The following is a 49,299-nucleotide window of genomic DNA, read 5'->3' as shown; positions in this document are numbered from 1 at the left end:
ACACCTGGCCGGGCATCCTCGAAGGCCGCAGCGCCGGCATGTGGACCGTGGCCCTGACCTGCTCGGGCAATGCCCTGGGCCTGACCTTTGAGCAGTTCAAGGCCCTGCCGAAAGACAAGCTGGACCAGGAGCGCGCGCGCATCGGCCAGATGTTCGAAGGCTCCCGTCCGCACTACCTGATCGACACCATCGCCGAGCTGCCGGCGGTGATCGACGACATCAACAAGCGCCTGGCCCGTGGCGAGATGCCCCAGTCCAGCTGACAGCCTGCTGACAGATTCGCCCGGTATCCTGCCACCGTCCGGTGACACGATTGCCGGGCGATTCATCTCCCATACCCTGCGATTCCGGCGACGGCCCAGGCCACAAGCCTGTGGTTGGCCGCCTTTGCCCGAACTTGGGAACCACGTCCTGAGGAAGGGATGAAGTCGATTCGGTAGGGTGCGCCGTGCGCACCAGCGGTTTGGCGTGGTGCCGAAGCTGATCGCGGAATCGGTGCGCGCAGCGCACCCTACGGTCCCGCCCGAGCTAAAGAAATCGCCCCCTGCCAGGGGGCCACCGTCATACGAGCGTGGATGTTTATTCAGCGAGTTCGATTCTTCGCGAGCAAGCTCGCTCCTACAGGTTTGCGCGCATGCTGCATCAATCGTCGCGGGTCAGGACTTCCAGCAGCTCGATTTCGAAGCGGAGATTGGAGTTCGGCTTGATATGCGCGCCAACCTGGCGCTCGCCGTAAGCGAGGTGAGCCGGGACGAAGAGCTGGCGCTTGCCGCCGACTTTCATGCCCATCAGACCGATGTCCCAGCCCTTGATTACACGGCCGGTGCCGATCACGCACTGGAAGGGCTTGCCCCGGCTGTAGGAGGAATCGAACTCCGTGCCGTCTTCCAGGGTGCCGCGGTACTGGGTGGTGATCAGGGCGCCCTTGACCACTTCCTTGCCGTCACCCAGCTGGATATCGGTTATCTGCAGTTCGTCACTCATGGGATGTGCTCCTTGGTTCGTTGATCGGGTCCGGCCGTTTGCGCGCAGCCTTTTCGCAGGAAACGCTCGCGATGGCAACAGAGCTTTGCATTACTGCGCCGCCGCGACCTCGGCGGTCTCTTGCAGCTGTGCCAACAAGTCCAGCCCTGCTGGCCAATTACCCAGACCACTGTTGGCATTGATATGCCCACGTGCGCCGATCTCCACCACTTCGCTGCCCCAGTTTTCGGCAAGGCGTCGTGTGTGCTCCAGTGACCCATAGGGATCGTCGCTGCTGGCCACCAGGGTGCTGGGAAAGTCGAATGGGGCCGTTGGGGTTTGGGCGAAGCCGCTGGCCTGGACCGGGAACTCCGGCCCTTGCGGATCAGGCACTGCCACCAGCAGGGCACCCTTGATGGGGGAGTGGGGGCGGGCAGCCCAGTGGGCGACGGCCAGGCACGCCAGGCTGTGGGCCACCAGGACCACGTCGGGGCCGGCGGCTCGAACGGCCTGCTCCAGGTTCGCCACCCAATCCGCACACGTCGGATTGTCCCAGTCCTTTTGCTGGACGCGAACAAAGGCGGGATCGGCCGCTTCCCAGAGCGATTGCCAATGCGCAGGACCGGAGTTGCCGATACCGGGGAGGATCAGGACGGGAGAAGCCATGGCGAGTTCCTTTCGAGGGGCAAGGTCCCTACTAGACGTCATTCGTTGACGACAGGAAAGCCCTGAGGACTGTTTTGAGTGGAATCTCGTGCAGCTTGCACGGGGCTTGGACGGGGGACCGTGCAAGTCACCCGGAAGCGGGGCGGTGCGCTCGTTCCATATGCCTGATTAGCAAGGAAATTTCCCAAAGCGGGAATGGGCATGCCGCGTGCAAGGAACAAGGTCCGAACAACGCAAGGTCCGACAGGAGTGTTCCGCATGAAGCTGCCATTCACTGCCTTCTATGACGCCTTCCCGCAGCATCAGGTCGACGTGAAGCCGCGTCCTGATGGGTCGCTGCTGCTCACGCTGATCGGTCAGGACGGCGAGTCATTCTGCAAGGCCGTCGACAACGAGGCCTTCTACAGCGACGAGCGAGTGCGCCAGGTGATCCGGGAGGTGCAGCGGGACATGAAGCTGGAATCGGGTGAAGTGCACTGGCGCGACAAGGGGATCGATTGGGTATCCCGCGAGTTGCCCACCTACCAGGGCGGGCCCATTCACATGACGGCGGCCAAGACGCTGGTAGCGCGGCGCAAACAGACCGTCAGGTCGCAGAACCGTCGTACCCCAGTGGTCTGACGTTCAGTCAGCGCGACCAGACGCCGTGGGCGCGAAGAGCGGCGTCGGCATCCATCTCCAGCAGCGTGGTACGGGTATCGAGCAGATGCGCGAGCAAGCTGGCCACGGCCCGGCGCTGAACCGGTGAGCAATGCTGGAAGAAAGCGTTTTCCGCGCCGCTGTAGTCGAGATGGAAAACCATCTGCCAGCCATACCAGTCTATTTCCGGCACAGGCTCGGCCAACGCGAATTGCGCCAAGGCAGGAAAGTAGTAGGCGATGCCTTCGGGCGAGCAGAAACAGATGGGGTCCCAACCGGCATTGCCGACATCCGCGTGTTGCAGTGTTTCGCGGTCACGACTGCATAGCAGCGCGTCGTGTTCTGCGCATTCGCAGCAGTGCTGGAAGTTGGTGAAGTGCTCCGGGCGCCGGCAGTCGCCGAAGGCGGTGTCTATGGCGGCGAGGATCTGGGCGTCGGTGGGCATGGGTGGGCTTCGTCGGCGGTCGGCATGACGCTAGCCGGCGATTGTCGAAGTGGCAAGCGTGTCGATGGCATCCATCACGCTTGATGCTAGAGGCAGTGGGATGGGGCAGGTAATCCTGCCCCGTCCCTGTGGCTTAGCCACGTTTCGCTTTTTCGGCGAGTTCCTTCTGCTGCGCGACTTCTTCCTGGGCTTTGCGTTTCTGCTGCTCGACCTGGGCCAGGCGGGTCTCGTAGCGCTTGATAACGCGGTCGCCGCCGCCGGAGGCCATTGCGGAACCGGCGGAAAGGGCTACGGCAAGCAGGGTGGCAGTGGTGATAAGGGTTTTCATGGATAGTCTCCTGTCGAGATCTAGGGGTTGAGTATCCAGAGCCAGACTCCGAATTCGTTGCCGCCGTCCTTGGCACAGTCAGTGAGCTCCGGTGGACAGCCACGCAGAGCGGGAAAAAAAAGCCCGCGGCGAGGAGCTCAGACCCGCGGGTGAAATTGCCGGCCGGGCAGGCCGGACAAGGGAGGAACGGTTTACGCCTGGGGCTGCCAGCCGCCGCCGAGGGCCTTGTAGATGGCGACGATGCCGCGATAGACCTCGACTTCGGCCAGGGCCTGCGCGTCTTCGGCGGCCAGGCGCTCGCGTTCTGCGTCCAGCAGCACGAGGAAGTCCACGGTGCCTTCGCGATAACGCGTTGCAGCCTGTTCGGCGGCGGCGCGGGTGGCTTCCGACTGGCGAACCAGGGACACCAGCCGTTCCTGGCGCTTGCCGTAATCGCTGAAGGCGTTCTCAGATTCTTCCAGGGCCAGCAGCACTTGCTGCTCGTAGCTGGCTAGCGCGCCCTCGGCGTCGGCTTCGGAGGCGCGGATCTGGGCCCGGACGCTGCCGAGGTCGAAAGCCGCCCAGGAAATGGTCGGTGCCACGGCCCAGGCGCGGGCGGCGGACGAGCCGATCTGCGAACCGCGTCCGGCGGTGAAGCCGAGGAAGCCCGACAGGCTCACGCGCGGGAACAGGTCAGCGGTGGCCACGCCCACGCCGGCGGTGGCAGCGGCCAGTTGGCGTTCCGCCGAGCGCACGTCCGGACGGCGGCGCAGCAACTCGGCAGGGTCGCCGATGGGCAACGCCTTGGCGATCACCGGCAGGGGCTTGGGCGAAAGGTCCACGGATAGCTGTTCCGGTCGCTGGCCAAGTAGCGTGGCGATGCGGTTGCGGGCGCGCGCTTCCTCGGCCTGCAACTGCGGCACGCTGGCTTCGGTGGCGGCCAGGCGACCATCGGCGCGCAGCACATCCAGTTCGCTGCCGACGCCGGCGTCACGCAGTTGCTCGGTCAGGCCACGGGATTCCTTCTGGTTCTCCAGGTTCTCGCGGGCGATGTGTTCGCGCAGTTGGGCTCCGCGCAGGTTGCCGTAGGCATCTACCAGTTCCGCGATCAGGCTTACCTGCAGTTGTTGCAGGTCGGCCTGGGCGGCGTCGGTTTCCGCTTCGCTGGCTTCGATCTGCCGCTGGATGCGACCGAACAGGTCCAGTTCCCAGGCCATGTTCAGGCCCAGGTCGTAACGCTCGGCATTGACCCGCTCTTCGGTGACGCCGGGTTGCTGGCCCTTGCCGATCTCGGCGCTGGCGCCGGCAGTGACCACCGGGAACTGGTCGTTGCCGACGTCATCGCGGATGGCGCGGGCGGCCTTGAGGCGGGCGAAGGCGATGCGCAGTTCGCGGTTTTGCTTGAGTGACTCCTGGACCAGTTGGTTCAGGGTCGGGTCGTCGAACTGTTGCCACCAGACGCTCTCGAAGCGGGTGCGATCGACCTTCACAGCCTCGGAGGAGGCGAGCCGCGCGGGCTCGCTTTCCGGGGCCTTGTAGTCCGGGCCCACGGCACAGGCGGAGAGCGCCAGGGCCAGCAGGGCAGGGGCAAAAGCCTTGTACATCATGCGTGGGCTTCCTTCAGTTTCTCGGCGCGAGCGGCCTTGCGGGCTTCGCCTTTCTCGACGAAGCCGCGGATCAGGACATAGAACACCGGGGTCAGCAGCAGGCCGAAGAAGGTCACGCCGATCATCCCGCTGAACACCGCTACGCCCATGGCATGGCGCATTTCGGCGCCGGCGCCGGAGGACAGCACCAGGGGCACCACGCCCATGATGAAGGCGATGGAGGTCATCAGGATCGGGCGCAGGCGCAGGCGGCAGGCTTCCAGGACGGCGGCGACGCGGTCCAGGCCTTCTTCCTGTTTCTCCTTGGCGAACTCGACGATAAGGATGGCGTTCTTGCACGCCAGGCCCACCAGTACGATCAGGCCGATCTGGGTGAAGATGTTGTTGTCGCTACCGGCCAGGATCACCCCGGTGATGGCGGAGAACAGCACGGTCGGCACGATCAGGATCACCGCCAGCGGCATGCTCCAGCTCTCGTACTGCGCGGCCAGCACCAGGAAGGCCAGGAGCACGCAGAGCGGGAAGATGAACACCGCGGTATTGCCAGCGAGGATCTGCTGGAAAGTCAGGTCGGTCCACTCGTAGGTCATGCCGTTGGGCAGCTCTTCGTCAAGCAGCTTGCCGATTGCCGCTTCGGCCTGGCCGGAGCTGTAGCCGGGGGCCGCAGCGCCGTTGATCTCGGCGGTGATGAAGCCGTTGTAGTGCATCACGCGGTCGGGACCTGCGCTGTTCTCCACCTTGACGAAGGTGGACAGCGGGATCATCTCGCCACGGTTGTTGCGCACCTTCAGTTGGCCGATCTGCTCGGGCTCCAGACGGAACTGCTGGTCGGACTGGACGTTCACCTGGTAGGTGCGGCCGAAGCGGTTGAAGTCGTTGGCGTACAGCGAACCCAGGTACACCTGCATGGTGTCGAAGATGTCGCTGATGGCCACGCCGTGGGTCTTGGCCTTCTCGCGGTCGATGGCGGCATCCACCTGCGGCACGTTGACCTGGTAGCTGGTGAACACCGACATGGGGTTCAGCTCCGGCAGCTGGCGCGCCTTGGCGATGATGTTCTGGGTCTGCTTGTACAGCTCCTCGTAGCCCAGGTTGCCACGGTCTTCGACCTGCAGGCGGAAGCCGCCGATGGTGCCGAGACCCTGTACCGGGGGCGGCGGGAAGATCGCGATGTAGGCGTCCTGGATGTCGGCGAATTGCTTGTTCAGCTCGGCCGCGATGGCGCCGGCGGACATGGACGGGTCCTTGCGCTCATCGAAGGGCTTGAGCGGGGTGAACACGATGCCGCTGTTCGGGCTGTTGGTGAAACCGTTGATGGACAGGCCGGGGAAGGCCACGGTGTTCTCCACGCCCGGATGCTTGGAGGCGATCTCGGACATGCGCTTGATCACGGCCTCGGTGCGGTCGAGGGTGGCGGCGTCCGGCAGTTGCGCGAAGGCGACCAGGTACTGCTTGTCCTGCTGCGGCACGAAGCCGGTCGGGGTGCTGGAGAAGCCCAGGTAGCCGAGCACCAGCAGGCCGCCATAGATCAGCATGGCGATGCTGCTGCCACGCAAGACGCGGCGCACGGTGCGGACATAGCCGCCGCCGGCACGCTCGAACATGCGGTTGAACGGGCCGAACAGCCAGCCGCCGAACAGTTTGTCGAGCACGCGGGAGAAGCGGTCTTTCGGCGCGTGGTGGTCTTTCAGCAGCACGGCGGCCAGGGCCGGCGACAGGGTCAGCGAGTTGAAGGCCGAGATCACCGTGGAGATGGCGATGGTCAGCGCGAACTGCTGGTAGAACTGCCCGGTGAGGCCGGAGATGAAAGCGGTGGGTACGAACACGGCGCACAGCACGAGGGCGGTGGCGATGATCGGGCCGGTCACTTCCTTCATGGCCTGGCGGGTCGCATCGATGGGCGATTTGCCGAGGCCGATATTCCGTTCGACGTTCTCCACCACAACGATGGCGTCGTCCACCACGATGCCGATGGCCAGCACCAGGCCGAACAGCGACAGCGCGTTGAGCGAGAAACCGAACAGGTGCATCACCGCGAAGGTACCGATCAGCGACACGGGCACGGCGGCCAGCGGGATGATCGAGGCGCGCCAGGTCTGCAGGAACAGGATCACCACCAGGACCACGAGCACGATGGCTTCGAGCAGGGTGTGGACCACCGCTTCGATGGAGCCGCGCACGAAGATGGTCGGGTCATAGACGATTTCGTAGTCCATGCCCTGGGGGAAGTTCTGTTTCAGATCGGCCATGCGGGCCCGGACGGCATCGGAGATTTCGATGGCGTTGGAGCCGGGGCGCTGGAACACCGGAATGGCCACGGCCGGCTGGTTGTTCAGCAGCGAACGCAGGGCGTACTGGTTGGAACCCAGCTCGACACGGGCGATGTCCTTCAGGCGAGTAATCTCGCCGTCGTCACCGGCACGGATGATGATGTTCTCGAACTCTTCCTCGGTGACCAGGCGGCCCTGGGTGTTGATCGAGAGCTGGAAGCTGTTGCCGGCATTGGACGGCGGCGCACCGAGGGCGCCTGCGGCGACCTGGCGGTTCTGCTCGCGGATGGCGTTGACCACGTCGGTGGCGGTGAGGTTGCGCGAGGCTACCTTGTTCGGGTCCAGCCACACACGCAGGGAATAGTCGCCCATGCCGAACAGCTGCACGTCGCCCACACCGTCCAGGCGCGCGAGCTCGTCCTTGACGTTGAGCGCGGCGTAGTTGGACAGGTAGAGCATGTCGTAGCGGTTATCCGGCGAGGTCAGGTGCACGACCATGGTCAGGTCGGGCGAGGCCTTGTCCACCGTGATGCCGATTCGGGTGACTTCCTCCGGCAGCTTGGGCTCGGTACGGGTCACGCGGTTCTGCACCTGTACCTGCGCGTTGTCCAGGTCGGTACCCAGGGCGAAGGTGATGGTCAGGGTCAGCTTGCCGTCCGCCGTGGCCTGGGAGGACATGTAGAGCATGCCTTCCACGCCGACGATGGCCTGTTCCAGCGGCGAGGCGACGGTTTCACCGATCACCTTGGGGTTGGCGCCGGGGAAGCTGGCGCGTACCACCACTGTCGGCGGTACCACTTCGGGGTATTCGCTGATGGGCAGTTGGAACAACGAGATGGCGCCGCCGATCAGGATCAGCAGTGACAGCACGGCGGCGAAAATCGGCCGCAGGATGAAGAACTGGGAGAAATTCATGACGTGCTACCTCAGCCCCGCGGACCGACGGAAGGTTTGGCGTTCTGCTCGGCAACGCGCGGGGCGTTGCGCTCTTCCACGGACTGGCGCAGGCGTGCCAACTGGTCGAGGGTGGCCTCGTCGGCCATGGGCACCGACTGCGGCTCCACCGGGGCTCCCGGCATGGCGCGCTGCAGGCCGTTGACCACGATCTTCTCGCCCTTGGCCAGGCCGGTGCGGATGATGCGCAGGCCTTCCAGCTTTGGCCCCAGTTCGATGGAGCGGTAATTCACCTTGTTGTCGTCACCCAGTACCAGGACGAACTTCTTGCCCAGGTCGGTGCCGATGGCTTCGTCCTTGACCAGCGCGGCGGGGTAGGTCTCGCTGCCGACCAGCTTGATGCGGGCGTAGAGGCCGGGGGTGAAGCGGCCGTCCTTGTTGTCGAACACGGCGCGGCCACGAATGGTGCCGGTGCGCGGGTTGACCTGGTTGTCGAGGAAGTCCAACTGGCCCAGGTGCGGGTTGCCGGTTTCGCTGGACAGGCCCATGTACACGGGACTGGCCGCGCGGGTGTCGGTGCCGGCTTTGCGCGCCAGTTCCACGTACTTGAGGAAAGCGCGCTCGTCGGCGTCGAAGTAGGCGTAGACCTTGTCGGTGGAAACCACGGAGGTCAGCAGCGACTGGCTGGCGTTGACCAGGTTGCCTTCGGTGATTTCGGCCCGGCTGACGCGGCCATCGATGGGCGCGGTCACGCGGGTGAAGCTGAGGTTGAGCTTGGCGTTGTCGAGTTCCGCCTGGGTGGCGGCGACGGCGGCCTGGGCTTCGGTGGCAGCGCTGGTACGGGCATCGGCCAGTTCGGCGGAGATGGCATTGCTCTGGCGCAGGCGCTCGCCACGGCGGGCTTCATTGGCGGCACGGTTCTGGTTGGCGCGGGCTTGCTGCAGCTGGGCTTCCAGGCGCTTGACCTCGGCCTCGAAGGGGCGCGGGTCGATCTGGAACAGCAGGTCGCCTTTCTTCACCAGGCTGCCTTCATCGAAGGCTACGCGGTCGATGTAGCCGGAAACGCGCGGACGGATCTCGACGGATTCCGGCGCCTCCAGGCGGCCGGTGAACTCGTCCCATTCATTGAGCGGCTGTTCGATCACCTCGGCGACGCTGACCTTGGGCGCGGCGTGCGAAAGCGCGGCGTCCGGTGCCTTGCCACAGGCGACCAGCACCACCGCTGCTGCGAGGGTGAGTGGGTACCGCCAGAGATTCTTGTGAGTTGCTTCCATGGGACAGCTCCGCCAATTGGTTTTATGAATGGGCGGAGTCTGCTTGCTGGGTTTCGACCAGACGAATCAAACACCCTGAAGATGAATATCACTGGAAGTGATTGATCGGGGCGGGGTTATGGATTCGGGAACTGTAGGGGCGATTTCAATCGCCAAGGGATGCGCAGCATCCCCTGAGCGTCTGATGGGCAGACCTGCGGCCTGCTTGGCGAATGAATTCGCCCCTACAGGAAAAGCTGCCCGTTGCTCGGGGCCAATCCCAGGTACGAACCTTGTAGGGGCGATTTCAATCGCCAAGGGATGCGCAGCATCCCCTGAGGGTCTGATGGGCAGACCTGCGGCCTGCTTGGCGAATGAATTCGCCCCTACAGGAAAAGCAACAGAAGTGCAGGCGGGGCTATTCCAGACTATCCGGATCGCCGCAATACATCTGGATGCGCGAGCGCAGCCAGCGTTCGGCGGGGTCGTTGTCCTGGGCGCCGCGCCAGGCCATGGACAGCTCGAAGGACTGCACCGGCAGGGGCGGGTCTTCGGCGCGCAAGCCACCCGCGGCGGTCAGGGCGGCGGCGGTGTAGTCCGGCACCATGGCCACCAGATCGGTGCCGGCGAGCAGGGTGCCCAGGCCGTTGAACTGGGGCACGGCCAGGACCACCTTGCGGGTTTTTCCGAGCTTGGCCAGATCTTCGTCGACGAAGCCACCCAGATCGCCGGCGAAGGACACCAGGGCGTGGGGGCGAGCGCAGTAGTCGTCGAGGCTCAGCGCGCCGGGCACGGAGTCGGCGCGCAGGACCTTGGACTTGGACCGACGCAGGGTCTTGCGCTTGGCGTTCGCCGGCAACTCATCCGTGTAGGCGACGCCCACCGATATTTCGCCGGATGCCAGTAGGTTGGGCATCAACAGATAGTTGGTGCGCCGCACCACCAGCACCACGCCGGGTGCTTCGGCGCGCAGACGGCGCAGCAGGGCGGGGAGCAGGCCGAATTCCACGTCGTCCGACAGCCCAATGCGGAAGACCGCGTTGCTGGTGGCCGGATCGAAGTTGGCGGCGCGGCTGACGGCGGTGGAAATGGAGTCCAGCGCCGGGGAGAGCAGAGCGAAGATTTCCATGGCCCTGGCCGAAGGCTCCATGCTGCGGCCAGTGCGGACGAACAGCGGGTCGTCGAACAGGGTCCGCAGGCGGGCCAGCGCCGCGCTGATGGCCGGCTGCCCGAGGAACAGCTTTTCGGCCGCACGCGTTACGCTGCGCTCATGCATGAGCGTCTCGAACACTATAAGAAGGTTGAGGTCAACTCTTCGCAGGTCGTTCCGGTTCATGGAATCATCCGTAATTAATGTGTGAAAGGTGCAATTCCACACGACCCGTCGTCAAGGCTCACATCATCGCCGTTTATGACAACTATCAATGGCCGCGGGTGGTTTTGTAGATAAAGCCCGGATAGAGTCCGTGGCTATGAAGAGTCAACAGGCGAGGTATGTGATGTCCCGCATGATCCGTTTTCACCAGTTCGGGGGCCCTGAGGTCCTCACGCTGGACGAGCTGCCCACCCCCGTTCCGGGGCCGGGTGAAGTACTGGTTCGTGCCCAGGCCCTGGGCGTGGGCTGGAGGGACGTGCTCTGGCGGCAGAATCTGGCTGCCGAGCAGGCTGCCCAGCTACCTTCCGGCCTTGGTTCGGAGATGGCGGGCATCGTGGAAGCCGTGGGCGAAGGCGTTGACGACCTGACCCCCGGTACGCCGGTTGCCAGCTTCCCGGCCAGCACGCCGAGCCATCATCCGGCCTGGGGCGATCTGGTGCTGATGCCGCGCAACGGTCTGGTGGCCTATCCCGACGCGTTGACGCCGGAGGAAGCCAGCATCCAATACACGCCGCTGCTGATGGCCTATTTCGCCCTGGTCGACCTGGGCGGCCTGAAGCCGGGTCAGCATGTCCTGGTCACCGAAGCCGGTCATTGCCTGGCTCCGCAGACGGTGCAACTGGCCAAGGCCCTGGGTGCCAAGGTGATTGCGTCCACCAGTTATCCGGAAAGCCGTGAATTCATCAAAGCGCTGGGTGCCGACAAGATCATCGTCACCGAAGAGCAGGACCTGGTCCTGGAGGTCGAGCGCTTCACCCAGGGCAAGGGCGTCGAAGTGGTCCTGGACCAGTGCGCCGGCCAGCAGATGAAGCTCCTGGGCGACGTCGCTGCACAGCGCGGCAAGCTGGTCGTGTATGGCTGCAACGGCGGCAACGACACCGCGTTCCCGGCTTGCGCCGCGTTCAAGAAGCATCTGCAGTTCTATCGTCATTGCGTGCTCGACTTCACCGGTTCGCCGGAGCTGGGTATCGAGACCAACGAGGCTTCGGTCAAGCGGGCGCTGGACCATATCAACCAGATGACCCGTGATCATCTGCTGAAGCCTCCGATTGATCGCGTATTCGCGTTCGAGGACTTCGTCGAGGCCAACCGTCACATGGAAACTTGCCCGGCAGGTGGGCGTGTGGTGATGAAGGTTGCCGACTGAGGAAGGCGGGGCGGGCCCTTGGGTCCGCCCCGAATCTGTCTTGTTCTGGAATGTTGGGCAGTGTGCCGCGCGAGGCGGCCGGGTCGATAGCCGATTTCTGCTGGATTATTGCCTGATTCTCTTGAACCGCTTCCAGGTGCGAGACTACCCATGCAAGTCATGGGTAGAGTTGACCCATCTTCTTCGAGGGTCGAAACCATGAATGCACATGCATTCCTTGCCGCGCAGGAATCGGATACGGCTGCGCGCCAGCAAAAGGAGCTGGTGCAGTTCATTGAACGATTCGCCAGCCAGGACGGCGCCTATGAAACGGACGTTCCCGGCCTGCTGGTGTATCGCACCTCTCTCCCCAGCGAACCGCTGCACTGTCTTTACGAGCCCGCCCTGGGCCTGGTAGTGCAAGGGCGCAAGAAGGTGCTGCTGGGCGAGGAAACCTATTTCTACGGGCCGTCGCAGTTCCTCATCGTATCGGTCGACGTCCCGGTGATCGGCCAGGTGCTGGAAGCCAGCCCGGAAGTGCCTTTCCTCAGCCTGCGCCTTTCCCTGGACCCCAAGGAAATCAGTGCGCTGCTGATGGAGCTGGAGATTCCTGCCCCGGAGCCGCGCCCGTGCCCGCGCTGCCTGGCGGTCAACGGCCTGACGGCGTCCCTGCAGGATGCGGTGCTGCGGCTGTTACGCCTGCTGGACGCCCCTGAAGACATCCCCGTGCTGTTGCCGCTGATTCGCCGTGAAATCCTCTACCGCCTGTTGCGCGGCGAGCTGGGCGGCCAGTTGCGTCAGATCGCCAGCAGTGGCACCCAGGGGCATCGCATTGGCCGTGCTGTGAACTGGCTGCGACAGAATTTCCACCAGCCGTTGCAGATCGAGCGGCTGGCCAATGAAGTGAACATGAGTACCTCGGCCTTGCATCACCACTTCAAGGCGATGACGGCCATGAGCCCGCTGCAGTTTCAGAAGCAGCTGCGCTTGCAGGAGGCCCGCCGGCTGATGCTGGTGGAAGCCCTGGACGCCGCCAGTGCCGGCGGTCGGGTGGGGTACGAGAGCCCATCGCAGTTCAGCCGCGAGTACAGCCGGCTGTTCGGTGCGCCGCCGCTGCGCGATATCGCACGCTTGCGCCAGTCGGCGTGAATCCGCCCCGAGCGGGGCGCCTGAACCATCATTGCCTTGTTCCCGAATGCCGGTTCGGCCTTGCCGGCCGGTTCCCTGAACCATCCAGCCAGAGGTGGTACGCCTGATGATTACCCTGAACCTTAACGGCAAGGACGTTGAACTCGACGTGCCTGCGGATATGCCGCTGTTGTGGGCGCTGCGCGATGTCGCCAACCTCACCGGCACCAAGTACGGCTGCGGCATGGCCCTGTGCGGTGCCTGCACCGTGCACATCGACGGCCAGGCGACGCGCTCCTGCATCACCCCGGTCTCGTTGGTGGTGGGCAAGAAGATCACCACAGTCGAAGCGGTGGCCGAAGACCCGGTGGGCAAGGCCGTGCAAACCGCCTGGCGCAACCTCGACGTGGTGCAGTGCGGCTACTGCCAGTCGGGGCAGATCATGTCCGCCACCGCCCTGCTGCGCACCAATCCCAAGCCCAGCGACGCCGATATCGATGCAGCGATGAGCGGCAACATCTGCCGCTGCGCCACCTATGTGCGCATTCGCGCCGCCATCCATGAAGCGGCCGGCACCCTGGCCTGAGGAGAGTCGACATGGGCACGTTCGAAACCGAAACCCGAGCCGCCAGCGGCATCCTCAATGTCAGCCGACGCACCTTCCTCAAGGGCAGCGGCGGCCTTGCGCTGGGCATCGCCTTCGCGCCCTTGCTGAAAGGCGGAGAAGCCCTGGCTGCAACCGCCGAACCCTTCATGCCCAATGCTTTCGTGCGAATTGCCGGGGATGGCACTGTGACCATCCTCGCCAAGCACGTCGAGATGGGGCAGGGCAGCTACACCGGCCTGGCCACCTTGTTGGCAGAGGAGCTGGATGCCGACTGGAGCCAGGTGCGGGTCGAAGGCGCGCCGGCCAACGCCGCGCTCTACAACAACCTGGCCTTTGGGCCCATGCAGGGAACGGGCGGCAGTTCGGCCATCGCCAATTCCTTTGAGCAGATGCGCAAGGCGGGTGCCAGCGCGCGCGCCATGCTGGTGTCGGCTGCCGCTGAGCAATGGAAGGTCCCGGCGGCGGAAATCACCGTGAGCAAGGGCGTGGTCAGCCATGCGGCTTCCGGCAAGAAGGCCGGCTTCGGCGAACTGGCTGATGCGGCGGCGCGCCAGAGCGTGCCGGCGGAGGTGACGCTCAAGTCGCCCCAGGACTTCACCCTGATCGGCAAGGAACGTTTGTCCCGCAAGGACAGCGCCGACAAGACCGATGGCAGCGCCACCTTCACCCAGGACTTCAAGTTGCCCGGCATGCTGGTTGCGGTCGTCGCCTATCCGCCGCGCTTTGGCGGGGCGCTGAAGTCGCTGGATGCGAGCAAGGCCAAGACCGTACCCGGTGTGGTGGAAGTGGTGGAGTTCAAGGACACGCCCCACGGCCGATCCGGCGTGGCTGTGCTGGCGAAGAACACCTGGTCGGCACGCCAGGGCCGTGATGCGCTCATCGTGGAGTGGGACGAAAGCAAGGCGTTCAAGCTGGGCAGCGAGGAAATCTTCGCCCGCTACCGCGAGGCGGCTGGCAAGGAAGGCCGCGTGGCCGGCAAGCAGGGGGATATCGCCGCAGCCCTGGCGCAACCGGCCAGATTGATCGAGGCCGACTACGAGTTTCCCTACCTGGCCCATGCCGCCATGGAGCCGATGAACTGCCTGGTGAAGATATCCGCTGGCCAGTGCGAAGTCTGGAACGGTGAGCAGTTCCAGACGGTGGATCAGTTGGCCATCGCCAAGTACCTGGGCATCCCGGTGGAGAACGTCAGCCTGACCCAGCTCTACGCCGGTGGCAGTTTCGGGCGCCGGGCCAATCCGCAGTCTGACTACCTGCTGGAGGCCGTTGCCATTGCCAGGGCCGCTCGGGCCAAGGGCCAGGACGTCCCGGTGAAGCTGGTCTGGACCCGTGAGGACGACATGCATGCGGGCTTCTTCCGCCCGGCCTACCTGCACCGTGCGCGCCTGGCACTGGACGAGGAGGGCAAGTTGCAGGGCTGGCACCAGCGGGTGGTGGGGCAGTCCATCCTCAAGGGCACGGCGTTTGAAGGTGCGCTGGTGAAGGAGGGCATCGACCATACCTCGGTGGAGGGCGCTGCCAATCTCTCCTACGAAATACCCAACCTCCAGGTGGAGCTGCATACGCCGGATGACATTGGCGTGCCAGTGCAGTGGTGGCGCTCGGTGGGGCACACCCATACCGCCTATGCGGTGGAAACCCTGATTGATCAGGCGGCCACGACCGCTGGCAAGGACCCTTATGCGTACCGCCACGGGTTGCTCGGCAAGAAGCCACGCCATCTCGGCGCGCTGGAGCTGGCGGCGCAGAAAGCGGGATGGGACCAGCCGCTGAAGCCGGGCGCGGAAGGCGAAAAGCGCGGGCGGGGAATCGCCGTGCACGAGTCGTTCGGCTCCTTCGTCGCCCAGGTTGCGGAAGTGACGGTGAAGGCCGATGGCAGCTACAAGGTGGATCGGGTGGTATGCGCGGTGGATTGCGGCGTGGCGGTGAATCCGGATGTGATCCGGGCGCAGATGGAGGGTGGCATCGGCTACGGCCTGGCTGCCGCACTGCATGGCGCCATCACCTTGAAGGACGGCGTGGTGGAGCAGTCCAACTTCCACGATTTCCAGGTACTGCGGATCAATGAGATGCCGGTGGTGGAGGTGCACATCGTGCCGTCGGCACAGGCGCCCAGCGGGGTTGGTGAACCGGGTGTGCCGCCGATTGCGCCGGCGGTGGCCAATGCGCTGTACGCGGCGGTGGGCCAGAGAATCTACAAGCTGCCGCTCCCCCGGCAGGTGCAGCACGCCTGATTCAGGCTGCCTGGGCGGCGCAGATCAGCTCGCGCAGGGCCTTGCGCTCGGCCACCGGAGTGGGGGCCTTGCGCACGGCCAGGGTGCCGTCGTCCAGTCCTACTACCACTTCAGTTTCGAAGTGCAGGCTGAGTTCATCGAGGGTCACGTGGGTAACCTGATACAGGCTGTCGCTGATTCGCGGGTCGGCGGACATGGTGTGGGTCTCGTTCCGGTTGGCCGAAAGGCCGATGGGGAGATAGTGCCGCCGTGCCGTCCAGTGCGGAATTGAATGGACGTGATGGTGAATATCATTTCTGTCGATGGCCTGACCGGGGGCGTGTCATCTGCTCTGCCTGTAGGGGCGAATTCATTCGCCAACCGGTCCGAAGGAGCGGCGAATTGCCACCTTGGGAACGCTGCGCGTCCCTTGGCGAATGAATTCGCCCCTACACCAAAACGGCGCTCACCCTTGCGGTACGAAGGCCGGATCGGAAAGGTGTTCCACCAGCAGGTCATGGACCAGTCGCACCCGCGGCGATACCGGGCCTTGCTGGGGACGGTAGATGAACATCTCCCAGGGCGGCGGCGCATCTTCCCGCAGCACCTCCTTCAAGCGACCGGCGCGGATGTGCATGTCGACCAGATAGCTGGGTAACTGGCCGAAGCCGATCCCGGCCAGCACGGCTTCCAGTTCGTTCTCCGGATCGTCCGTGCAGAAAGCGGGGCTGGCCGGCTGGATCTGCCTTCCCTCGGCGAACATCCATGGCCAGACGCGTCCGGTGTTGTTGTCGATCAGCGCGGTGGTGGGCAGTTGGTGCAAGTCGTGCACGCTCTCGGGGGCGCCCTGGCGTTGCAGCAACTCCGGGGCCCCGACCACCAGCAGCGGAATCCGGGCGACGGCACGGGCGATATAGCGGCGGTCGCGGATGAAGCCGATGCGCACGCCGAGGTCGATTTGCTGTTCGACCGAATCGGTGAGCTGGTCGGACAGGCGCATATCGAAGTGAATGCGTGGGTGCTCGCGGGCGATCTTCGCCAACACGGGCAGCACGAAGCGCCGTCCAACCGTGCGCGGTGCGGCAATGCCCACGCGCCCGGCCAGCGCTTCTTCACGCTTGCCGCCATGTTGCTGGAACAACTGGTCCAGTCCGGCGAGGGCTTCCCGGGCCTGGCTGACAAACCGCTCGCCAAAGGCTGTGATCTGCACATGACGGGTACTGCGGTGGAACAGCGGCTCGCCGAACTGGTCTTCCAGGTCCTTGATGGCGCGGGTCACCGTCTGCGGCGACGCACCCAGACGGGTAGCGGCTTCACGGAAGCTGGGCGATTCGGCAGCTACGCAGAGAATGCGCAGCAGTTCGATGCGGTTGAACATGATCTGCGTTCCATTTGGCGGAATTCCAAAATCCTAATCATTCCATTCACTGGCGGTAAACGCTTTCCGATACTGGCGCCCAGTTACCGGATTCATCCCGATTCCGGGCTTCTCTGGAGTGCCCTCAATGAGCAACAACATTTCTTCCAAGGTCGTGGTCATTACCGGTGCCAGTAGCGGTCTGGGTGAGGCCACCGCCCGCCACCTGGCGTCCCTGGGTGCCAAGGTGGTGCTCGGCGCGCGTCGGGTCGAACGCCTGCAAAGCCTGGTTGCCGAGATCGAAGGCAACGGTGGCGAGGCCGTGGCAATCGCCACCGACGTGACGTCTGCCGAGCAGGTGGCCGGCCTGATCGACGGCGCGGTACGGCGTTTTGGTCGCGTCGACGTTCTGGTGAACAACGCCGGATTGATGGCCGTCGCGCCTATGGATGAGGTCAAGGTAGACGAGTGGTCGCGCATGTTCGATATCAACGTCATGGGCGTACTCCACGGCATTGCGGCGGCGCTCCCGCTGTTCCGCAAGCAGGGCGGCGGACACTTCATCAACGTCGCCTCGGTGGCCGGCATCAAGGTGTTCAGCCCGGGCGGTACCGTCTACAGCGCCACCAAATTCGCGGTACGCGCCATCAGCGAAGGGCTGCGCCATGAAGTCGATGGTTCTATCCGCACGACGGTGATCTCTCCCGGTGCCGTGGATTCCGAGCTGAAGCACGGCAGCTCCCACCAGGCAAGCACTCAGGCAGTCGGCGAGTTCTACAAAATGGCGATTCCTGCCGATTCCGTGGCTCGGGCCATCGCCTATGCCATCGAGCAGCCAGCCGACGTGGACATCAACGAAGTGGTACTGCGCCCCGCAGTTCAGGATTTCTGATCCCGTCAAGCAAAAGAGGCGGCCCAGGCGGCCGCCTTTTTTCATCTCGTCTATTTGCTCAGGAGTACTGCCAGTTCGTCGGCTTCCTCGGTCCAGTCGGAGTCTTCCCGCAGGGCGTCGCGCAGGAAGTCCGATTGGCCTGCATTCCAGAATGGCGCGTCAGGCAAGGCCTGGCCCACTGCCAGGCGATGCCCGCTGACGAAGCGGTCTATCTCGGACTTTGCGGAGGGCAGGCCGAGTTGATCGAAGAGGGCGGTGAGGGAGTGATGGCTAGTGTCCATGCGCGGGTCTCCGGTGGCGGCGTTCGACGGAAAAAGACTTCCATCGACTATAGACCCTGTGCCGGCCGTGGCCGTTGGATAGCAGCATGTCGGCTACGGCCGACGCGGGCTTGCACTGGTAGCAAGGTTGTCTAGCCTCACACAAAATGTTGCAAAAGAACCTTGGGCCACCTGAACAGGGGGCGAAATGGGCGTCCATAGCGAGCAGAAACATCCTTTTCGGGATCCGGCGGAGGCCATGCTGTTGGTCGCCCCTGTCTGGTCGCCCGTCCTGTTCATCTTCCTTGCCCAGTTTCTCCATGAGTTCTTCCAGATCCACTGGCTGTTCAACTCGAGCCTGAGCACTTTCGGCATGTTCCTGGTGCCGGCCATTTCCGCACTTCCGCTGATCCATGATTCACCCCGTCGGCTGTCCATCAAGCTGTTGCTTGCGGGCGGCTATTACCTGGTCGGGCTGGCGGCGACTTTTCTGATGTCCTGGGGAATGTTGCTCTATACCGGCTATACCTGATCCGGCTGCGGAACCCGGCGCGGGGCCATGGATCAAAGGTCCCGGGTCCGCATGAGGCGGATCGACCCAACACGGAGCTCTCCATGTCCCCATTGAAGAAACTTGCGCTCGTCGGCCTCGTGGCCCTGCCACTGGCTGGTTGCATGAAAGAAGAGCCCATCGACCAGGCGGTGCTGTGCACCTACAGCACCGATGCCGAGGCCAAGCTGTGCAAACCGGGTCAGATGTCCTGGTTCAAGGCGGGCAAGGCCGTCAACCAGTCCCTGCCGCTGAGCGTGGCGGCGGCGTATTGCGACTTCAATTACCAGGTGATGTACAACGACGCGGGGGTGATCTGCGTGTTCACCGACAAGCGACTGAGCCTGGTGAAGTAAAGAGGGCGGTGTAGACGTGCAGGGGTGGTGAGACTCACCCGTAGGATGGGTTGAGCTTGCGAAACCCATCACCCATTGCCGAGCGACATCTTGGGGGTCGTCTCATCCGGTGAAGTTTTTCCAAGCCCCAAAAAGACTGAAGGCGCCACAGGTGGCGCCTTCTGCCTTTCGAGGATTTGCATACATCGTGATTGCCTGCCTCTGAAGTGCTCCGGGATCAGCTGATGCGGTTGGCACCAGTGCGGTCGGCACCACCTTCGGCAACGCGCAGGCCCTGCGAGCGCTCGGAACCGTTTTCAGCCACGTCGAAAGCCTTGGTGCGGTCGGAACCACCTTCAGCAACGCGCAGGGACTGCGAACGCTCAGAACCGTTCTCGGCAACATCGAAGGCCTTGGTGCGATCGGAGCCGCCTTCGGCAACCCGCAGGGACTCGGAACGCTCGGAACCACTTTCAGCAACCCGCAGGGATTGCGAACGCTCGGCGCCGCTTTCAGCGACGCGGTGGACATTGGTGCGATCAGCGCCACCCTCGGCAACCGAAAGGGCGAAAGCGGAAGCGGAAGCGGAAGCGGACAGGCTGGCGAAGAACAGGCTGGCGAGGATTTGTTTTTTCATTTTGGGCACCTGGGTTTTGGGGGTGGTGTTTGTCTGTGGGGCCCATGTTACTGATGTGATTTCGATGAAGAAGTGATCCTGGGTAATGGTTACCATCGACGTTAATGATAGTTATGGCGTATCCATAAAAAACAATAGGTTAGATGTTTTAATGGGGCGCCGTTACGCAGAGTGGAAAGGCTTTTTCCTGAAATTGGTATAATCGAACTATTCGATTGGATGGGATGGGTACCCTTCAAAAAGAGCGTTTACGCGGGTGATGGAGCGCTTTTGCGGAAGCACTTATCGGAAGGCGTCTGGGTGGAACGCTTTTCTCGCCAGTCGGCGGGGACTAGGCTAGTGGGCACTTTTCAGCAAACGGATAGTGCTATGTCCACCGAGATTCATGCCCAGTTCGCCGACGCTCCACTCAATGCCATCGAGGCCCGGCTGCTTGGGAGCCTGATCGAAAAACAGGCCACGACGCCCGAGTCCTACCCGCTGACCCTCAACGCCCTGGTTCTGGCCTGCAACCAGAAGACCAGCCGCGAGCCAGTGATGAATGTCACGCCCGGACAGGCTGGGCAGTCGCTGCGCAACCTCGAGGCACGCAACCTGGTGAAGCTGGTGATGGGCAGTCGCGCCGACCGTTGGGAGCAACGCACGGACAAGGCGCTGGAAGTGGTGCAGCCGCAGTTGATCCTCATCGGCCTGCTGCTTCTGCGGGGCCCGCAGACCCTGGGCGAGCTGCTGACCCGTAGCAATCGCATGACCGACTTCGACGATACCGAGGATGTCCGTCACCAGCTCGAACGGCTGATCGCTCGCGGGCTGGCGGTGCTGATGCCGCGCCAGGGCGGACAGCGCGAGGATCGCTATATGCACCTGATGGGTGAGCCGGTCGACCTGGAGGCGCTGCTGGAGGCGCGTGCGAGCCAGCCGGAGCGGAGCGAATCGCGGGCTGCCACCGATTCCCGGATCGAGGAACTCGAAGCACGGGTCGCCGATCTTGAAGCGCGTCTGGCTCGCCTGGAAGACCGCGAGTGATCCTTTGCGGGGCGCCGGCTGTCTGTCGATGTCGCCCCTGCGATTTCCCCGCACGATTCGACCTGCGATCCTGTCGCAACCGTGAAACACCGCCCCTGAGGTATCCATGAAGATCAGCTCGGACTTCGACAGCGGCAACATCGAAGTAATTGACGCCAGCAACCCGCAACAGGTGCTGCTGGCCATGCGCCCGGACCTGAAGAGCCACCACTTCCAGTGGTTCCACTTCAAAGTCGACGGCCTGACTCCCGGTGAGCGCCACGGCTTCAGTCTGACCAACGCCGCGCAGTCGGCTTACAGTCACGCCTGGACCGGCTACAACGCCGCTGCCTCCTACGACCAGGTCCACTGGTTCCGAGTCCCCAGCAGCTTCGACGACAAGGGCCTGCACTTCGCCCTGGAGCCCACCCACGAGCAGATCTGGTTCGCCTATTTCGAGCCTTACAGCCGCGCTCGCCACGAATGGCTGATCAGCGAGGCTCTGGACAAGGCGGGGGCCGAAATCGTGGCGATCGGCAAGAGCCTCGAAGGCCGCGAGATTCCGCTGCTGCGGATCAGCCGCAACCCCGATGCCCAGCGCAAGGTCTGGATCATCGCCCAGCAGCATCCCGGCGAGCACATGGCCGAGTGGTACATCGAGGGCGTGATCGAGCGTCTGTCGAAGCAGGGCGATGCCGAACTGGACGCGCTGCTGGCCAAGGCCGACCTCTACCTGGTGCCGAACATGAACCCGGACGGTGCCTTCCGTGGTCATTTGCGCACCAACGCCGCCGGCAAGGACCTCAACCGCGCGTGGCAGTCTGCCAACGATACGGAAACGCCCGAGGTGTTCTTCGTCCAGCAGCAGATGCGCAAGGTGGGCGTGGACCTCTTCCTCGACATCCACGGCGACGAGGAAATCCCCCACGTATTCACCGCCGGCTGTGAAGGCAACCCCGGCTACACGCCGCGTCTGGAGGCCCTTGAGTCCGAGTTCCGCCAGCGCCTGGTCGACATGGGCGCGGAGTTCCAGACAGCGTTCGGCTATCCCCGCGACGAGCCTGGCCAGGCCAATACCACACTGGCCTGCAATGCCGTGGGCATGGCATTCGATTGCCTGTCCTTCACCATCGAAATGCCGTTCAAGGACCACGACGACAACCCGCACCCGCGCACGGCCTGGAACGGCGACCGTTCCAAGCGGCTGGGCAAGGACGTACTGACGGTGATTGCGGCGATGGTCGACAAGCTGCGCTGAGTCGACCACACAATGAAAAACGGCCCCTGATGGGGTCGTTTCTTTTGGTGGAAATGAAAAGCGATTTCCACCCTACGCGGCTGGCACGTTCTTTCAGTCCTGCACCATCAGCCCCCTCTCCCTGAGGGAGAGGGTTGGGGTGAGGGGGACATGTGGCTGCCGAGCGCCGGGCTTACCCCTGTGGGAGCGATTTCAATCGTGAATGAATTCGCTCCCACAAGTTGGTCGCAGTTCAAACCCCGCTTTCGTTCTGCAGGTTCGCCTGAGTGATGTTGCTGAGTTCCGGCACGCTGCGGGTCAGCCAGACGTTACCGCCAATGGTGGAACCCTTGCCGATGGTGATGCGGCCGAGGATGGTGGCGCCTGCGTAGATCACCACGTCGTCTTCGACGATCGGGTGGCGTGGTTGGCCCTTCTGCAGGTTGCCTTCCTCATCCGCCGGGAAGCGTTTGGCGCCCAGGGTCACGGCCTGGTAGATGCGGACCCGCTCGCCAATGATCGCCGTTTCACCAATCACCACACCGGTGCCGTGGTCGATGAAGAAGCTCTTGCCGATCTGGGCGCCAGGGTGGATGTCGATGCCGGTGGCGGAGTGGGCGATCTCGGCGATCATCCGCGCCAGCAGCGGCAGGCCGGCCTTGTAGAAATAGTGGGCGAGGCGGTGGTGGATCACCGCATGAACGCCCGGATAGCAGATCAGCACTTCATCCACGCTGCGGGCTGCCGGATCACCCTGGAAGGCGGCCAGCACATCGGTGTCCAGCAGTATCCGCAACCCGGGCAGGGTGGCGGCGAAGCCCTTGACGATCTCGATGGCCTGGCAGGCGATGTCGTCGCCGCTGGTACCGTTGTGTCGAGCCGCGTAGGAAAGCTCGCGTCGCACCTCACCGGCCAGCGCGTTGAGCGCCACGTCGAGGGTATGACCAACGTAGAAGTCCTCGCTTTCCTCACGCAGGTCGGCCGGGCCGAGGCGCATGGGGAAGAGGGCGCCGGAAAGGGCTTCGATGATATGCCCGACAGTCACGCGCGACGGCAGCTCGCGGCCACCGCGGTCCTGCAGGCGGCCGTGTTGGGAGCGCCATTGGGCGCGGGCGTCGCGCAGGTCGTTGACGATCTGGTCGAGCTGCCAGTTCACCGGCTGGCAGCCGGTGGCGACATAGGGAAGTCTGTTCATTGAGGTACCTGTAAGGCGCGGTCCGGATCGCTATAGCCTGCGGAGAATCACCCGTTCTCCGCAAGAGGATATTGAGCGGAAATGCCCGTGCTCAGTCGGCGGGTACCAGTGGCTGTGTTTGCGGGCGCGGCGCTGCGGTGACGGTGCAACCAACGGACGCGAGGATGATGCAGAGGATCGCCAGCCATTGCAGCAGCGAAAGCTGCTCGCCGAGGAAGAGCAGCCCCGAAAGTGCGCCAAAGGCCGGTTCGATGCTCATCAGGGTGCCGAAGGTCTGGGCGGGCAGGCGCGTGAGGGCGACCATCTCCAGCGTATAGGGGATGGCGGTGGAGAGCAGCGCAACGGCCAGTGCCACGGGCAACAGTTCAGGGCGCAACAGCTCGGTGCCGGCATGGACGATGCCGATCGGGGCGATGAACAGCGCCGCGACCATGACGCCCAGGGCGGCGCCTTGCATGCCATGGTCGCTACCGGCACGCGCGCCATAGACGATGTAGAGCGCCCAGCACACGCCCGCACCAAGCGCGTAGGCCATGCCGGTCAGGTCCAGGTGGCCTTCGCTCTTGCCCAGTGGCAGGAGCAGCCAGAGGCCCACGACCGCCAGGCCGATCCAGATGAAGTCGATCGCCCGGCGCGAGGCGAACAGCGCCACCGCCAATGGGCCGGTGAACTCCAGGGCGACGGCGATACCCAGCGGAATGGTGCGCAGGGACATGTAGAACAGCAGGTTCATGCCGCCCAGGGCGAGGCCGTACATGATCAGTGGCAGCAGCGAGTCCTTGCTGATGCGCGCGCGCCACGGGCGCAGGATCAGCATGAGGATGATCGCGGCGAATATCAGGCGCAGCGCGGTCGTGCCCTGGGCGCCGATGACCGGGAACAGTGACTTGGCCAGGGAGGCGCCGCTCTGGATCGAGGCCATGGCCACCATGAGGACGGCAACGGGGAGCAGGGTGGAAGCAAGGCGACGCGACAGCGAAGACATGGAGGCAAATCCGGCAAGACGGTGGGGGTGGCGTGTTTGACTGGTTATGTGCAACATAATGCGCAAAATTCAGGGTGTGAGCAATATGTTGCCCAAATCAGATGAGCGCCCCAATGTCCTCGAACACGTCTCCGAAAACGTTCGCCGCCTGCGTCGCGCAGCGGGGCTGAGTCAGGAGGCCTTGGCCGGTGCCGCAGGTGTCAGCCGGCGGATGCTGGTGGGTATCGAAGGCGGTGATGTGAATGTCAGCCTGGCCACCCTGGACCGCATTGCCGCAGCTCTTGGCGTGCTTTTCCCCGATCTGGTGCAGCAGCCGGATCGCCCTGATCGTTCGCGCATCAACGCGGTCGCCTGGGTCGGCTCCAAGCCGGGCAGTCGCGCAACCTTGCTGGCCAGTTCGGCGACACGCCATGAGGTCGAACTCTGGAGCTGGTCGCTGGAGCCCGGCGAGCGCTATACAGCTGAGCCGGATGCCGAGGGCTGGCGGGAGATGATCTACGTGATCGAAGGCAATCTGACCGTATTGCACAGTGGCGAGACGCATCAGGTGGCGGCCGGAGACTTCCTGGTGTTCGGTAGCGACCAGGCCTACATCTATGCCAATGAAAGCGAACAGTTGGTGCGCTTCGTGCGCAACGTCCTCACCTGAACGGGCCTAGTCGGCAGGGGGACGACTAGGTCGTCCTTGGCGAATGAATTCGCCCCTACAATGTCAAATCACTCCTGCTCGTCTTCATCCTCGGCATCGCCGCCGACTGCATCCAGGCACAGCAGCGCGTGTTCGCCTTCGGCCCCGGCGAGTTTCCAGCAACCGCTCGCGCTGTCGAAGCGCGCGGCTTGCACGGCCGCCTGGGTGAAGCGCCATTCACGGCGGGTGCGCCCGTCCATGCAGGCGATCCGTAGCAACTGGGCTTCGGGCTCGCCGGGTTGGCCGCCTTCCAGTGCTTCCACCAGCGCTTCGTCCAGATCGAACTCCCAGGCATGCAGATCGTCGATCAGCAGCATGTCGGCGGCCAGCAGGGCATCCAGCAGGTTTTCGTGAGTCATCGGGCACATCCTTCATCAATCGCGGCGGGGGCGGAATGATAAAGCAGCAGGCCGATCACTGCTCGGCCTGTCCGGCCAGGTACTGCTGGTTTTCTTCGCGAATGCGCCGCGCCTCCTCGTCATAGAGGAAGGGCAGGAACATGTAGCGACGCCCCTGCGTGACGGGCGTGGCCTCGTGCAGCAGCGAGCAGGAAAACACCACAGCGCCGCCCCTGGGGGCGCTGTAGAGGCTGCGCCCGAATTCCGGGAAGCGCAGCTGGCCACCTTCGTACTCGCCGCTGTTGAGGAACAGTGAGACGGCGAAGCGGCGGTGGGCGGTGCCCTTGGTGGTGTTGTCGCGGTGGGGGCGGAAGTGGCCGCCTTCCTCGGCGTCGTAGCAGGCCACCAGGTAGCGTTCCATGCGCGTGGCATGGAACTGGAAGGCTTTCTGCAGTTCCGGGACGAGCCGCGTGGTGATGCGGTGCATGCAGGTCTGGCGCAGTTGCTCGTCTTCCAGCGCGCAGTCGCGGCGACGCTTGTGCTCGTGCTTGAGGACTTCAACCGTCATGCCGTCGCGCTCGACCATATAGCCCGATTCCGTGCCGCCCAGACGCTCGTAGTAGTCGATCAGCGTCTGGCACAACGCGGGTTCGAAGATGCGTGGAATCACCAGCACTGGCGCCTGGGGTTGGGCGATGGCTGGCGCGGAGATGGGGTCCTGCGCCTGGAGCAGCGCCAGGACGGCATCGACATGGCCCTCGCCACCCGTGGCGACTGGCAGCACTGCGATCACCCGCAGGCGCGGGTCCAGCACATAGGTCGTCTGGCGGATGGCGCCGTTCTCCCGCTGGACGCCGTAGAGATTGCAGATGGTGCGGTCGATGTCCCAGAAAAAGCGAATGCCCGGCAGGAAGTCACGGATGCGCTGCTGGTCGCGGTCGCGCGGGTCGGCGATGACGCCAAAGAAGCTTGCCTGCTCGTCGTTGAAATGCTCGCGGCGGGCGAGCAGATCGGTGAGTACCCGCGCCGCCGTCGGGTCCGATGTCGAGCCGAGAAAGCTCAGGACGATGTAGCGCCCGGCGGCGGTGTCGAAAGTGAAGCGCTCGCGGCTGGGGGTGCTGCTGGTGAACCAGGGCACCGCTTCGCCCGGCTCCACGGGTGAGTTGCGCTGGGTCATGGTTGCCTCCTTTGCCTTGGTCTCAACCTAGCCCAGGTGCGGGGCGCGTGCCTCCCGGTCCGCCAGACGCGTCTTCGCAGGGCATGACCGGTGCTTTAATCATTTCCATACGTCCAAGGAGCCAACGGATGATCCACTTCTACGCGCAGGATGCCGGCGTCCTGCACGCCACCACGGGCCGCCCCGGCGAGGCCATTCCGCCCGGCACGTTGTGGATCGACTTGATGGACCCGGAGCCCGAGGAAGCGGCATTCATCGCCGAGGCCCTTGGCGTGGAGATTCCCGGTCGCGAGGCCATCGTCGAGATCGAGGAAACCTCGCGTCTCTACCAGCACGCCGGCACCCTCTACATGAATGCCACCCTGGTGAGCGGATTGCGCGAACAGCGGCCGATTTCCAGCGACGTGATGTTCGTGGTGGCGCCGGATTACCTGGTGACGGTGCGCTACGCCAACCTGCCGTTCTTCGAATACCTGGAGGACAAGTTCCTCCGCGAGCCGGAAACCCATTCCTCCAGCGAGCAGATATTTCTCTCCCTGTGCGGCAGCGTGGTGGACCATATCGCCGACATGCTGGAACTGACGCAGCGCGAGCTGGATGAGATGTCCGGTGCGGTGTTCAGTGAGGAGCGTGGCGCGGCACCCCGGCGCAAGGGCAATCGGACCGACCTGCAGCAGGTGGTCAAGCGCCTCGGCCGGCACAACTCGGCACTGGTGAAGTTGCGCGAGAGCCTGACCGGCATGGGCCGCGTGCTGGACTATTCGAATGCGTGGTCGGAGCTCTGGCTGAGCGAGCAGGGGCTGGACCGCTCGCGCTCGATCGAGCGGGACATTCGCTCGCTGGTGGACTACGTGGCGAAAATGTTCGACGAGATCGCCTTCCTGCTCAGCGCCACCCTGGGGCTGATCGACATCGAGCAGAACAGCATCATCAAGGTGTTTTCCATCGCCGCCGTGCTCTTCCTGCCACCGACCCTGGTGGGCACGGTGTACGGCATGAACTTCCGGGCCATGCCGGAACTGGACTGGGCGTTCGGCTATCCGGTGGCGCTGGGCCTGATGGTGGTCTCGGCAATCCTGCCGTACGCCTGGTTCAAGTGGAAAGGCTGGTTCTGACTCAGGGCTTGCGGGCGTCCAGCAGGGCGTCGGCTTCGGCGATATGGGCCTTGCGCGACTTGCGCTCGAACAGGCACAGCTCGCGACCACGCTGGTTCTTCATATGGGGTTGCGGGTAGCGGCCCTCCAGCACCAGAGCAGTCAGCCCGAGGCGATCATCGAAGAGCACGGGTTGGCCGGCGGGGCGGACGTCCTTCAGACCACTGACGGCCTTGCAGGCGCTGAGCAGGCGGGCATCGTGCTCCTTCCAGGCCTGGTCGCTGGAGGCGAAGGCCTGGGAGCCAAGGAGGGTGGCCAGCAGTAACAGCAGCGGGTTTTTCAAGGGACGGCCTCGGGCGCGGGTTGGCGATCTGCTATGGACCGCCGACGAGCGCCCGGGTTTCGTAGGTTGGTGCGGGCCACGCTGGTCTGAGCCGGCGAAGCCCAACGATGCGCTGTCGGGCTTCGTGGCGCTCAGCCCAACCTACCGCTCCTCAGTAGTCGTTCTTGCAGCCGGTGCCCCAGACCAGGTACTCGAGGGTCTTCGTCTGCATCTGGCTGTCTTCGTAGGTCATGCGCGCCGGCCCGATGCCGCAGAAGGTCGACAGGTCGGTCATTTCCAATACACGGGCGATATCCAGGTGCACGCCGTACTCGTACTGGGTAACCGGCGGCGCGCTCTCCGTGCTGGCGGCAAGGGCGACGGTGGAAGCAAGACTGAGGCTCAAGGCGACTACAAGGGTTTTCATGGCGGATTCTCCTGCTGGAGAGGGGATTTGCGGGTAGTCCCGCGTCTACTGACCATCGGGCATCGGACGGATGCCGCTGCCGGTGGTCATGCTCGAGAGCACGCCATCCCTGCGGATGAGCGCGTGGTTGAGGGCCGCCGCCAGGTGCGCCAGGATGCTGATGAACAGCAGGTACGCCAGTACAGTGTGGGCCAGGCGCAGCCAGGCATAGAGCTGAGCGTCCTGCGAGACGATGGGCGGCAGTAGCAGCGAGTCGTGGAGCGCCAGCGGATAACCACCGGCCGATTGCATGGCCCAGCCCACCAGGGGCAAGGCGAGCATCAGGGCATAGAGCAGCAGGTGCGACAGCTTGGCGACTCTCTGCTGCCAGCTGGGCATGTCGGCGGGCAGAGTCGGCACGGGGCGGGCAAGGCGCACCACCAGGCGAATCAGCACCAGTACCAGAAGCGCCAGGCCCAAGGGTTTGTGCACGGCAATCAGGACGCTGTGACGGGGCGACAGGTCGCCCACCATGCTGACGCCAATGAACAGCATGGCCAGCAGGAGAATCGCCATCAGCCAGTGCAGTACGCGCAGCAGCGGGTTGAAATGGGTGGGCGCGCTCATGGCTGGGCTCCTTGCTCTGGGTGAGGCGCACCTTCGCGGGTGCGGCGGTTGTAGGACACGGCATAGGCAGCCGAGCGGGCGGCGAGAATCGGGTCGTCCGAGGCCTGGATGCCGTCGGGCAAGACCAGCGGGTCGTAGTTGATGTCGCGGCAGGCCCCATTGGCCTGAGGTTCGGCGCTCACCACCACCAGGGTGCCGGCATCCACCTGGCGGCGGTCGGCTGGCCATTCGCGGGTGGCGTCATCGGTGGGGTCGCCGGGGTTGGCCACGGTCAATACCAGGTGCCAGCGCAGCGGTCCTTTGGAGAGGCGCTGTTGCAGGTCATGGCTGAGAAACTCCGGGTCGTTGCCGGCTTCGCCAATCGGCTCGAAGGGCGTATCGGGCTGTACCGACCAGCGCACGAATTGGGCATTTCCGGCGGCATCCAGCAGGCGGAAGGCATTGACGCCGTTGTAGGCGACGTTGGCAAAGCTGTTGCTGGGCTTCGCGGTCTGGGCCCATTGGCGGAAGGCTGAGCTTTCCGGGTGGGCGGCGAAAAATGCCTGCATCTTTGCCGGGTCCGGCTTGCCGGTGGCGGGATCGGGGCGCGAAGCCAGTACCTGTTCGTAGAACGCCTCCGGGGTCGCTACCGGCAGCACTGGAAAACTGTTCATGCCGGTGCGCCACTGCTCGCCGCCAGGCAGCTGGAACAGCAGGGCCATGCTGCGCACCGGCACGCCAGCGTCCGGTGCATGCGGGTTGCTGCCGCCAATGGCCAGGCGACCGATCACCGGCACGGTGCCGGGCGCAAACACGCTGGCGCGGGACAGGCTTGCGGCCTGGCCGCTGCTTTCGAAATGCCCGGCGATGCAGATGCCCTTCGCATGGTTCTTGCGATAGCCGGGAAACTTCCCGGCGTTGGTTTCGAAGGCGTCGATGATCTGTTGCGGCGTTACGCGCTCGCTGCCAAACCAGCCGGCGGCATAGGCGAAGCCGGCAGCCAGGCCGCCGACGGCCAGGCCGATCACGGCCAGCCGTGCCGCCAGGTCGAACCCCTTGGGTGTTGCGTTGCTCATGCGATACTCCCGGGCCACATGCCCTTGTCCATGAGCCGGTATGACGCAGGCCGAAGACCTTTATTCCCGGCCGGGAATAATTTCCCGCTTCGCGCGTCTTCCCCTCGCACCCTTGGCAAGAGCAGCACACGAACTGGCTATGAACATGATCGAAGACGCGGAACTGCGAGAGTTGTTACAGCGCCTGCGGCGCTTTGCGCTGTGGCTGACGCGCAATGCCAGCAGCGCCGACGACCTGGTCCAGGCGACCCTGGAACGTGCGCTTTCCCGCTGGAGCAGCAAGCGTGACGGCGATCTGCGCGCCTGGTTGTTCTCCATCCTTTACCGGCAGTTTCTCGACGGCCAGCGCCGCGCTCGTCGCCATGCGCGACTGCTGGAATTCTTCGGCGCTCGCAGCGAAGAGGCGCCGTCCACGGAGGACCTGGTGGTCAACCAGGCCACGCTGGAGGCCTTTGGCCGACTACCAACGGAGCAGCGTGCGCTGTTGCTGCTGGTGAGCGTCGAAGGGCTCAGCTACAAGGAAGCCGCCGAAGCCCTCGGGATTCCCATCGGCACCGTGATGTCCAGGCTGTCCCGCGCACGCAAGGCGCTGCGCGAACTGGCCGAGGGCGAGATGTCCAACCCTCAGCTTCGGGTACTCAAATGAACGCATTCCATCCCGGTGAAGACGACCTGCACGCCTATCTCGACGGCCAGCTCGACGCTGAACAACGCCAGGCCGTGGAGGCTTATCTGGCGGCCAACCCCGAAGCGGCGGCGCAAGTGGAAGCCTGGCGCCGTGATGCTCAGGCGCTACGCGCGGCCCTCGCCAGTCCGGGATTGGCACCCAACCCGCGCCTCGACCCGCAGGCGATACGCCGCACGATGCACGCGCGCAAGCAACGGCGCCTGGCTCTGGCCGCGTCCTTCGTACTGGCCCTGGGTGCTGGCGGCATCGGCGGTTGGCAAGCGCGGGACATGAGTCTCGTGGCGGCGAACCCGCCGATGCAGGACGCGCTGCAGGCCCACCGGTTGTTCTCGGCGAACCCGGTCGTGGATATCCAGGCGACCCGCCCCGGTGAACTCCAGGCCTGGCTGGACCAGCGCTTCAGCCACGCCGCGCGAATTCCCGACCTCAGCCCCTATGGCTTCACGCCAGTCGGCGGACGCTGGCTGGTGACGGAGCAGGGTGCGGCCGCCTTGTTGCTGTTCGAGGACGGACAGGGACAGCGGGTCAGCCTCTACCTGCGAGCGCCGGGCTCGCTCTACCCAAGCATGAAGAAAGGCCAGCGCAGCGACGGCGGACTGGAGGCGCGGTACTGGTCGAGGAATGGCTACAACTACGCGCTGGTAAGCCGGGAAGGGGACCCGCGCGGCGATGAGCTGGGCAGAGCGCTGTCGTTCTAATGGGAGGGCCGGGGCGAAGTCTGGCTGGCAGGATGAAGCCAATCCGGTAGGGTGCGCCGTGCGCACCGGCAGTTTGACGGGGTGGCGATGCGGTTCCTGAAGTCGGTGCGCACAGCGCACCCTACGGTCTGATAATTCATTGGCTATGTCGGTCCAGGAACCTTTAGGAGCTGGCTTGCTAGCGAAAGGGGCCATTCGCTGGCAAGCCAGCTCCTACGGGCAATGCAGCTTCTTGCGACGTCACAGCGACTTCAGGTACTCCGCAATGTCTTCGATATCCGCCTGACTCAAAACCGCTCTAATTAGCCATCTCCCGCGTCAGAAACAGGCAAACCGCTGCCGGTACTCCGCCGGGGTCAGCTCTGTCAGCTCCTTGAACATCCGCCGCAGGTTGGAATCGCTGCTGAAACCCAGCTCGTCGCTGATCGTCTTGAGCGGTGCCGAGGTCAGGGTCAGGCGTTCGCCGACCTGGCTCAGCTTGATTCGGCGCGCATAGGCGGCGACTGCCGTTCCCGTTTCGTCCCTTACCTTGCGCGCCAGCGTGCGTTCGGACATGCCCAGCGCATCCGCCAGTTTCTGGACGCTGATGTGTTCGGCCGGCAACTCCTGCACCAGTTTGTGCATCCGCCGCAGTAATTGACTGGGTTGTTCGATGAGGCTGAGGGAACGGAATGCATCGTGAGTCTGCGCGGGGCGCGGAAGCACCATCAGTCTGTTGAGATCGTGAAAGACCGTTGCGCTGACCTCTCGCTCGATCAACGCCTGGGCGAGAGGCAAGTATCCATTCACGCCGCTCGCGGTGGCATTGCGCTTGTTGAATATGGCGTTCTTCTCGCTCTGCCAGCGGACCTTGGGGTAGCGCTTGAGCAGCGCATCCGCCAGCCACCAGGTGACCGTTGCGTGCTGGCCATCAAGGCGGCCGCAGGCGGCGACCAGGCAGACACCCGTGCAGTAGCTCCATAGGCTGCAACGTTTGCTGAGCGTTGCCAGGGTGGCGAGCAGTTGGGTATTGCCGGCCAGCGTTGCCTCGACCTGTTGCGAGGACTCCGCCCAGAATCCGGGTATCAGGAGCGCATCCAGCTCGCGCTCGGCGATGCCCTGAGCCGAGGTGAGGACGAGGCCATGGGCACACTCGACTGGGCCAGTTCGCTCACTCACGAAGTGCGTTTCAAAAATCCTGCGTCCTGCTCGCCGATTGGCGGCGTGGAGCATGTCGGCGAACGCCAGGAGTCCGGCAGGCATGCAGCCGGGGAAGAGAAGGAGACCGATCTGTAGTGTGCTGGGCATGGCTGGAAATGAATCAATTATGTCGAGTCCTGCCATTATGGCCGTTGTTGTGAATCGTCACCATGAAGCCACACCTGAGGAGGGGTTCATGATGAAGATTCAGCAGATCCGCAACGCAACGATCATTCTCGAATTGGGCGCCTATCGCATCCTGGTCGATCCGATGCTGGCGAACAAAGGTGCGCTTCCCTCGCTGCGGGTTCTCTCGGGGCGGCAGAGAAACCCGACCGTCGAGCTACCGGAATCAGCGTCGCAGGCTCTGGAAACGGTGACCCACTGCCTGATCACGCACTGCCAGAAGGGGCACTTCGACCATCTGGATCGGGCGGGCACGCGCTGGTTGAGGGAGCGGCAGATCCCCGTTATCTGCACACCGAATGACGCGCCCTATCTGGCGAAGCGAGGCTTGAACGTGCAGTCACTGCCGGAGGGGCATGAGCAGCCGACTCCCTTCCTGGGTGGCACGATCCGGACAATCCGCTGCCTGCACGGCAAAGGGCTGGTCGGACGTCTGATGGAGCATGGCGTGGGTTACCTGATCGAGCTTCCCGGCGAGCCCAGCTTGTATCTGGCTGGCGACACGATCCTGACGTCCACGGTGCGCGATTTCGTCCTACAGCATCAGCCGCAGGTCAGCGTTGTGCCCGCCGGTGGGGCGCGATTCGATGTGGGCGACGACATCATCATGGGGCTGGACGATGTGCTCGAATTCATGCGCTTCAGCGAGGGGACCGTTGTCGCGAACCACCTGGAAGCGATCAACCACTGTCCGGTCACCCGGGAGGAGCTGGCGGATGCAGCGGCGGAGATTGGCGTTATGCACCGACTGCTGATTCCCGCCGATGGTGAGGTTCTGGCAGTGGCCTGACAGCGGAGCAGGGGGCCGCCGCCTTGTTGCTGTTCGAGGACGGACAGGGACAACGGGGTCAGCCTCTACCTGCGAGCGTCGGGCTCGCTCTACCCGAGCATGAAGAAAGGCCAGCGCCGCGACGGCGGACTGGAGGCGCGGTACTGGTCGAGGAATGGCTACAACTACGCGCTGGTAAGCCGGGAAGGGGACCCGCGCGGGGACGAGCTGGGCAGGGCATTGGCGTTCTGATGGGCGGGGTCTCTGGGGGGGATGAGGTCACTCCGGTAGGGTGCGCCGTGCGCACCGGCGGTTTGACGGGGTGTCGAAGCGGTTCCTGAAGTCGGTGCGCACAGCGCACCCTACGGTCCGGACCGAGCTAAAGGGCAGGGTTGAGGGCAATCAATCCAAGCTTGGGCTCGACGTCCTGGCGCTGTAGGGGGCGAATTCATTCGCGAATGAATTCGCCCCCACAGGATCAGGCCTGCATTGCCGCGCCGTGCACATCCATCGCCGCCTGGCGTAGGGCTTCGGAGCGGGTCGGGTGCGGGTGGCAGGTGAGGGCGATGTCTTCCGCCGAAGCGGAGAACTCCATGGCCACGCAGTACTCGCCGATCATTTCACTGACGCTCGGGCCCACCATGTGCACGCCCAGCACTTCGTCGGTGCGCTCGTCCGCGAGGACCTTCACGAAGCCTTCGGTTTCATGGTTGATCTTGGCCCGGCTGTTGGCGGTGAAGGGGAACTTGCCGACACGGTAGAGACGTCCTTCGGCCTTCAGCTGTTCTTCACTCTTGCCCACGCTGGCCACTTCCGGACGGGTGTAGATCACGCTGGGAATGAGGTTGTAGTTCACCTCGGCAGCCTGTCCGGCAATGCGCTCGATGCAAACGATGCCTTCGTCTTCGGCCTTGTGCGCGAGCATCACGCCGGAAGTGACGTCACCGATGACCCAGACGCCCGGAGCGCTGGTCTTGTGGCCCTCGTTGGCGAGGACGCCGCGGTTGTCGGTGGCCAGGCCCACGGTCTCCAAGCCAAGTCCCTCGGTGTAGGGACGGCGGCCGATGGCGACCAGCACGTAGTCGGCCTTGAGGGTTTCCGCCAGGCCCCCGGCAGCGGGCTCGATGGCGAGCTCGACGCCTGCCTTGTCCGTCTTGGCGCTGGTGACCTTGGAGCTGAGCTTGAAGGTCATGCCCTGCTTGGTCAGGGAGCGTTGCAGGGTCTTGGCGGTTTCCTCATCCAGGCCGGGGCAGATGCGGCCCAGGTATTCCACCACCGTCACCTGTGCGCCGAGGCGACGCCAGACCGAACCCAGTTCCAGGCCAATCACGCCAGCGCCGATCACCACCAGATGCTTGGGAACCTCCGGCAGTGACAGGGCGCCCGTGGAGTCGAGGATGCGTTTGTTGTCGATGGTCACGCCCGGCAGGGGGCTCGGCACCGAGCCGGTGGCGATGACGATGTCGCGAGCCTCAAGGGTCTGCTGCTGGCCGTCGGACGCGGTCACCACGACCTTGCCCGCGCCGTCGACGCGACCCCAACCCTTGATCCACTCGACCTTGTTCTTGCGAAACAGGAACTCGATGCCCTTGGTCAGGGCGGCCACGCTCTCGGCCTTCTGCTTCATCATCTGCGCGAGGTCCAGCTTGGGTTCGACCTGGATTCCCAAGGTGGCGAACTCCTTGCCGGAGGCCGCTTCATAGAGCTCGGAGGCGTGAAGCAGGGCCTTGGACGGCATGCAGCCGACGTTCAGGCACGTGCCACCCAGGGTTTCCCGGCCCTCGACACAGGCCACCTTCATGCCCAGCTGTCCGGCCTTGATCGCCGCGTTGTAGCCGCCCGGGCCGCCACCTATCACCACCACGTCGTATGCGCTCATGGATTCACCTCGGTCAGGAATTCGTAAGGGGAAAGCAGAAGACTAGTGGACTACGGGCAGCCTTCCAGCCCGGCAATATCCTTCTTGAATTACGGTCGTAATATTATTCCTGGCCAACGCACCGTCAAGCGCTGCCGGAACCGCCGGGTCACCAGTCCAGGCGCAGGCGGCTCTCGAAGCGGCGTGATTCACCACTGATGGGGTCGTCGAAGGCGAGGCTGCGGGCCAGCAACTTGAGCGGGCGCTGATAGTCGTCTGCGCCGCCCTTGTCGGTCAGCTCGGGGTAGAAGCCGTCATTGCAGATCGGCGCGCCGAGCGCGGCCAGATGCACGCGCAGCTGATGCTGCTTGCCGGTGATGGGCGAAAGGTCGTAGCGCCAGAGGTCGCCATTCTTCTCCAGCACGTCGAGGCGTGTGCGGGTGTTCGGCTCGCCTTCCAGTTCCTGCATGCGGAAGAACGGCTCGCCCTTGCCGAGGCGGGTCTCCCGCAGGAGTGGGAACTCCAGGCCGGGCAGGGCCGGTGCGATGGCTTCGTAACGCTTGTGGATTTCGCGGTCGCGGAACAATGCGTGGTAGATGTTGCGGCTGGCCGGGTTCGCAGAGAACAGCACCAGGCCGGCGGTATGGCGGTCGATGCGGTGCAGGGGCACCAGGTGGGGATTGCCCAGGCGCCGCGTCAGGCGCGCCTGCAGGGTTTCCTCGACGTACTCGCCAGCGGGCATGACCGGCAGGAAGTGCGGCTTGTCGGCCACCACCAGGTGCTCATCGACGTGCAGCACCGCTTCCTCGAAGGGAATGGTCTTCTCGTCCTTCACCTCGCGGTAGTAGTGCACCCGCAGGGCCACCTGGTAGGGATGCGCCGGGGCGAGCCGGTTGCCGTTGCCGTCCGTCACCTTGCCGCTGTCCATGCGCTCCACCCAGGTCTTGCGGGCGATGGCGGGAAAGCGCTCGCAGAGGCAGTCCAGCACGGTGCTCCAGTCGCCCTGGGGCAGGTGGAGGACACTGGGACGGATGCTCGGGTTATGGGACATGGAGTGTTTCGGCGCGTTTCAGGGGCCGGGCATTAGGCCGCACATGACTGACCGGAGTCAAAGGCAGAGGATAGAATGCACCCGCCGTGCGCCGGCGGGCAGGAGCCCCGCCGCATTGGACGTTCCATTGCAGGCGCACGACAGGACATTCGTTCAGAAGAGGACCGTTACATGCACTTCAAGTCGATTTCCCTCAGTCTTGCCTTTGCCGGCCTGCTCCTGGCCGGTTGCAGCTCGACTGACAAGCCAGAAACGCCCGCCGCACCGGCCGCCGAGCAAAGCTCCAGCGCCGCAGCGCCGTCGCTCTCCGGCACCTGCGACAGTTCCGCCGTCTCCGCCCTGGTGGGCAAGACCGCCAATATCGCTCTGGTCGAGCAGGCCAAGCGTCAGTCCGGCGCCGAAACCGCCCGTGTGCTGCGTCCCCACCAGCCGATCACCATGGACTACAACTCCCGCCGCCTGAATATCGACGTGGACGAAACCGACGTCGTCAAACAGTTCAGCTGCGGCTAAAGCAGTCGAAGCAACGCCACGCCTGCTGCGATCACTCCGCAGGCCAGCAGGCGGATCGGCGGTAGCGGCTCCTTGAGCAGGACTGCGCCGATCAGCAGGGCGAACAGCACGCTGGTTTCCCGTAATGCGGAAACCAGCGCCACTGGCGCCCGGGTCATGGCCCAGATGGCGATGCTGTAGGCCGCCAGGGACATCGCCCCGCCCGCCAGGCCACCACGCCAATGCGGCCCCAATTGCAGGAAGGTCTGCGGCCCCCGAATGATGGCGACCACCACGACCATCACCAGCGCATTCGCCGCGAACAGCCACATCGAATAGGACAGCGCATCCCCGTTGCGCCGTGCCCCGGTCGCATCCGAGAGGGTGTATCCGGCGATGAACAGGGCCGTCATCAGGGCGCTGCCGAGCAGTGATGCATGGATGGGCTCCTTACCGCGACCGCCGCGCACCGCCATCAACAGGATTCCGCTGACCAGCACCAGCAGCCCGACCAGTTCGCCGGGGGCGAGTCGGTCACCCAGCAGCAACACCGATAGCGCCGCGACCATCAGCGGCGAGCTGCCGCGCGCCAGCGGGTAGGCCTGCCCCAGGTCACCGTGCTGGTAGGCGCGGGCCAGGTAGATGTTGTAGCCGATGTGGAACAGCGCGGAGAGGACGATCCAGGGCCAGGCTTCGGGCCGGGGGAACGCCACGAAGGGCAGCGCGAGAAGCGCGACCAGGCCAGCGGCGATCTGGATCAGGGACGCGGTGAGGAAGCGGTCGAGGCCGATCTTCAGTAATGCGTTCCAACCGGCATGCAGGGCGGCGGCGGTGATGACCAGAACGAAGACGGAGGAATCCACGCGGGCAATCCTTGGGCGCTGTGGGAGAGCGGGATAGTGCCATAGGCTGTGGCACTGAGCGTGGAATGGGGTACCTCCCTTGTAGGAGCGAGCTTGCTCGCGAAAGGTCGTGCTCGGACTTCGCGAGCAAGCGCGCTCCTTGGCGAATGAATTCGCCCCCACAAGTAGGTAGCTCAAAGTTGCTTGAGCATCTCCTCCAGATGCACGTAGTCCAGGTGATGCGCGGCGGCGACGCTGCCGTTGGTGAGCCGCCCCTTGGCCACGTTCAGGCCGTGGCGCAAGTGCAGGTCGTCTTCCAGGGCCTTGCGCGTTCCCTTCTGCGCCAGGGCGACGACGAAGGGCAGGGTGGCGTTGTTCAGGGCGAGGGTGGAGGTGCGCGCCACGGCGCCGGGCATGTTGGCGACGCAGTAGTGCACGACGCCATCCACCACGTAGGTGGGCTCGGCGTGGGTGGTGGCTCGTGAGGTTTCCGCGCAGCCGCCCTGGTCGATGGCCACGTCCACCAGCACGGCGCCGTCCTGCATCCGCGCCACCATTTCGGCGGTGACCAGTTTGGGCGCCGCGGCGCCGGGAATGAGCACGCCACCAATCACCAGGTCCGCCGCCAGCACTTGCTCGCGCACGGCACTGTGGGTGGAGTAGAGGGTGGTGATGCGATTGCCGTAGAGGGAATCCAGTCGGCGCAGGGCATCCACGCTCTTGTCCAGCACGGTGACATTGGCCCCGAGACCCACTGCCATGACCAGCGCGTGAGTACCGACGACGCCGCCTCCCAGCACCACCACCTTGGCCGGTGCCACACCCGGTACGCCCCCGAGCAGCACGCCTCGGCCACCCTTGGCTTTTTCCAGGCAGCTGGCGCCGGCCTGAATGGACATGCGCCCGGCCACTTCCGACATGGGTGCGAGCAATGGCAGGCGGCCGTGGCTGTCGGTGACGGTTTCGTAGGCGATGCAGGTGGCGCCGGAGGCGATCAGTTCGTCCGTCTGCGGACGGTCCGGGGCCAGGTGCAGGTAGGTGAAGAGGGTCTGCTCGGGACGCAGACGGGCGCGCTCCTGGGTGAGCGGCTCCTTGACCTTGACGATCAGTTGGGCCTGCTCGAAGACCTCGCCGGCACCGCTGGCCACCTTGGCGCCGGCGGCCTGGTAGTCCTCGTCGGAAAAGCCGATGGCGGCTCCCGCCCTGGTCTCGACCCAGACTTCATGCCCGAGGCGGGTCAATTCGGCCACAGATTGCGGGGTCAGGCCGACCCGGTACTCGTGGTTCTTGATCTCCTTCGGCACTCCGATACGCATGGCGACCTCCAGGGTTCTTGTTGTCCTTTTGAACAAGTGTAGAAACCCGGTCACCGTGGCCCCGCCGAATACGGGTGCCTTTTCAGGGAATCTCCCTGAAAAGCGCGGCGAAAACAGGGCGAGAGGTCGACATCTCAGTCCTTGTTGTTCTTGCGCTTGCCGTCGTCGCTCATGCCGCCGAGCAAATCCACTGGCAACGGAAAGACGATGGTTGTGGTCTTGTCATTGGCGATGGAGCCCAGGGTCTGCATGTAGCGCAACTGCATGGCGCCTGCCTGGCGGCTGAGCATCTCGGCGGCCTGCATCAGTTTTTCCGAGGCCTGGAGTTCGCCTTCCGCATGGATCACCTTGGCCCGCCGCTCACGCTCGGCTTCGGCCTGGCGCGCAATGGCGCGGACCATCGATTCGTTGATGTCGACATGCTTGATCTCGACATTGGAGACCTTGATGCCCCAGGCATCGGTCTGGGCATCCAGGGCCTGCTGGATATCGACGTTCAGGCGTTCGCGCTCGGCCAGCATCTCGTCCAGTTCATGCTTGCCGAGTACGGCGCGCAAGGTAGTCTGCGCCAACTGGCTGGTGGCCATGAGGAAGTTTTCCACCTGGATGATGGCGCGCTCCGGATCGAGCACGCGGAAATAGACCACCGCATTCACCTTCACCGAAACGTTGTCGCGGGAGATGACGTCCTGGGGCGGCACGTCGAGCACCACGGTGCGCAGGTCGACCCGCACCATCTGCTGGATGGCCGGGATGATCAGCACCAGCCCCGGGCCCTTGACCTTCCAGAAGCGGCCGAGCTGGAACACCACGCCGCGCTCGTACTCGCGCAGCACGCGGATGGCCGAAACCGCCAGCACGATCAGCAGGAACAGGAGGGTGGCAAAACTCAGCGGAAAGGCCATGGTCAGTCTCCTTTGGGCGGACGCTCATCCGCCGTCACGTCCAGCAACAGTCCTTTGCGTGCCAGTACGCGCACGCGCTGGCCGCTCCTCAAGGGGGCATCGCTGCGTACCTGCCAGCGCTCGCCCTGCAACTGCACCCAGCCGATGTGCGGGTCGCCCACCCCGAGATCGAGGAGCGTGGCCTGGCTGCCCACCAGGCCGGCATCGCCGCTGACCAGCGCACGTCGTCTAGACCGAACGGCCATGGCGATGATGGCGAAGATCACCAGCGCGCTGGACAGGGCGACGGTGATGATCAGCGACAGCGGGATGCCGTAGCCCGGAACCTCGGTGTCGATCAGGATCACCGCACCAACGACGAAGGCGGCGATGCCGCCAAAGCCGATGATGCCGAAGCTGGGCATGAAGGCTTCCGCCGCCATGAACAGGATGCCCAGCAGAATCAGCGCGATGCCGGCGAAGTTCACCGGCAACAGCTGCAGCGCGTAGAGCGCGAGGATCAGGCAGATGCCGCCGATCACGCCGCCGACGCCGCTCCCGGGGTTGGAGAATTCGAAGATCAGGCCGTACACGCCGATCATCATCAGGATCAGCGCCACGCTGGGGTTGGTGATGACCGCGAGGATCTGCGCGCGCCAATCCGGCTCGTGTTGCACCAGCCGCGCACCATTGGTGGCGAGGGCGATTTTCTGCCCGGCGACTTCCAGGGTCTTGCCGTCCAGCTTGGCGAGCAGGTCCGGCACATCGCGGGCCAACAGGTCCACCACTTTCAGGCGCTGGGCATCGGCCGCGGTGAGGCTGACGGACTCGCGCACGGCGCGTTCGGCCCAGTCGGCATTACGTCCGCGCAACTGCGCCAGGCCGCGAATGTAGGCCGCCGCATCATTGACCTGTTTGCGGGCGAGGGTTTCCTCGTTACCTGCGGGTGCGGCCTTGTCGTCCTTTGTCTTCTCGTCCTTGCCGCCGGCTGGCTTGTCGCCTTCCGGTTGACCGGGCATGCCGCCGATCTGCACGGGTGTGGCGGCGCCCAGATTGGTGCCCGGCGCCATGGCGGCGATGTGACTGGCGTAGAGGATATAGGTGCCGGCACTGGCGGCACGGGCACCACTGGGGGCGACGAAGCTGGCCACCGGCACGGGGCTGGCGAGGATCGCCTTGATGATGCTGCGCATGGAGGTGTCGAGGCCGCCAGGGGTGTCGATCTGGATTACCACCAGCTGCGCCTTGTCCTTTTCGGCACGTTCGATGCCTCGGGTCAGATAATCGGCTGTAGCCGGGCCGATGGGACCGTCGACGGTGAGCACGCTGATGCTTCCGGCGGCCAGCAGCGTGCCGGGAGCGATCAGGGCCAGGCACAGGAGCCTGCGGAGCAACCAGCGAATCATGGCGACCTCGGCATGCGTGTTCACCTACAGCATAGTTGAGGCCTTTTGTCGGGTATTTGGGGTGGCGGGCAAGGTGCAACGGGATGTGTGGGGTGACTGGGACCTTGTAGGGGCGAATTCATTCGCCAAGGGCAGCGAAGCTGCCCCAAGGCTACGGAGGTGGGCAGGACTTCGTCCTGCTTGGCGAATGAATTCGCCCCTACAGAACTGCGACAGGTTCGCTTCTACAACGCTGCGCGGAACAGCGGCTTGCACGCCTTGGCCATCTGCTCGATATGGCGGTGGTCGGTGCCGCAGCAGCCGCCCATGACGTTGATCTGCGGCAGGCGCTGGCGCAGCCGGGCGTACTGTGCACCCAGTTCTTCCGGGTCGCCGCTGTCCAGGGCAATGGCCTCGTTCAGTTCGGCGTGGCTCTTGCGCGAGGCATTGGCGCGAAGCCCGCGTATGCGTTGCACCCAGCGGCTGCCCGGAACGAGCACTTCTGCGAAATGGTCCGGGTGGGCGCAATTGATCATGTAGTAGGCCGGGTAGGAGGCCGTGGCCTTGTCCACTTGCTCAAGGGCTTCCTTCAGGTCCTGGCCGGTAGGAAGCCTGCCATCGGTTTCCACCGTGAAGGCAATGGCCACGGGCATCTGTGCCGCGCGTGCTGCCAGGACGACCCCCAGGGCTTCCTCCACGTAGTTCATGGTCATCGCGGTGATCATGTCGGCAGCGGTTTCGGCGAACACGCCGATCTGCTCGCTGTGATACTCCTGCGCCTCGTATTCATCCATGGCCTCATCGGCGATGTAGCCGTCGCCCCGAGGACCGACGCAGCCGCTGATCACCACCGGGGTACGACCGCTTTCCACTTCGCCGCGCAGCGCTTCCAGCAGGGCGATGGCCTGGCGATTGGCCTCGGCCAGCCCTTGCGGCGTGAAACCAAGGTGGCTGGCCCAGTCGGGATTGGCGCGCCAGGTCGGGCTCTCCAGGATCAAGCCGGTGCCGTAGTGACTGGCGATGGCGCAGTAGGCGCGGAAGTACTTGCGCAGCGCTTCCTGCCCATCGGGGTAGTTGAGCAGCACGAAGGCGGCGAAGTCGGGGAGGGCAAGCCCCTCATGGAAGACCAGGGTGGTCTCGATGCCCCCATCGGTCAGGAATAGTTCGCCCTCCAGTTGCGGCAGGGCTTCGCGATATTGCGCCATGGTCTGGGCTCCGTGACCTGTAAAGGATCGCTGTCCGGAGCTGGCTTCTTGGCGAAGACGGGGCGGGCAGCCGGGCTGGCCTCGGGCTGGTTCCGCGCTTGATGGGTTGGCCCGTAGGCAATGCACCGGGCGGGCTCTTGGCGCCCGGCGGGTAAGAAAAAGGCTAGCACTGGCGCGAGGCGCGGCCCGGCTGGGCTGATGGGTGGGGCCGGAGACCCCAACTCACGCGCATCGCTCGGTTTGCCCCCTCACCCTTTGGGAGAGGGTTGGGGTGAGGGAAGTCTCGAGTGGCAGGGAGTCGCCAGGGCAGACCTGCGGCCTGCTTGGCGAATGAATTCGCCCCTACAAAAACCAATCCCCTATCAGGAGGGGAAGGCTCGCCTTAAGGCGTGGTCGCGTCGCTCGCTCCGTTACGCTCATGGCGATACGCACTCACCGCTTCGTACACCGCCTTGCGCAGACGGTTGATGCCGCCGATAGGGCGATGCTCGGGCAGGCCGTGCCAGGGGTTGAAGGACAGGTTGTCGCAAGCGACGTTCTGCTCGCGGCTGTCGAAATCCTGCGCCGGAACCTTGATGGTGGCGACGGTCACGAAGGGCGAGATGGACTCGTCCCACTCGACGCTGGTGTCTTCGATCGGCATGTAGTGCTGGGCATTCTGTTTCTGCACCTGGAAGGCGAAGCAGGCCGGTACGCGGTCCAGCGACAGCTGCTGGTACAGGGCATTGCGCAGGAAGTTGGGGAGTGCGGTGTTTTGTTCGGGCAGCGCGTAGGGCGGGCAGCTCTGCGGGTCGGGGATGACGCGGTACTTGATGTTCGCCTCGCCCAGCTTGTACGGCGAGATGGAACTGTAGGTTGCGTCGACTGGGCTGTCCGGTGCTGGAGCCAGGGTTTTCAGGGCGATGACCAGGTGGCGGATTTCCCACGTGCGCGGATCCCAGCTGGGGAAGAACGCGCCAACTTTCTGGCCGTTGGCCTGGGCGTTGAAGTTGTGCCGGTACTCGGCCACGTCACGCACGAAGAACACCGGATGGTTGAACATCACGAAGTCCTGCTCGTTGCTGTGCGTCGGGCTTTTCATCAGCTTCTCGCCGGGCACGTCGAGCAGTTTGATGGCCATGCCGCGAGCGTCGCGGGCGCTGTCGAACTGCGGGAAGGCATTGCCGTTGGAGAGGCGAATCATGGCTTCCCAGGTCTTGCCGGGTTCGGCGAAGACGCCGGCGCGCAGTCCTTGATCCAGGTCGGCAACTACGCTGACCTGCGCCTTCACGCAGCCATGGGCCTTGGCGTGGGCATCGCGTAGTACGCGGGTGTTGTCGCGGTGTTGTTCGACGATGCGGACGGCGTCGTCGATGATGGCGCGGGTCTGCGCCACCTCATCGGCAGGGATGACTTCCTCGGTCGGTACGGGGCCGGAGAATTTCCACCCGTAATAGGCCTCGCCCACCAGCCAGCCGATCAGGCCGACCACCAGTACGAAGAGCGTGAGCTTGCCGAGGAATCGGCCGAGCCAGAGCCAGAAGCGCTTGAGCATGGGAGCTGGAGTCCTTGTTCTTGGGGGCCGTGTCCTTGGGTGTGCCAGGGCTCAGCCCTGGCAGTCTGGGCCGGGGTTCCAGGGTTTGGCCTGGACGGGAGTGAGCTGGCTTTCCTGTGCAGGGTTGCCCAGCACCTTGAGGTACTCGATCAGTGCCAGTCGTTCGTCTGGCGACAGGGCGCGGCCGATTACGCCGCCCTTGCGGCAGCCGTCGCGGAACTCGTGACCGTGGTTTCCATTGCCCTTGATCGAGGTGTCCAGCAGGAAGCTGCCGGGGAAGGCGTGGGTCTGGAAACCGACGAACTTCGGGTCGTACTCGAAGCTGCCGACGTGGAACTGGGCGGCGCGTTCGGTGATGGGCGAGAGCAACTGGAACAGGGTCGGTACCGAGCCGTTGTGAAGGAACGGCGGTGTCGCCCAGATGCCATCCAGGGGACGTGCCTTGTAGCCGCGCTTCTCCTGCACGCCAATGGGCAGGCCGAAGCCGTCCATGTTCGCCCGCTCTTCGCCGGAGATGCCGGCCTGCTTGTACGCCTGCTCCTCGACGAAGGAGGTGATATAGGCCAGGCCCTTGGCGCTTGAGACCTTGCTGAAGTCCACCTGCTCCAGGCTCGCACCGAACAGCTTCACGTCGAGCTTGGCCAGTTGTTCGCGGGTCCAGCCCAGCTTGCTGATGTCGAAACGGTGATCGGCGATGTTGTCCGCCGTGGTGGAGTCGGTGCCGACGATTTCGACCGGCACGATGCGCATGTGCCATTCCGGGTCGCGGCCAGGCGCCATGCGTTGTTCCGGCGGCACCACGTTGGGCGCGTGGCAGTAGGCGCAGTTCTCAACGAACAGGGCGCGGCCCTGGCTGGCGCGGGCCAGGTCCACCTTGCCGAAGACAGCTTCCGGCCAGGTGGGCGGGGCGAGCTTCTTCAGGGTTTCTTCGAGGGTATGGAGGTCACGCACGCGCACGCTGGAGGCATAGCGGTCGGCTTCCGGCACCTGGGCGCCGTCCGCCTGGAACAGGTGCAGGGTGGCGCCCACGCCGAGCGCTTCGCCGATGTTGCGGGCCATGGGTTGCATGGCCGAGCCGTTCCACTGTACCCAGTCGAACTTCCAGATATCCCAGAGGTGCGGGTAGCTCACCGGGGCATCGGCGGTGCGGTAGTTGTCGGGGCTGATGGCGTCGCCGTAAACGCTGTTGGCGATGCGGCCGAAGGCATCGGTACGGCCGAAACCTTCCTGGGTGGGGTAGAGCCCGCGATGGGTATCGTTCCAGGCGGTGCCGAGCAGGCGGTCGAGGACCTGCTTGAACTCGCTGCGCAGCTCCTTCTTGCCCTCCGGGTAGCCCTCGCCCAGCACCTCTTCGGCGAAGCGGCTGAATTTCAGCGGGTTGTAGTAGGTGAACGCCATGCTCATGCCAAGCGCTTGGCCGAAGCTGCCGCCGCGCAGGGTCGGGACGGTGGACGCCAGCGAATGCAATGCCGCGCCGCCGTCGATGCGCACGGCCTGACCCTTGTAGCGCAGCTCGCCGGTATGGCAGGCCGCGCAACTGATATCCAGGTACTGAGCGCCGGTTTTCTCGTCTTCGTGGCGTGCCATGCCCACCGGCAGGTTGCCGGGGTTCAGGGGGGTGGCCTTCTGTTGCGGATCGACCAGGAAACCGAAGCGCGCGAGGTATTCAGGGCGGGCGAACTTGTCCTTGGAGAAGGGCAGCTCCAGGGCGGTGAACCATTCGTAGCGCAAACCTTTAACCGTGGTGCCCTGGGGCGTGTAGTAGTAGGTCTGGCGCTCCTGGTCGCTCCACTGCTCCTGATAATGCAGTTGGCTGGGTGCCTGGTAGGTCGGAAGGTTGGGGTTGGCGATGTAATAAAGGACAACCGCCAGGCCGGCGAGCAGGAGAAAAAGCACCAGCCATAGGACACGGCGTAGGACGCGCATCAGATACTTCCCTGTAACTTGACGAAATTTTCCTACCTTATGCCAATCGATAGGGGTGTTGGCAAGGTGCTACTACGCAAAGTGCTAAGTCACGCGTGGATAGAGCACCACCGCCGCGCGGCGCTTGCCCTGGCCGAACCGGCTGATGCGTTCGAACTCGTGGTGGGTCACCGGCACATGCTGGCAATCCTGAGGGCGCCGCTGAAGGCTGCGCTCGGCGTTGGGGTCGTGCAGGTAGATGAAGTTGCGGTCGCAATCGGTAACCAGGACCCAGTGCGGCGCCCGACTGCGGCTGCGGCGATGGCCATCCACCAATACCAGGGGCTGACCTCCGGCCTCCAGCAGCGGCCTCAGGTCCAGCTCCTCACCCACATGCTGCTCGATATCGGTGTCCTGCAGGGCGCTGCAGAAGTCTTCATGGGCCTGGCGAATCACCTCGCGCTTCCCGGCATTACGCTCTTCGTCGAGAAACAGCGGGCCACGGTCGCTCAGTTCCAGCCTGACCCGGTAGCCGCGTCGCCACGCTGCCAGCGCCAGGCCGTGCGGGCTGCACCCGCCGTGGCCACCCTGCATGTGCACGCTGCTGGCTTCGCGCCACAGGCGCAATTCATCCTGATGGTTGCCGGCCGAATCCCCGTCCAGTGCGCCCATGGCCATCAACAGGCAGGCCGGGCCGCAGGTGAACTCGGTGGTCTGGTGGTAGTAGGGCACCGGCCGATGCAGCGCCTGCGGGTGCTGGACGACACGCTTCTCCATGCGCAGCGCTTCGCGATGGTCAGGGAAGAAATCGGTCAACAGCCCGAGGTTGCTGTAGCCGTTGCGCTCGAACAGGCTCACTGCCTGTCGATCATCCGGGTAGACCTCCAGCCGCAGGTAGGCGCAGTCATGCTCGCGGGCACTGGTTTCGGCGGCGACCAGCAGGCGCTGGCCGATGCCGTTGCCGCGGGCGCGTGGGTCGGTGGCGATGGAATGCAGCCGGGCCTGGCTGCTGCCCCGGCGGAACAGTACAAGGGCATAGCCGAGGAGTGCCTGCCCATCGCCCTCGGCCACCGTCAGGCTGGCGTTGGCTTCCAGGATCATCCAGCGAAATTGCTGTCGGCTGAGGCGGGGCACCTCGAAGCAGCGGCTCTCCAGTTCCACCAGTGTCGACAAGTCGTCGAGCCTGGCCTCACGCAGAAGCAGGTTCATGGCAGGGCCTGCAAGGCAGGGAAGGAATCGCCCGAGTATTGGCCTTGATTGACACGCTGTCGAGACGCTTGATGGGGGGCTTATTCCCCTGTGAGCGCGGAGGGAAATTGCGCTTATAGAGAAACGTTCCATAGGGCGTCAATGTTCTTGCTAGCGTTACAAATAGCGCCAACAAGCTATTGTTTTTATTAATAAAACAATTTTTTGGCGTCAAGGAAGGTAATCTTGGAAGCGCTCTCCTCTGCACCGAGACGTCTATTGCTGGTCGACCCGTGCGATCACTGCCGGCGAATGCTGCCTCACCTGGAAGACGCCGGCTGGTCAGTGTCCAGCCAGAACCTCGACCAGGCCCTGGCGGCCAGCTACGACATTGGGCTGCTGCGCTTGCGTAGCGACCACCTGACACGCCCGGAAGGGGTGAAGCACCTGATCAGCCGCAGCGGCACCGAATGGATTGCCCTGGTCGATCCGTTGAGCGAACCCGTGCCAGGCCTGGATGAGTTCATCGGCGAGTGGTTCTTCGATGCCCTGGCGTTGCCAGTGGACATGCCGCGTCTGCAGGGCCTGCTGGGGCGGGCGTTTGGCATCGCCCGCCTGCGGGGCATCGGCAACCGCCGTGGTGATCAGCACGAACTGCTGGGCCAGAGCCGGCCGCTGCGGGACCTGCGCAAGCAACTGGCGCGCCTGGGGCCGAGCGAAAAGCCAGTGTTGATCCTGGGTGAAAGCGGCAGCGGCAAGGAGTTGGTGGCGCGCACGCTGCACCGGATGTCGCGACGGGTGGCCGGGCCTTTCGTCAGTTTCAACTGCGGCGTGCTGCCCGAACCGGAAACCGCGAGCCTGCTGTTCGGCCATCAGGGCAAGGTGGCATCGGCCAATGGCGGCACGCTGTTCCTCGACGCCATCCACGAGCTTCCCTCGAGCCAGCAGGAGCGCTTGCTGACCTGCCTGCGCTCGCGGACTTTGCGTCATGCCGACGGGGAAGTGCTGGCGCTGGATATCCGCGTCCTGGCTTCTACGCGAGAGGAGTTGGGCGAACTGGTGGAGCAGGGGCATTTCCACCCGGGCCTGCGCCAGTGGCTGGACCAGAACCGCCTGATGATTACCCCGCTGCGCAAGCGCCAGGGTGACATTGCCTTGTTGGCGAGCTACTTCGCCGACCTCTACAGCCTGGAGGCGGGCCGTCGGCCCAGCCATTTCAGCGAAGAAGCCCTGGCGGCGATGGTCCGCCACCGCTGGCCCGGCAATGTGCGCGAACTTGCCAGTCGTGTCCGGCGGGGCTACGCATTGGCGGAAAGCGGCCCCATCGAAGCGGCTGACCTGGGATTGCATAGCGCACCGGTGGATGGTGCGCTGCTGGGAACGCTAGAGGATTACAAGCGCCGGGCGGAGTACCAGGCGCTGTGCGATGCGTTGGCCCACTACAGCAGCAACCTCAGCCATGCGGCCAAGGTGCTGGGCGTGTCGCGGCCGACTTTCTACCGGCTGCTACACAAGCATCAATTGCTGTAGCGCGATCACATGCCGTTGGCGAATGCCGGGATGCTCATGTCGATGGCTTCACGAACCGGTTTCAGGGCCACCGCGTAGCGCGCGAGGATGTCCAGGTCGTAGTCCATGCGGGCACGGATGCGCTGGTCGTCTTCGCTCACCGGCTCGATGTCGTTCAGCACTTTTTCTACGCCACGAACGATCAGGTGCTCCGGCAGGTAGCAGAGGCGGCAGTTCTTGTAGCTCGAGGCACGCAGCTCGCTGATGGGATAGCCGCCGCCAATGCCGGAGGAAACGCCCACCAGCAGGCCCGGCTTGTGGGCCAGCTCGGCCTTGCTGGCGTAGATGAAGAAGTTCTTGATGGCCGGGCAGGCCATGCCATTCCACTCGGGGGCGATCACGACCACTGCATCGGCGTCGCGCAGTTGCTGCTGGTATCCGCTCCAGGGACCGGTGTCTTCGGCCGGCCACAAGGGCAGCGGGCCCGCTCCGAGATCGATGATGTTGCAGGACGTGGGGCTCACCTTGTCGAGGTCGATCAGGCGCTGGCGGATGAAGCGGGCGACCTTGCCCGATTGGCTGTTTGCACGGCTGGAGCCGGCGATCAGGACGATGTTCAGCATCTGGGGGTTCCTTGTTTAGACCGGGAGGCAGGCTAGCCGGGGTACCGAATGGCGGCAAGCGATTGGGCGCCAGTTTGATGTGCGGATGGTGACAGGAAGGAGAAAGGGAGGAGTGCGTCGTGCTTTCGCGAAGGAATTCGCTCCCACAGAAAAGCAGAGCGCCATCTGCGGGCACGGAGTTGCCGGCGCGAGTCACCCCTCGCCCTCTGGGAGAGGGGCCGGGGCGGGCCGCGTTCGGATGAGGGAAGTCAGGTGTGGCGGGGTGTTCGTAAGGCAGACCTGCGGTCTGCTTGGCGAATGAATTCGCCCCTACAGAAGCGGAAGACCAGCCCGC

At 64.4% G+C, this 49,299-nt stretch carries 49 protein-coding genes and 1 pseudogene; 18 read left to right on the top strand and 32 right to left on the bottom strand.

What is annotated here, in order from left to right; all coding sequences use genetic code 11:
* A pseudogene (locus tag MnOB_RS11680) lies at window positions 1–263 on the top strand (phosphonoacetaldehyde hydrolase); the annotation flags it as partial.
* 379 nt (window positions 264–642) lie between these two features.
* Here the strand turns inward: MnOB_RS11680 and MnOB_RS11675 are convergent.
* The gene (locus tag MnOB_RS11675; protein WP_077524393.1) at window positions 643–984 is read right to left on the bottom strand and encodes an FKBP-type peptidyl-prolyl cis-trans isomerase; all 342 of its coding nucleotides are present in this window, start codon (window positions 982–984) and stop codon (window positions 643–645) included.
* A gap of 90 nt (window positions 985–1,074) precedes the next feature.
* Window positions 1,075–1,629: an RBBP9/YdeN family alpha/beta hydrolase gene (locus MnOB_RS11670; RefSeq protein ID WP_077524392.1), complete on the bottom strand. Its 555-nt coding sequence runs from the start codon at window positions 1,627–1,629 to the stop codon at window positions 1,075–1,077.
* Between the two features lie 258 nt (window positions 1,630–1,887).
* On the opposite strand from MnOB_RS11670, the gene MnOB_RS11665 reads away from it, so the two are divergent.
* On the top strand, window positions 1,888–2,250 hold the full coding sequence (locus tag MnOB_RS11665) for a DUF3509 domain-containing protein (protein WP_077524391.1): 363 nt from the start codon (window positions 1,888–1,890) through the stop codon (window positions 2,248–2,250).
* Window positions 2,251–2,257: 7 nt separating this feature from the next.
* Here MnOB_RS11665 and MnOB_RS11660 read toward each other — a convergent pair whose 3' ends face one another.
* The 6 genes from MnOB_RS11660 to MnOB_RS11635 all read right to left on the bottom strand — a co-directional run bounded on the left by MnOB_RS11660 (window position 2,258) and on the right by MnOB_RS11635 (window position 10,380).
* Window positions 2,258–2,713, bottom strand: coding sequence for a hypothetical protein (locus tag MnOB_RS11660; RefSeq protein WP_077524390.1), 456 nt, complete (start codon window positions 2,711–2,713; stop codon window positions 2,258–2,260).
* A 133-nt stretch (window positions 2,714–2,846) separates the two neighbouring features.
* Entirely contained in the window at window positions 2,847–3,041 is a 195-nt protein-coding gene (locus MnOB_RS11655) for a hypothetical protein (protein WP_077524389.1), read from the bottom strand.
* A 191-nt stretch (window positions 3,042–3,232) separates the two neighbouring features.
* On the bottom strand, window positions 3,233–4,627 hold the full coding sequence (locus tag MnOB_RS11650; RefSeq protein WP_077524388.1) for an efflux transporter outer membrane subunit: 1,395 nt from the start codon (window positions 4,625–4,627) through the stop codon (window positions 3,233–3,235).
* Window positions 4,624–7,812, bottom strand: coding sequence for an efflux RND transporter permease subunit (locus tag MnOB_RS11645; RefSeq protein WP_077524387.1), 3,189 nt, complete (start codon window positions 7,810–7,812; stop codon window positions 4,624–4,626). Before MnOB_RS11645 ends, MnOB_RS11650 begins: the two co-directional genes overlap by 4 nt.
* An 11-nt stretch (window positions 7,813–7,823) precedes the next feature.
* Entirely contained in the window at window positions 7,824–9,065 is a 1,242-nt protein-coding gene (mexE, locus tag MnOB_RS11640) for a multidrug efflux RND transporter periplasmic adaptor subunit MexE (RefSeq protein ID WP_077524386.1), read from the bottom strand.
* Between the two features lie 397 nt (window positions 9,066–9,462).
* Window positions 9,463–10,380, bottom strand: a complete 918-nt coding sequence (locus tag MnOB_RS11635; RefSeq protein ID WP_077524385.1) for a LysR substrate-binding domain-containing protein — start codon at window positions 10,378–10,380, stop codon at window positions 9,463–9,465.
* A 163-nt stretch (window positions 10,381–10,543) separates the two neighbouring features.
* Here MnOB_RS11635 and MnOB_RS11630 point away from each other — a divergent pair, with 163 nt between their 5' ends.
* The 4 genes from MnOB_RS11630 to MnOB_RS11615 all read left to right on the top strand — a co-directional run bounded on the left by MnOB_RS11630 (window position 10,544) and on the right by MnOB_RS11615 (window position 15,514).
* Window positions 10,544–11,566: a zinc-dependent alcohol dehydrogenase family protein gene (locus MnOB_RS11630; protein WP_077524384.1), complete on the top strand. Its 1,023-nt coding sequence runs from the start codon at window positions 10,544–10,546 to the stop codon at window positions 11,564–11,566.
* 198 nt (window positions 11,567–11,764) lie between these two features.
* Window positions 11,765–12,694, top strand: a complete 930-nt coding sequence (locus MnOB_RS11625; RefSeq protein ID WP_077524383.1) for an AraC family transcriptional regulator — start codon at window positions 11,765–11,767, stop codon at window positions 12,692–12,694.
* Between the two features lie 106 nt (window positions 12,695–12,800).
* The gene (locus MnOB_RS11620) at window positions 12,801–13,259 is read left to right on the top strand and encodes a (2Fe-2S)-binding protein (RefSeq protein ID WP_077524382.1); all 459 of its coding nucleotides are present in this window, start codon (window positions 12,801–12,803) and stop codon (window positions 13,257–13,259) included.
* A gap of 11 nt (window positions 13,260–13,270) precedes the next feature.
* Window positions 13,271–15,514: a xanthine dehydrogenase family protein molybdopterin-binding subunit gene (locus MnOB_RS11615; protein WP_077524381.1), complete on the top strand. Its 2,244-nt coding sequence runs from the start codon at window positions 13,271–13,273 to the stop codon at window positions 15,512–15,514.
* 1 nt (window position 15,515) lies between these two features.
* On the opposite strand, the gene ptrC is transcribed toward MnOB_RS11615, so the two are convergent.
* Both ptrC and MnOB_RS11605 read right to left on the bottom strand, forming a co-directional pair.
* Entirely contained in the window at window positions 15,516–15,710 is a 195-nt protein-coding gene (gene ptrC, locus MnOB_RS11610; protein WP_077524380.1) for a type III secretion system co-regulatory protein PtrC, read from the bottom strand.
* Window positions 15,711–15,959: 249 nt separating this feature from the next.
* Window positions 15,960–16,871: a LysR family transcriptional regulator gene (locus tag MnOB_RS11605; RefSeq protein WP_077524379.1), complete on the bottom strand. Its 912-nt coding sequence runs from the start codon at window positions 16,869–16,871 to the stop codon at window positions 15,960–15,962.
* A 127-nt stretch (window positions 16,872–16,998) separates the two neighbouring features.
* Between MnOB_RS11605 and MnOB_RS11600 the strand changes: the two genes are divergently transcribed.
* Entirely contained in the window at window positions 16,999–17,742 is a 744-nt protein-coding gene (locus tag MnOB_RS11600; protein WP_077524378.1) for an SDR family oxidoreductase, read from the top strand.
* A 50-nt stretch (window positions 17,743–17,792) separates the two neighbouring features.
* Here MnOB_RS11600 and MnOB_RS11595 read toward each other — a convergent pair whose 3' ends face one another.
* Window positions 17,793–18,023 (bottom strand): DUF2789 domain-containing protein, encoded by a 231-nt coding sequence (locus MnOB_RS11595; RefSeq protein WP_077524377.1) that lies wholly within the window; start codon window positions 18,021–18,023, stop codon window positions 17,793–17,795.
* A 238-nt stretch (window positions 18,024–18,261) separates the two neighbouring features.
* On the opposite strand from MnOB_RS11595, the gene MnOB_RS11590 reads away from it, so the two are divergent.
* Both MnOB_RS11590 and MnOB_RS11585 read left to right on the top strand, forming a co-directional pair.
* Entirely contained in the window at window positions 18,262–18,534 is a 273-nt protein-coding gene (locus MnOB_RS11590) for a hypothetical protein (RefSeq protein WP_158713798.1), read from the top strand.
* Between the two features lie 83 nt (window positions 18,535–18,617).
* The gene (locus MnOB_RS11585) at window positions 18,618–18,908 is read left to right on the top strand and encodes a hypothetical protein (protein WP_077524375.1); all 291 of its coding nucleotides are present in this window, start codon (window positions 18,618–18,620) and stop codon (window positions 18,906–18,908) included.
* Between the two features lie 217 nt (window positions 18,909–19,125).
* Here the strand turns inward: MnOB_RS11585 and MnOB_RS11580 are convergent, their stop codons facing one another.
* Window positions 19,126–19,524, bottom strand: a complete 399-nt coding sequence (locus MnOB_RS11580; RefSeq protein WP_077524374.1) for a hypothetical protein — start codon at window positions 19,522–19,524, stop codon at window positions 19,126–19,128.
* A 369-nt stretch (window positions 19,525–19,893) separates the two neighbouring features.
* Between MnOB_RS11580 and MnOB_RS11575 the strand changes: the two genes are divergently transcribed.
* Both MnOB_RS11575 and MnOB_RS11570 read left to right on the top strand, forming a co-directional pair.
* Window positions 19,894–20,550 carry a YceH family protein gene (locus tag MnOB_RS11575; protein ID WP_077524373.1) on the top strand — a complete coding sequence of 219 codons (657 nt, stop codon included), beginning with the start codon at window positions 19,894–19,896 and terminating at the stop codon, window positions 20,548–20,550.
* Between the two features lie 106 nt (window positions 20,551–20,656).
* The gene (locus MnOB_RS11570) at window positions 20,657–21,787 is read left to right on the top strand and encodes a M14 family metallopeptidase (RefSeq protein ID WP_077524372.1); all 1,131 of its coding nucleotides are present in this window, start codon (window positions 20,657–20,659) and stop codon (window positions 21,785–21,787) included.
* A gap of 232 nt (window positions 21,788–22,019) precedes the next feature.
* Here MnOB_RS11570 and epsC read toward each other — a convergent pair whose 3' ends face one another.
* Together epsC and rhtA are read right to left on the bottom strand one after the other, a co-directional pair.
* Window positions 22,020–22,961: a serine O-acetyltransferase EpsC gene (gene epsC / locus MnOB_RS11565; RefSeq protein WP_077524371.1), complete on the bottom strand. Its 942-nt coding sequence runs from the start codon at window positions 22,959–22,961 to the stop codon at window positions 22,020–22,022.
* Between the two features lie 91 nt (window positions 22,962–23,052).
* On the bottom strand, window positions 23,053–23,946 hold the full coding sequence (gene rhtA, locus MnOB_RS11560; protein WP_077524370.1) for a threonine/homoserine exporter RhtA: 894 nt from the start codon (window positions 23,944–23,946) through the stop codon (window positions 23,053–23,055).
* A 58-nt stretch (window positions 23,947–24,004) separates the two neighbouring features.
* Here rhtA and MnOB_RS11555 point away from each other — a divergent pair, with 58 nt between their 5' ends.
* Window positions 24,005–24,595, top strand: a complete 591-nt coding sequence (locus MnOB_RS11555; protein WP_077524369.1) for a helix-turn-helix domain-containing protein — start codon at window positions 24,005–24,007, stop codon at window positions 24,593–24,595.
* 68 nt (window positions 24,596–24,663) lie between these two features.
* Here MnOB_RS11555 and MnOB_RS11550 read toward each other — a convergent pair whose 3' ends face one another.
* On the bottom strand, window positions 24,664–24,993 hold the full coding sequence (locus MnOB_RS11550) for a DUF5629 family protein (protein WP_077524368.1): 330 nt from the start codon (window positions 24,991–24,993) through the stop codon (window positions 24,664–24,666).
* A gap of 55 nt (window positions 24,994–25,048) precedes the next feature.
* A complete protein-coding gene (locus MnOB_RS11545) occupies window positions 25,049–26,149 on the bottom strand; it encodes a 2OG-Fe(II) oxygenase (protein WP_077524367.1) in 1,101 nt (366 codons plus the stop codon).
* Window positions 26,150–26,277: 128 nt separating this feature from the next.
* Between MnOB_RS11545 and MnOB_RS11540 the strand changes: the two genes are divergently transcribed.
* Window positions 26,278–27,264 (top strand): magnesium transporter CorA family protein, encoded by a 987-nt coding sequence (locus MnOB_RS11540; protein ID WP_077524366.1) that lies wholly within the window; start codon window positions 26,278–26,280, stop codon window positions 27,262–27,264.
* Window position 27,265: 1 nt separating this feature from the next.
* Here MnOB_RS11540 and MnOB_RS11535 read toward each other — a convergent pair whose 3' ends face one another.
* The 4 genes from MnOB_RS11535 to MnOB_RS11520 form a co-directional block, all read right to left on the bottom strand.
* Window positions 27,266–27,586 carry a hypothetical protein gene (locus MnOB_RS11535; protein ID WP_077524365.1) on the bottom strand — a complete coding sequence of 107 codons (321 nt, stop codon included), beginning with the start codon at window positions 27,584–27,586 and terminating at the stop codon, window positions 27,266–27,268.
* A gap of 151 nt (window positions 27,587–27,737) precedes the next feature.
* Window positions 27,738–27,992 carry a DUF2790 domain-containing protein gene (locus MnOB_RS11530; RefSeq protein ID WP_077524364.1) on the bottom strand — a complete coding sequence of 85 codons (255 nt, stop codon included), beginning with the start codon at window positions 27,990–27,992 and terminating at the stop codon, window positions 27,738–27,740.
* A 45-nt stretch (window positions 27,993–28,037) separates the two neighbouring features.
* Complete coding sequence (locus MnOB_RS11525) at window positions 28,038–28,598, bottom strand: cytochrome b (protein ID WP_077524363.1); 561 nt, start codon at window positions 28,596–28,598, stop codon at window positions 28,038–28,040.
* On the bottom strand, window positions 28,595–29,653 hold the full coding sequence (locus MnOB_RS11520; RefSeq protein WP_077524362.1) for a catalase family peroxidase: 1,059 nt from the start codon (window positions 29,651–29,653) through the stop codon (window positions 28,595–28,597). Before MnOB_RS11520 ends, MnOB_RS11525 begins: the two co-directional genes overlap by 4 nt.
* A 139-nt stretch (window positions 29,654–29,792) precedes the next feature.
* On the opposite strand from MnOB_RS11520, the gene MnOB_RS11515 reads away from it, so the two are divergent.
* On the top strand, window positions 29,793–30,299 hold the full coding sequence (locus MnOB_RS11515; protein WP_077524361.1) for a sigma-70 family RNA polymerase sigma factor: 507 nt from the start codon (window positions 29,793–29,795) through the stop codon (window positions 30,297–30,299).
* A complete protein-coding gene (locus tag MnOB_RS11510) occupies window positions 30,296–31,039 on the top strand; it encodes an anti-sigma factor family protein (protein ID WP_077524360.1) in 744 nt (247 codons plus the stop codon). Before MnOB_RS11515 ends, MnOB_RS11510 begins: the two co-directional genes overlap by 4 nt.
* Before the next feature lie 318 nt (window positions 31,040–31,357).
* Here MnOB_RS11510 and MnOB_RS11505 read toward each other — a convergent pair whose 3' ends face one another.
* Window positions 31,358–32,362 (bottom strand): GlxA family transcriptional regulator, encoded by a 1,005-nt coding sequence (locus tag MnOB_RS11505; RefSeq protein ID WP_234358237.1) that lies wholly within the window; start codon window positions 32,360–32,362, stop codon window positions 31,358–31,360.
* Between the two features lie 55 nt (window positions 32,363–32,417).
* Between MnOB_RS11505 and MnOB_RS11500 the strand changes: the two genes are divergently transcribed.
* Window positions 32,418–33,194 (top strand): MBL fold metallo-hydrolase, encoded by a 777-nt coding sequence (locus MnOB_RS11500; protein WP_077524395.1) that lies wholly within the window; start codon window positions 32,418–32,420, stop codon window positions 33,192–33,194.
* Window positions 33,195–33,651: 457 nt separating this feature from the next.
* On the opposite strand, the gene lpdA is transcribed toward MnOB_RS11500, so the two are convergent.
* Complete coding sequence (gene lpdA, locus MnOB_RS11495; protein ID WP_077524359.1) at window positions 33,652–35,052, bottom strand: dihydrolipoyl dehydrogenase; 1,401 nt, start codon at window positions 35,050–35,052, stop codon at window positions 33,652–33,654.
* A gap of 148 nt (window positions 35,053–35,200) precedes the next feature.
* Entirely contained in the window at window positions 35,201–36,082 is an 882-nt protein-coding gene (locus tag MnOB_RS11490) for a pseudouridine synthase (RefSeq protein WP_077524358.1), read from the bottom strand.
* Window positions 36,083–36,253: 171 nt separating this feature from the next.
* Between MnOB_RS11490 and MnOB_RS11485 the strand changes: the two genes are divergently transcribed.
* On the top strand, window positions 36,254–36,595 hold the full coding sequence (locus MnOB_RS11485; protein ID WP_077524357.1) for an I78 family peptidase inhibitor: 342 nt from the start codon (window positions 36,254–36,256) through the stop codon (window positions 36,593–36,595).
* On the opposite strand, the gene MnOB_RS11480 is transcribed toward MnOB_RS11485, so the two are convergent.
* The 8 genes from MnOB_RS11480 to MnOB_RS11445 form a co-directional block, all read right to left on the bottom strand.
* Window positions 36,592–37,437: an EamA family transporter gene (locus MnOB_RS11480; RefSeq protein WP_077524356.1), complete on the bottom strand. Its 846-nt coding sequence runs from the start codon at window positions 37,435–37,437 to the stop codon at window positions 36,592–36,594. The genes MnOB_RS11485 and MnOB_RS11480 overlap by 4 nt on opposite strands.
* 173 nt (window positions 37,438–37,610) lie before the next feature.
* Window positions 37,611–38,732, bottom strand: coding sequence for an alanine dehydrogenase (ald, locus tag MnOB_RS11475; protein ID WP_077524355.1), 1,122 nt, complete (start codon window positions 38,730–38,732; stop codon window positions 37,611–37,613).
* A gap of 134 nt (window positions 38,733–38,866) precedes the next feature.
* Window positions 38,867–39,637 carry a slipin family protein gene (locus tag MnOB_RS11470; protein WP_077524354.1) on the bottom strand — a complete coding sequence of 257 codons (771 nt, stop codon included), beginning with the start codon at window positions 39,635–39,637 and terminating at the stop codon, window positions 38,867–38,869.
* Window positions 39,638–39,639: 2 nt separating this feature from the next.
* A complete protein-coding gene (locus MnOB_RS11465) occupies window positions 39,640–41,022 on the bottom strand; it encodes an NfeD family protein (RefSeq protein WP_077524353.1) in 1,383 nt (460 codons plus the stop codon).
* Between the two features lie 224 nt (window positions 41,023–41,246).
* Complete coding sequence (locus tag MnOB_RS11460; RefSeq protein WP_077524352.1) at window positions 41,247–42,206, bottom strand: homocysteine S-methyltransferase family protein; 960 nt, start codon at window positions 42,204–42,206, stop codon at window positions 41,247–41,249.
* Window positions 42,207–42,588: 382 nt separating this feature from the next.
* Complete coding sequence (locus MnOB_RS11455) at window positions 42,589–43,740, bottom strand: catalase family protein (protein WP_077524351.1); 1,152 nt, start codon at window positions 43,738–43,740, stop codon at window positions 42,589–42,591.
* A gap of 51 nt (window positions 43,741–43,791) precedes the next feature.
* The gene (locus tag MnOB_RS11450; protein WP_077524350.1) at window positions 43,792–45,666 is read right to left on the bottom strand and encodes a di-heme-cytochrome C peroxidase; all 1,875 of its coding nucleotides are present in this window, start codon (window positions 45,664–45,666) and stop codon (window positions 43,792–43,794) included.
* Window positions 45,667–45,750: 84 nt separating this feature from the next.
* A complete protein-coding gene (locus MnOB_RS11445) occupies window positions 45,751–46,854 on the bottom strand; it encodes a GNAT family N-acetyltransferase/peptidase C39 family protein (protein WP_077524349.1) in 1,104 nt (367 codons plus the stop codon).
* A gap of 225 nt (window positions 46,855–47,079) precedes the next feature.
* On the opposite strand from MnOB_RS11445, the gene MnOB_RS11440 reads away from it, so the two are divergent.
* Window positions 47,080–48,363, top strand: a complete 1,284-nt coding sequence (locus MnOB_RS11440) for a sigma-54-dependent transcriptional regulator (protein WP_107504064.1) — start codon at window positions 47,080–47,082, stop codon at window positions 48,361–48,363.
* A gap of 5 nt (window positions 48,364–48,368) precedes the next feature.
* Here MnOB_RS11440 and MnOB_RS11435 read toward each other — a convergent pair whose 3' ends face one another.
* On the bottom strand, window positions 48,369–48,965 hold the full coding sequence (locus tag MnOB_RS11435) for an NADPH-dependent FMN reductase (RefSeq protein WP_077524348.1): 597 nt from the start codon (window positions 48,963–48,965) through the stop codon (window positions 48,369–48,371).
* Between the last annotated feature and the right edge of the window lie 334 nt (window positions 48,966–49,299).

It is taken from the genome of Metapseudomonas resinovorans, from assembly GCF_002003485.1.
Taxonomy (GTDB): Bacteria; Pseudomonadota; Gammaproteobacteria; order Pseudomonadales; family Pseudomonadaceae; genus Metapseudomonas; species Metapseudomonas resinovorans_D.
Note: the sequence above shows the minus strand (reverse complement) of the source record. Positions and strands in the feature narration are given on the sequence as shown.

What these genes read in the sequence shown, in the direction of transcription:
- MnOB_RS11525 (WP_077524363.1), bottom strand. Translation starts at nt 28,598, where the DNA reads ATGAGCGCGCCCACCCATTTCAACCCGCTGCTGCGCGTACTGCACTGG.
- MnOB_RS11585 (WP_077524375.1), top strand. Translation starts at nt 18,618, where the DNA reads ATGTCCCCATTGAAGAAACTTGCGCTCGTCGGCCTCGTGGCCCTGCCA.
- MnOB_RS11550 (WP_077524368.1), bottom strand. Translation starts at nt 24,993, where the DNA reads ATGACTCACGAAAACCTGCTGGATGCCCTGCTGGCCGCCGACATGCTG.
- MnOB_RS11540 (WP_077524366.1), top strand. Translation starts at nt 26,278, where the DNA reads ATGATCCACTTCTACGCGCAGGATGCCGGCGTCCTGCACGCCACCACG.
- MnOB_RS11650 (WP_077524388.1), bottom strand. Translation starts at nt 4,627, where the DNA reads ATGATGTACAAGGCTTTTGCCCCTGCCCTGCTGGCCCTGGCGCTCTCC.
- MnOB_RS11455 (WP_077524351.1), bottom strand. Translation starts at nt 43,740, where the DNA reads ATGCTCAAGCGCTTCTGGCTCTGGCTCGGCCGATTCCTCGGCAAGCTC.
- ptrC (WP_077524380.1), bottom strand. Translation starts at nt 15,710, where the DNA reads ATGTCCGCCGACCCGCGAATCAGCGACAGCCTGTATCAGGTTACCCAC.
- MnOB_RS11660 (WP_077524390.1), bottom strand. Translation starts at nt 2,713, where the DNA reads ATGCCCACCGACGCCCAGATCCTCGCCGCCATAGACACCGCCTTCGGC.
- MnOB_RS11655 (WP_077524389.1), bottom strand. Translation starts at nt 3,041, where the DNA reads ATGAAAACCCTTATCACCACTGCCACCCTGCTTGCCGTAGCCCTTTCC.
- MnOB_RS11470 (WP_077524354.1), bottom strand. Translation starts at nt 39,637, where the DNA reads ATGGCCTTTCCGCTGAGTTTTGCCACCCTCCTGTTCCTGCTGATCGTG.
- MnOB_RS11485 (WP_077524357.1), top strand. Translation starts at nt 36,254, where the DNA reads ATGCACTTCAAGTCGATTTCCCTCAGTCTTGCCTTTGCCGGCCTGCTC.
- mexE (WP_077524386.1), bottom strand. Translation starts at nt 9,065, where the DNA reads ATGGAAGCAACTCACAAGAATCTCTGGCGGTACCCACTCACCCTCGCA.
- MnOB_RS11630 (WP_077524384.1), top strand. Translation starts at nt 10,544, where the DNA reads ATGTCCCGCATGATCCGTTTTCACCAGTTCGGGGGCCCTGAGGTCCTC.
- MnOB_RS11635 (WP_077524385.1), bottom strand. Translation starts at nt 10,380, where the DNA reads ATGAACCGGAACGACCTGCGAAGAGTTGACCTCAACCTTCTTATAGTG.
- MnOB_RS11505 (WP_234358237.1), bottom strand. Translation starts at nt 32,362, where the DNA reads ATGGCAGGACTCGACATAATTGATTCATTTCCAGCCATGCCCAGCACA.
- MnOB_RS11625 (WP_077524383.1), top strand. Translation starts at nt 11,765, where the DNA reads ATGAATGCACATGCATTCCTTGCCGCGCAGGAATCGGATACGGCTGCG.
- MnOB_RS11530 (WP_077524364.1), bottom strand. Translation starts at nt 27,992, where the DNA reads ATGAAAACCCTTGTAGTCGCCTTGAGCCTCAGTCTTGCTTCCACCGTC.
- MnOB_RS11620 (WP_077524382.1), top strand. Translation starts at nt 12,801, where the DNA reads ATGATTACCCTGAACCTTAACGGCAAGGACGTTGAACTCGACGTGCCT.
- MnOB_RS11435 (WP_077524348.1), bottom strand. Translation starts at nt 48,965, where the DNA reads ATGCTGAACATCGTCCTGATCGCCGGCTCCAGCCGTGCAAACAGCCAA.
- MnOB_RS11570 (WP_077524372.1), top strand. Translation starts at nt 20,657, where the DNA reads ATGAAGATCAGCTCGGACTTCGACAGCGGCAACATCGAAGTAATTGAC.
- MnOB_RS11445 (WP_077524349.1), bottom strand. Translation starts at nt 46,854, where the DNA reads ATGAACCTGCTTCTGCGTGAGGCCAGGCTCGACGACTTGTCGACACTG.
- MnOB_RS11510 (WP_077524360.1), top strand. Translation starts at nt 30,296, where the DNA reads ATGAACGCATTCCATCCCGGTGAAGACGACCTGCACGCCTATCTCGAC.
- MnOB_RS11460 (WP_077524352.1), bottom strand. Translation starts at nt 42,206, where the DNA reads ATGGCGCAATATCGCGAAGCCCTGCCGCAACTGGAGGGCGAACTATTC.
- rhtA (WP_077524370.1), bottom strand. Translation starts at nt 23,946, where the DNA reads ATGTCTTCGCTGTCGCGTCGCCTTGCTTCCACCCTGCTCCCCGTTGCC.
- MnOB_RS11590 (WP_158713798.1), top strand. Translation starts at nt 18,262, where the DNA reads ATGCTGTTGGTCGCCCCTGTCTGGTCGCCCGTCCTGTTCATCTTCCTT.
- MnOB_RS11580 (WP_077524374.1), bottom strand. Translation starts at nt 19,524, where the DNA reads ATGAAAAAACAAATCCTCGCCAGCCTGTTCTTCGCCAGCCTGTCCGCT.
- MnOB_RS11615 (WP_077524381.1), top strand. Translation starts at nt 13,271, where the DNA reads ATGGGCACGTTCGAAACCGAAACCCGAGCCGCCAGCGGCATCCTCAAT.
- MnOB_RS11520 (WP_077524362.1), bottom strand. Translation starts at nt 29,653, where the DNA reads ATGAGCAACGCAACACCCAAGGGGTTCGACCTGGCGGCACGGCTGGCC.
- MnOB_RS11490 (WP_077524358.1), bottom strand. Translation starts at nt 36,082, where the DNA reads ATGTCCCATAACCCGAGCATCCGTCCCAGTGTCCTCCACCTGCCCCAG.
- MnOB_RS11675 (WP_077524393.1), bottom strand. Translation starts at nt 984, where the DNA reads ATGAGTGACGAACTGCAGATAACCGATATCCAGCTGGGTGACGGCAAG.
- MnOB_RS11450 (WP_077524350.1), bottom strand. Translation starts at nt 45,666, where the DNA reads ATGCGCGTCCTACGCCGTGTCCTATGGCTGGTGCTTTTTCTCCTGCTC.
- MnOB_RS11500 (WP_077524395.1), top strand. Translation starts at nt 32,418, where the DNA reads ATGAAGATTCAGCAGATCCGCAACGCAACGATCATTCTCGAATTGGGC.
- MnOB_RS11595 (WP_077524377.1), bottom strand. Translation starts at nt 18,023, where the DNA reads ATGGACACTAGCCATCACTCCCTCACCGCCCTCTTCGATCAACTCGGC.
- MnOB_RS11515 (WP_077524361.1), top strand. Translation starts at nt 29,793, where the DNA reads ATGAACATGATCGAAGACGCGGAACTGCGAGAGTTGTTACAGCGCCTG.
- epsC (WP_077524371.1), bottom strand. Translation starts at nt 22,961, where the DNA reads ATGAACAGACTTCCCTATGTCGCCACCGGCTGCCAGCCGGTGAACTGG.
- MnOB_RS11600 (WP_077524378.1), top strand. Translation starts at nt 16,999, where the DNA reads ATGAGCAACAACATTTCTTCCAAGGTCGTGGTCATTACCGGTGCCAGT.
- ald (WP_077524355.1), bottom strand. Translation starts at nt 38,732, where the DNA reads ATGCGTATCGGAGTGCCGAAGGAGATCAAGAACCACGAGTACCGGGTC.
- MnOB_RS11555 (WP_077524369.1), top strand. Translation starts at nt 24,005, where the DNA reads ATGCGCAAAATTCAGGGTGTGAGCAATATGTTGCCCAAATCAGATGAG.
- MnOB_RS11670 (WP_077524392.1), bottom strand. Translation starts at nt 1,629, where the DNA reads ATGGCTTCTCCCGTCCTGATCCTCCCCGGTATCGGCAACTCCGGTCCT.
- MnOB_RS11665 (WP_077524391.1), top strand. Translation starts at nt 1,888, where the DNA reads ATGAAGCTGCCATTCACTGCCTTCTATGACGCCTTCCCGCAGCATCAG.
- MnOB_RS11465 (WP_077524353.1), bottom strand. Translation starts at nt 41,022, where the DNA reads ATGATTCGCTGGTTGCTCCGCAGGCTCCTGTGCCTGGCCCTGATCGCT.
- MnOB_RS11545 (WP_077524367.1), bottom strand. Translation starts at nt 26,149, where the DNA reads ATGACCCAGCGCAACTCACCCGTGGAGCCGGGCGAAGCGGTGCCCTGG.
- MnOB_RS11575 (WP_077524373.1), top strand. Translation starts at nt 19,894, where the DNA reads ATGTCCACCGAGATTCATGCCCAGTTCGCCGACGCTCCACTCAATGCC.
- lpdA (WP_077524359.1), bottom strand. Translation starts at nt 35,052, where the DNA reads ATGAGCGCATACGACGTGGTGGTGATAGGTGGCGGCCCGGGCGGCTAC.
- MnOB_RS11645 (WP_077524387.1), bottom strand. Translation starts at nt 7,812, where the DNA reads ATGAATTTCTCCCAGTTCTTCATCCTGCGGCCGATTTTCGCCGCCGTG.
- MnOB_RS11605 (WP_077524379.1), bottom strand. Translation starts at nt 16,871, where the DNA reads ATGTTCAACCGCATCGAACTGCTGCGCATTCTCTGCGTAGCTGCCGAA.